Origin of the sequence: Alcanivorax sp., assembly GCF_019431375.1 — a bacterium.
GTDB lineage: Bacteria > Pseudomonadota > Gammaproteobacteria > Pseudomonadales > Alcanivoracaceae > Alcanivorax > Alcanivorax jadensis_A.
In genome coordinates this window covers 2805493-2861319 of record NZ_CP080267.1, presented here as the reverse complement: position 1 = coordinate 2861319, position 55827 = coordinate 2805493, and the positions used below count along the sequence as shown (strand labels likewise).

60 protein-coding genes (2 of these 60 cut by a window edge) are annotated in these 55827 nt (G+C 59.4%); 30 read left to right on the top strand and 30 right to left on the bottom strand.

What is annotated here, in order from left to right:
* The 17 genes from pilG to KZ772_RS13285 all read left to right on the top strand — a co-directional run.
* Positions 1-79, top strand: the end of a protein-coding gene (gene pilG / locus KZ772_RS13365; protein ID WP_007148837.1) for a twitching motility response regulator PilG. The gene continues 305 nt to the left of window position 1, outside the view; 79 of the gene's 384 nt are visible here — the last part of the coding sequence; the start codon falls outside the window, past its left edge; the stop codon is at positions 77-79.
* A gap of 32 nt (positions 80-111) precedes the next feature.
* Entirely contained in the window at positions 112-480 is a 369-nt protein-coding gene (gene pilH, locus KZ772_RS13360) for a twitching motility response regulator PilH (protein WP_062815157.1), read from the top strand.
* A gap of 15 nt (positions 481-495) precedes the next feature.
* Positions 496-1044 (top strand): chemotaxis protein CheW, encoded by a 549-nt coding sequence (locus tag KZ772_RS13355; RefSeq protein WP_290511741.1) that lies wholly within the window; start codon positions 496-498, stop codon positions 1042-1044.
* 59 nt (positions 1045-1103) lie between these two features.
* Positions 1104-3128, top strand: a complete 2025-nt coding sequence (locus KZ772_RS13350) for a methyl-accepting chemotaxis protein (RefSeq protein WP_290537026.1) — start codon at positions 1104-1106, stop codon at positions 3126-3128.
* Positions 3129-3159: 31 nt separating this feature from the next.
* Positions 3160-4038, top strand: coding sequence for a CheR family methyltransferase (locus KZ772_RS13345; protein ID WP_290537025.1), 879 nt, complete (start codon positions 3160-3162; stop codon positions 4036-4038).
* Positions 4039-4101: 63 nt separating this feature from the next.
* On the top strand, positions 4102-7245 hold the full coding sequence (locus tag KZ772_RS13340) for an Hpt domain-containing protein (protein ID WP_290537024.1): 3144 nt from the start codon (positions 4102-4104) through the stop codon (positions 7243-7245).
* Positions 7226-13414 carry an Hpt domain-containing protein gene (locus tag KZ772_RS13335; RefSeq protein ID WP_290537023.1) on the top strand — a complete coding sequence of 2063 codons (6189 nt, stop codon included), beginning with the start codon at positions 7226-7228 and terminating at the stop codon, positions 13412-13414. The genes KZ772_RS13340 and KZ772_RS13335 overlap by 20 nt, the downstream gene beginning before the upstream one ends.
* Positions 13411-14439, top strand: coding sequence for a chemotaxis protein CheB (locus KZ772_RS13330; RefSeq protein ID WP_290537022.1), 1029 nt, complete (start codon positions 13411-13413; stop codon positions 14437-14439). Before KZ772_RS13335 ends, KZ772_RS13330 begins: the two co-directional genes overlap by 4 nt.
* A gap of 45 nt (positions 14440-14484) precedes the next feature.
* Positions 14485-14814 (top strand): chemotaxis protein CheW, encoded by a 330-nt coding sequence (locus KZ772_RS13325; RefSeq protein WP_290537021.1) that lies wholly within the window; start codon positions 14485-14487, stop codon positions 14812-14814.
* Positions 14778-15362: a chemotaxis protein CheB gene (locus KZ772_RS13320; RefSeq protein WP_290537020.1), complete on the top strand. Its 585-nt coding sequence runs from the start codon at positions 14778-14780 to the stop codon at positions 15360-15362. Before KZ772_RS13325 ends, KZ772_RS13320 begins: the two co-directional genes overlap by 37 nt.
* Positions 15363-15407: 45 nt before the next feature.
* Positions 15408-15863, top strand: coding sequence for a chemotaxis protein CheW (locus tag KZ772_RS13315; protein WP_063509837.1), 456 nt, complete (start codon positions 15408-15410; stop codon positions 15861-15863).
* A complete protein-coding gene (locus KZ772_RS13310; protein WP_290537019.1) occupies positions 15860-16855 on the top strand; it encodes an MBL fold metallo-hydrolase in 996 nt (331 codons plus the stop codon). Before KZ772_RS13315 ends, KZ772_RS13310 begins: the two co-directional genes overlap by 4 nt.
* Positions 16852-17850 (top strand): lysophospholipid acyltransferase family protein, encoded by a 999-nt coding sequence (locus KZ772_RS13305; RefSeq protein WP_290537018.1) that lies wholly within the window; start codon positions 16852-16854, stop codon positions 17848-17850. The genes KZ772_RS13310 and KZ772_RS13305 overlap by 4 nt, the downstream gene beginning before the upstream one ends.
* Before the next feature lie 64 nt (positions 17851-17914).
* Positions 17915-18463, top strand: coding sequence for a cytochrome b (locus tag KZ772_RS13300; RefSeq protein ID WP_290537017.1), 549 nt, complete (start codon positions 17915-17917; stop codon positions 18461-18463).
* Between the two features lie 71 nt (positions 18464-18534).
* Entirely contained in the window at positions 18535-19023 is a 489-nt protein-coding gene (locus KZ772_RS13295; RefSeq protein ID WP_290537016.1) for a peptidylprolyl isomerase, read from the top strand.
* A 268-nt stretch (positions 19024-19291) separates the two neighbouring features.
* A complete protein-coding gene (locus KZ772_RS13290) occupies positions 19292-19762 on the top strand; it encodes an NfeD family protein (protein ID WP_290537015.1) in 471 nt (156 codons plus the stop codon).
* Between the two features lie 58 nt (positions 19763-19820).
* On the top strand, positions 19821-20816 hold the full coding sequence (locus KZ772_RS13285) for an SPFH domain-containing protein (RefSeq protein ID WP_290537014.1): 996 nt from the start codon (positions 19821-19823) through the stop codon (positions 20814-20816).
* Between the two features lie 107 nt (positions 20817-20923).
* Here KZ772_RS13285 and KZ772_RS18615 read toward each other — a convergent pair whose 3' ends face one another.
* Together KZ772_RS18615 and KZ772_RS13280 are read right to left on the bottom strand one after the other, a co-directional pair.
* Positions 20924-21283, bottom strand: a complete 360-nt coding sequence (locus tag KZ772_RS18615; protein WP_365870266.1) for a helicase HerA-like domain-containing protein — start codon at positions 21281-21283, stop codon at positions 20924-20926.
* Positions 21250-21642, bottom strand: coding sequence for a helicase HerA-like domain-containing protein (locus KZ772_RS13280; RefSeq protein ID WP_290539485.1), 393 nt, complete (start codon positions 21640-21642; stop codon positions 21250-21252). The genes KZ772_RS18615 and KZ772_RS13280 overlap by 34 nt, the downstream gene beginning before the upstream one ends.
* 288 nt (positions 21643-21930) lie before the next feature.
* Here KZ772_RS13280 and gloA point away from each other — a divergent pair, with 288 nt between their 5' ends.
* The 4 genes from gloA to KZ772_RS13260 all read left to right on the top strand — a co-directional run bounded on the left by gloA (position 21931) and on the right by KZ772_RS13260 (position 25012).
* Positions 21931-22479 carry a lactoylglutathione lyase gene (gene gloA / locus KZ772_RS13275; protein WP_290537013.1) on the top strand — a complete coding sequence of 183 codons (549 nt, stop codon included), beginning with the start codon at positions 21931-21933 and terminating at the stop codon, positions 22477-22479.
* Between the two features lie 224 nt (positions 22480-22703).
* Positions 22704-23093, top strand: coding sequence for a hypothetical protein (locus tag KZ772_RS13270; protein WP_290537012.1), 390 nt, complete (start codon positions 22704-22706; stop codon positions 23091-23093).
* A 68-nt stretch (positions 23094-23161) separates the two neighbouring features.
* Positions 23162-23821: a YoaK family protein gene (locus KZ772_RS13265; protein ID WP_290537011.1), complete on the top strand. Its 660-nt coding sequence runs from the start codon at positions 23162-23164 to the stop codon at positions 23819-23821.
* A 108-nt stretch (positions 23822-23929) separates the two neighbouring features.
* A complete protein-coding gene (locus KZ772_RS13260) occupies positions 23930-25012 on the top strand; it encodes a DUF3541 domain-containing protein (protein ID WP_290537010.1) in 1083 nt (360 codons plus the stop codon).
* On the opposite strand, the gene KZ772_RS13255 is transcribed toward KZ772_RS13260, so the two are convergent.
* On the bottom strand, positions 25006-25302 hold the full coding sequence (locus KZ772_RS13255; protein ID WP_290537008.1) for a hypothetical protein: 297 nt from the start codon (positions 25300-25302) through the stop codon (positions 25006-25008). The genes KZ772_RS13260 and KZ772_RS13255 overlap by 7 nt on opposite strands.
* Positions 25303-25387: 85 nt before the next feature.
* On the opposite strand from KZ772_RS13255, the gene KZ772_RS13250 reads away from it, so the two are divergent.
* Positions 25388-26164, top strand: coding sequence for a DUF3541 domain-containing protein (locus KZ772_RS13250; protein WP_290537009.1), 777 nt, complete (start codon positions 25388-25390; stop codon positions 26162-26164).
* On the opposite strand, the gene KZ772_RS13245 is transcribed toward KZ772_RS13250, so the two are convergent.
* From KZ772_RS13245 to KZ772_RS13220, 6 genes are read right to left on the bottom strand one after another with little or no spacing between them, the layout of a single operon-like run.
* Positions 26158-26454: a hypothetical protein gene (locus tag KZ772_RS13245; RefSeq protein ID WP_290537008.1), complete on the bottom strand. Its 297-nt coding sequence runs from the start codon at positions 26452-26454 to the stop codon at positions 26158-26160. The genes KZ772_RS13250 and KZ772_RS13245 overlap by 7 nt on opposite strands.
* Positions 26454-27836 carry a S8 family serine peptidase gene (locus tag KZ772_RS13240; RefSeq protein ID WP_290537007.1) on the bottom strand — a complete coding sequence of 461 codons (1383 nt, stop codon included), beginning with the start codon at positions 27834-27836 and terminating at the stop codon, positions 26454-26456. The genes KZ772_RS13245 and KZ772_RS13240 overlap by 1 nt, the downstream gene beginning before the upstream one ends.
* Positions 27833-28420, bottom strand: coding sequence for a zf-HC2 domain-containing protein (locus KZ772_RS13235; RefSeq protein ID WP_290537006.1), 588 nt, complete (start codon positions 28418-28420; stop codon positions 27833-27835). The genes KZ772_RS13240 and KZ772_RS13235 overlap by 4 nt, the downstream gene beginning before the upstream one ends.
* 28 nt (positions 28421-28448) lie before the next feature.
* Positions 28449-29051: a sigma-70 family RNA polymerase sigma factor gene (locus KZ772_RS13230; protein ID WP_290537005.1), complete on the bottom strand. Its 603-nt coding sequence runs from the start codon at positions 29049-29051 to the stop codon at positions 28449-28451.
* Positions 29048-30205 (bottom strand): hypothetical protein, encoded by a 1158-nt coding sequence (locus tag KZ772_RS13225; RefSeq protein ID WP_290537004.1) that lies wholly within the window; start codon positions 30203-30205, stop codon positions 29048-29050. The genes KZ772_RS13230 and KZ772_RS13225 overlap by 4 nt, the downstream gene beginning before the upstream one ends.
* Positions 30202-32163: a hypothetical protein gene (locus tag KZ772_RS13220; RefSeq protein ID WP_290537003.1), complete on the bottom strand. Its 1962-nt coding sequence runs from the start codon at positions 32161-32163 to the stop codon at positions 30202-30204. The genes KZ772_RS13225 and KZ772_RS13220 overlap by 4 nt, the downstream gene beginning before the upstream one ends.
* A gap of 200 nt (positions 32164-32363) precedes the next feature.
* On the opposite strand from KZ772_RS13220, the gene KZ772_RS13215 reads away from it, so the two are divergent.
* Both KZ772_RS13215 and KZ772_RS13210 read left to right on the top strand, forming a co-directional pair.
* Entirely contained in the window at positions 32364-32696 is a 333-nt protein-coding gene (locus KZ772_RS13215; RefSeq protein WP_290537002.1) for a hypothetical protein, read from the top strand.
* A gap of 294 nt (positions 32697-32990) precedes the next feature.
* On the top strand, positions 32991-35090 hold the full coding sequence (locus KZ772_RS13210) for a beta-propeller fold lactonase family protein (protein ID WP_290537001.1): 2100 nt from the start codon (positions 32991-32993) through the stop codon (positions 35088-35090).
* A gap of 39 nt (positions 35091-35129) precedes the next feature.
* On the opposite strand, the gene KZ772_RS13205 is transcribed toward KZ772_RS13210, so the two are convergent.
* The 8 genes from KZ772_RS13205 to KZ772_RS13170 all read right to left on the bottom strand — a co-directional run bounded on the left by KZ772_RS13205 (position 35130) and on the right by KZ772_RS13170 (position 39814).
* Entirely contained in the window at positions 35130-35720 is a 591-nt protein-coding gene (locus tag KZ772_RS13205) for a DJ-1/PfpI family protein (RefSeq protein WP_365870260.1), read from the bottom strand.
* Between the two features lie 15 nt (positions 35721-35735).
* Complete coding sequence (locus KZ772_RS13200; RefSeq protein ID WP_290537000.1) at positions 35736-36071, bottom strand: TfoX/Sxy family protein; 336 nt, start codon at positions 36069-36071, stop codon at positions 35736-35738.
* On the bottom strand, positions 36071-36496 hold the full coding sequence (locus KZ772_RS13195) for an MAPEG family protein (RefSeq protein ID WP_290536999.1): 426 nt from the start codon (positions 36494-36496) through the stop codon (positions 36071-36073). The genes KZ772_RS13200 and KZ772_RS13195 overlap by 1 nt, the downstream gene beginning before the upstream one ends.
* Positions 36497-36530: 34 nt before the next feature.
* Positions 36531-36770 (bottom strand): hypothetical protein, encoded by a 240-nt coding sequence (locus KZ772_RS13190; RefSeq protein ID WP_290536998.1) that lies wholly within the window; start codon positions 36768-36770, stop codon positions 36531-36533.
* Between the two features lie 48 nt (positions 36771-36818).
* Positions 36819-37061 (bottom strand): ribosomal protein L7/L12, encoded by a 243-nt coding sequence (locus KZ772_RS13185; protein WP_290536997.1) that lies wholly within the window; start codon positions 37059-37061, stop codon positions 36819-36821.
* A 48-nt stretch (positions 37062-37109) separates the two neighbouring features.
* Positions 37110-37772, bottom strand: coding sequence for a DUF1294 domain-containing protein (locus KZ772_RS13180; protein ID WP_290536996.1), 663 nt, complete (start codon positions 37770-37772; stop codon positions 37110-37112).
* Between the two features lie 11 nt (positions 37773-37783).
* Positions 37784-38953 carry an AAA family ATPase gene (locus tag KZ772_RS13175; RefSeq protein WP_290536995.1) on the bottom strand — a complete coding sequence of 390 codons (1170 nt, stop codon included), beginning with the start codon at positions 38951-38953 and terminating at the stop codon, positions 37784-37786.
* A gap of 135 nt (positions 38954-39088) precedes the next feature.
* Positions 39089-39814 carry a 16S rRNA (uracil(1498)-N(3))-methyltransferase gene (locus KZ772_RS13170; protein ID WP_290536994.1) on the bottom strand — a complete coding sequence of 242 codons (726 nt, stop codon included), beginning with the start codon at positions 39812-39814 and terminating at the stop codon, positions 39089-39091.
* A gap of 89 nt (positions 39815-39903) precedes the next feature.
* On the opposite strand from KZ772_RS13170, the gene KZ772_RS13165 reads away from it, so the two are divergent.
* The gene (locus tag KZ772_RS13165) at positions 39904-40893 is read left to right on the top strand and encodes an alpha/beta fold hydrolase (protein WP_290536993.1); all 990 of its coding nucleotides are present in this window, start codon (positions 39904-39906) and stop codon (positions 40891-40893) included.
* A 131-nt stretch (positions 40894-41024) separates the two neighbouring features.
* Here the strand turns inward: KZ772_RS13165 and KZ772_RS13160 are convergent, their stop codons facing one another.
* The 10 genes from KZ772_RS13160 to KZ772_RS13120 form a co-directional block, all read right to left on the bottom strand.
* Positions 41025-41381, bottom strand: a complete 357-nt coding sequence (locus KZ772_RS13160; protein ID WP_290536992.1) for a hypothetical protein — start codon at positions 41379-41381, stop codon at positions 41025-41027.
* Positions 41382-41463: 82 nt separating this feature from the next.
* Positions 41464-42084: a hypothetical protein gene (locus KZ772_RS13155; RefSeq protein WP_290536991.1), complete on the bottom strand. Its 621-nt coding sequence runs from the start codon at positions 42082-42084 to the stop codon at positions 41464-41466.
* Positions 42085-42164: 80 nt separating this feature from the next.
* Complete coding sequence (locus KZ772_RS13150; RefSeq protein ID WP_290536990.1) at positions 42165-42431, bottom strand: hypothetical protein; 267 nt, start codon at positions 42429-42431, stop codon at positions 42165-42167.
* A 36-nt stretch (positions 42432-42467) separates the two neighbouring features.
* Positions 42468-43025, bottom strand: coding sequence for a hypothetical protein (locus KZ772_RS13145; protein ID WP_290536989.1), 558 nt, complete (start codon positions 43023-43025; stop codon positions 42468-42470).
* 526 nt (positions 43026-43551) lie between these two features.
* Positions 43552-43968 carry a hypothetical protein gene (locus tag KZ772_RS13140; RefSeq protein ID WP_290536988.1) on the bottom strand — a complete coding sequence of 139 codons (417 nt, stop codon included), beginning with the start codon at positions 43966-43968 and terminating at the stop codon, positions 43552-43554.
* A gap of 63 nt (positions 43969-44031) precedes the next feature.
* Positions 44032-44328 carry a hypothetical protein gene (locus KZ772_RS13135; RefSeq protein WP_290536987.1) on the bottom strand — a complete coding sequence of 99 codons (297 nt, stop codon included), beginning with the start codon at positions 44326-44328 and terminating at the stop codon, positions 44032-44034.
* Positions 44329-44793: 465 nt separating this feature from the next.
* A complete protein-coding gene (locus tag KZ772_RS13130) occupies positions 44794-45273 on the bottom strand; it encodes a DUF695 domain-containing protein (protein WP_290536986.1) in 480 nt (159 codons plus the stop codon).
* A gap of 1092 nt (positions 45274-46365) precedes the next feature.
* A complete protein-coding gene (locus KZ772_RS18610) occupies positions 46366-46692 on the bottom strand; it encodes an immunity protein Tsi6 family protein (RefSeq protein WP_365870253.1) in 327 nt (108 codons plus the stop codon).
* Between the two features lie 109 nt (positions 46693-46801).
* Complete coding sequence (locus KZ772_RS13125) at positions 46802-47062, bottom strand: hypothetical protein (RefSeq protein WP_290536985.1); 261 nt, start codon at positions 47060-47062, stop codon at positions 46802-46804.
* Between the two features lie 523 nt (positions 47063-47585).
* Complete coding sequence (locus KZ772_RS13120; RefSeq protein ID WP_290536984.1) at positions 47586-48287, bottom strand: TetR/AcrR family transcriptional regulator; 702 nt, start codon at positions 48285-48287, stop codon at positions 47586-47588.
* 149 nt (positions 48288-48436) lie between these two features.
* Here KZ772_RS13120 and KZ772_RS13115 point away from each other — a divergent pair, with 149 nt between their 5' ends.
* From KZ772_RS13115 to KZ772_RS13100, 4 genes are all read left to right on the top strand, one after another.
* Complete coding sequence (locus tag KZ772_RS13115; protein ID WP_290539483.1) at positions 48437-49879, top strand: coniferyl aldehyde dehydrogenase; 1443 nt, start codon at positions 48437-48439, stop codon at positions 49877-49879.
* A 148-nt stretch (positions 49880-50027) separates the two neighbouring features.
* Complete coding sequence (locus KZ772_RS13110; RefSeq protein WP_290536983.1) at positions 50028-50561, top strand: twin-arginine translocation signal domain-containing protein; 534 nt, start codon at positions 50028-50030, stop codon at positions 50559-50561.
* Positions 50562-50609: 48 nt separating this feature from the next.
* A complete protein-coding gene (locus KZ772_RS13105; RefSeq protein WP_290536982.1) occupies positions 50610-52226 on the top strand; it encodes a GMC family oxidoreductase in 1617 nt (538 codons plus the stop codon).
* Between the two features lie 138 nt (positions 52227-52364).
* The gene (locus KZ772_RS13100; RefSeq protein WP_290536981.1) at positions 52365-53228 is read left to right on the top strand and encodes a PA4780 family RIO1-like protein kinase; all 864 of its coding nucleotides are present in this window, start codon (positions 52365-52367) and stop codon (positions 53226-53228) included.
* 158 nt (positions 53229-53386) lie between these two features.
* Here KZ772_RS13100 and KZ772_RS13095 read toward each other — a convergent pair whose 3' ends face one another.
* The 3 genes from KZ772_RS13095 to KZ772_RS13085 form a co-directional block, all read right to left on the bottom strand.
* Entirely contained in the window at positions 53387-53860 is a 474-nt protein-coding gene (locus tag KZ772_RS13095; RefSeq protein WP_290536980.1) for a hypothetical protein, read from the bottom strand.
* Positions 53861-53948: 88 nt separating this feature from the next.
* A complete protein-coding gene (locus tag KZ772_RS13090) occupies positions 53949-54527 on the bottom strand; it encodes a DUF4334 domain-containing protein (RefSeq protein ID WP_290536979.1) in 579 nt (192 codons plus the stop codon).
* Between the two features lie 345 nt (positions 54528-54872).
* The gene (locus KZ772_RS13085; RefSeq protein ID WP_290536978.1) at positions 54873-55256 is read right to left on the bottom strand and encodes a MerR family transcriptional regulator; all 384 of its coding nucleotides are present in this window, start codon (positions 55254-55256) and stop codon (positions 54873-54875) included.
* Positions 55257-55410: 154 nt separating this feature from the next.
* Here KZ772_RS13085 and KZ772_RS13080 point away from each other — a divergent pair, with 154 nt between their 5' ends.
* Positions 55411-55827: the 5' end (the start) of an SDR family oxidoreductase gene (locus KZ772_RS13080; RefSeq protein WP_290536977.1), read on the top strand. 648 nt of this gene lie beyond the right edge of the window; the window shows 417 of its 1065 coding nt (coding positions 1-417); it begins with the start codon at positions 55411-55413; the stop codon falls past the right edge of the window.

The window sequence follows — 55827 nt, the reverse complement described above, 5'->3', positions numbered from 1 at the left end:
GGGGTCCGACGAGTATCTGACCAAGCCGTTTTCCAAGGACGAGCTTCTCGGCGCGATTCGACAGCATATCAACGGTTAAGCGACAGCGTCGCTGAGCCTGAAGAGGATAAGATGGCACGTATTCTGATTGTGGATGACTCTCCTACCGAAACCTACAAGTTGCGGGAGATTCTGGAAAAGCACGGCCACGAGGTACTCGAGGCCGCCAACGGGGCCGATGGCGTGGCCATGGCCCGCTCCGAGCTGCCCGAACTGGTACTGATGGATGTGGTGATGCCGGGCCTTAATGGCTTCCAGGCCACCCGCCAACTCACCAAGGGCGCAGACACCGCGCACATTCCCATTGTTATCGTCACCACCAAGGATCAGGAAACCGATCGTGTCTGGGGCAAACGCCAGGGCGCCAAGGACTACCTGACCAAACCGGTGGACGAGGATGTGCTCCTGCAAACCGTCGATCGCATGCTGGCCGACGGCTGATATCCGGAGCCCCTGATGAGCGCAACTGCTTCCGCCGCCTATATCCAACTGGCCGACTATAACCGTCGCTGCCGCGAGCAGGCCAAAGACCTGCCCATGCAGCAGGATGCGGTCAGCTACTGGAGCGGCGTGGGCTTTGTGATGGATGGCAAGAAATACGTGGCACCGCTGGATGAGGTTTCCGAAATCCTGTCGGTGCCGGCCTACACCCGGATTCCCGGCGCTCGTAGCTGGATGAAGGGCGTGGCCAATGTCCGGGGCCGACTGATGACCGTGATGGATCTCAGCGGCTTTCTGGAAAAGAGTTCGCCGGTCCAGGAAAAGCGCCGACGGTTGCTTGTGCTGGACCAGGATGACTTGTACACCGGCATGACGGTGGACGAGGTACTGGGGATGCAACATTTTCCCATTGATGAATTTGTGGAATCACTGCCGGTCAGCGATGCCAGCGTCACACCGTTTGTGCGCGGCGCCTACCGGCGGGACGGGGAGTACTGGTCCGTGTTCAGCCTGACCCGGCTGGCAGAGGATCCGCGCTTTATGCAGGTCGCCCGCACCGGCTGAGCTGTATATAAGCATTTGGGGTACATAAGAAGAGCGAACGCCAGGCCAGGAGCCAGACTATGAAGTTCAATTCGGGAGCAATCTTTGACAAATTGCGGGGGGGCGCGGAAGGCAGCACGCTGAATATCGCGCTGTATATCGGCCTTGCCGTCTTTATCGTCCTGGCGGTGGTGAACTTTCTGCTCTCCGCAACAACGGCGAACAAGGCCCAGGAGAACATTACCCTGGCCTCGGATATGCGGGTTATTTCCCAGCAGATCGCCAAAAACGCCCTGGAAGCCGCCGCCGGCAACCCGGACGCCTTCGAGCTGTTGTCCAAATCCCAACAGAGCTTCCAGGCCGCCTGGGACGACGTCAAGGACGAGCCGGTTGGCAATGCGCAGGTGAAAGAGCGCCTGAGCAGCCTGTGGTCCGAAGTGAACAGCAACGCCGGCATTATCCTGCGCGGGGAAGATACGGTTCTGGATCTGCACGAAGTGGCAGACACCCTGGCCCAGACCATTCCTTCCCTGCAGGCAGAATATGAAGGCGTGGTGGACATTCTGGTAGCCACCGGCGCCGAGCCGGATCAGATCGCCTTTGCCCAGCGCCAGTCCCTGCTGGCCGAGCGAATCCTCAGCTCCATTTCCAAGGTACTGGAAGGTGGTGACGGCGCGGTAATCGCGGCGGATGCCTTCGGCCGTGATGCCAGCCTGTTCGGCCGGGTCATGAACGGCATGATCGAGGGCGACGAAGCCATGGGCATTGACCAGGTCAACGACCCGGATGCCCTGGATTACCTGGCCGAGATTGCCGACCTGTTCGACGAATTCGTTAACCAGTCCGTGGATGAAATCCTGGAAACCGCTCCCGAACTGTTCCAGGTACGTAACGCGGCCGACACCATCTTCCGTCGCTCCCAGGACCTGCTGCAGGAATCCAGCAACCTGAACAACCAGTTCGAAGGCACCACCAACACTTTCTTCCCGTCCGTGACCCTGGGTGGCGTGTCTGCTGCCATCGCGGTGCTGCTGTTCTTCCTGATCATGGCCCAGCGTAACCGTCAGGCGGCAACACTGAAGGACGAACTGGAAAGCGAGAACCAGCGTAACCAGGCGGCCATTCTGCGACTGCTCGACGAACTGGGTGACCTGGCGGACGGTGACCTGACCGTACAGGCGACGGTAACCGAGGACTTCACCGGTGCCATCGCGGACTCCATCAACTACTCCATTGACCAGCTGCGCAGCCTGGTACAAACCATCAACAACTCGGCGGTACAGGTAGCGTCGGCGGCACAGGAAACCCAGTCCACAGCGATGCACCTGGCCGAAGCCTCCGAGCACCAGGCCCAGGAAATTGCCGGCGCCTCCGCGGCGGTGAACGAAATGGCGGTGTCCATTGACCAGGTATCCGCCAACGCCGCCGAATCCGCCGCGGTAGCGGAACGGGCGGTAGCCATCGCCAACAAGGGCGCCGAAGTGGTACAGGCCACCATCCACGGCATGGACACCATTCGCGAACAGATCCAGGAAACCTCCAAACGGATCAAGCGTCTGGGTGAATCCTCCCAGGAGATTGGCGACATCGTATCCCTGATTAACGACATTGCCGACCAGACCAACATCCTCGCATTGAACGCCGCCATTCAGGCGTCCATGGCCGGTGAAGCCGGCCGGGGCTTCGCGGTGGTAGCGGATGAGGTACAGCGCCTGGCGGAACGTTCCGCCGCCGCAACCAAGCAGATTGAAACCCTGGTAAAAACCATTCAGACCGATACCAACGAAGCGGTAATCTCCATGGAAGCCACCACCGCCGAGGTGGTGAAAGGGGCCCGCCTGGCGCAGGACGCTGGTGTGGCACTGGAAGAAATTGAGAACGTATCGAAAACCCTGGCGGACCTGATCCAGAACATTTCCAACGCGGCGCGCCAGCAGGCAGCGTCAGCGGGTCACATCTCCAACACCATGAACGTGATCCAGGAAATTACCTCGCAGACCTCCGCCGGTACCACCGCCACCGCGCGGTCCATTGGTAACCTGGCCGAGATGGCGCAGGAGATGCGTAATTCCGTTGCCGGCTTCCGCCTGCCGGAGCACTCCTGATCCGGCTCGCGCCGGCTAAAGGAGTGATGCTATGGGTGCTGCCGTGACAGACCGCTGGTCCATCAAAAGCACGCCCGCCATGGATGCGGAGCAGTTCCAGCTATGGCAGGCGCTGCTGGAAGAACGCACCGGCATGACCCTGTCCAACGAGCGCAAGACCTTTCTCGAAACCAGCTTGAGCATTCGCATGCGCGAGCTGGGCATCGAGGACTATGACACCTATTACGAACACCTGATGGTCGGCTCCACCGAATCCCGGGCCATGGAATGGTCGGTGCTGGTGGACAGGCTCACCGTTCAGGAAACCAGTTTTTTCCGCCACCCTGGCTCCTATGCCCTGGTGGAGGAATTCGTGCAGCGCTTCAAGGCGGAACAACCTGACGGCGCCAGCCTGGATGTGTGGAGCGTGGGGTGCTCCACCGGCGAGGAGGCCTACTCCCTCGCCATGGTGATCAATGAGCAGCTGACCGGCAGTGACCGCAAACTGTTCTACGGCATCACCGCCACCGATATCAGCCTGCCGACCCTGGCCAAGGCCCGTAAAGGGGAATACCCGTTACGCCGGGTACTGCAGGTAGATCCGCAATTGCGGGAAAAATATTTCCAGCCCAGCGGCAATGAGCAAACCATGGCGGTGGCACCCGTGTTGCGCGAGCGCATCTGTTTTGCCCGGCTCAACGTGCTGGATCTGAGCACTGCGCCAATGAACGACATGGATCTGATTTTCTGCCAGAACATGCTGATCTACTTCCGCCGCTGGCGGAAACGCCAGATCGTCAACCGGCTGGCGGAACGGCTGGCACCCGGTGGCATTCTGGTACTCGGTCCCGGGGAAGTGACCGACTGGCAACATCCGGATCTGGAACGCATACATTTCGCCGATACGCTGGCCTTCCGGCGCTGTCGATAAGCGCTGTAGATAATAAAAAACCTGCCCGCAGTGATGGCAGGTTTGAGTATGACAGGAGACGTCATGAGTGACCGTCACGACTATCTGGCTCTGGACTGGGTTCGCGGGGAGATCCAGGAAACCCTGAACCAGGCGCAGCAGGCACTGGAAGCGTTCGTGGATACCCCGGACGACGCCACCCGCATGCGTTTTTGCCAGGCCCATCTGCATCAGGTGTACGGCACCCTGCAAATGGTGGAGTTCTACGGTGCTGCTCTGCTCGCCGAAGAAATGGAAAAGCTGGCCCAGGCGCTGCTGGAAGGCCGGGTTGGCAACGTGGCCGATGGCCAGGAAACCCTGATGCGGGCGATCCTGCAATTGCCGCCGTATCTGGACCGGGTAGCCAGCAACCGCCGCGACCTGCCAGTGGTGCTGCTGCCGTTGCTCAATGATCTGCGCGCCGCCCGTGGCGAACCCCTGCTGTCAGAAACCGCCCTGTTCAAACCGGACCTGACCGATGCCACTGGCCACGGCCAGATTCCTGAAGACCTGCTCCACGACCCGCGATTTATTCAGCTGGCCAAGAAAATTCGCCAGATGTTCCAGATTGCCCTGCTCGGCGTGCTGCGCAACGACAACATGGGGGAGAACCTGGGCTACATGGCCAAGGTCTTCACCAAACTGGAACAGATCACAGGCGATGCCCCCCGGGCTCCCCTGTGGAGCATCAGCAACGCTCTGGTGGAAGGACTCTCCGAAGACGCCATTGCCCTGGGCACCTCGGTAAAACTGATGCTCGGGCATGTTGACCGAAACCTGCGCGAACTGGTCAGCGACGGCGCCGCCAGCCTGAACCGGCCGGCCCCCACCGAACTGCTCAAGAATCTGCTCTACTACGTGGCCAAGGCCGAGGTGGACAGCCCGCGCATCCGCGACGTGAAAGCCCGTTTCCGGCTGGACGATGCCCTGCCTTCCGATGACCTGGTCAACGCAGAACGAGCGCGCATGACCGGCCCGGATGCTGAAGCCATGAATTCGGTGGTGCAGGCGCTTTCCGAAGAGATCACTACCGTCAAGGATGCCCTGGAAGCCTTCGTGCACAGTGGCGAGAACGACGCCAGCAAGTTGCAACCGCAGACCGTCACCCTGAAACAGGTGGCCGATACCGTGGCAGTACTTGGCCTTGGCCAACCCCGCACCCTGGTGGAAGAACAACTCCACGCGGTGGAAGACATTGTCGCTGGTAAACGTCCCGCCGAGCGCGAAACCCTGATGGACATCGCCGGCGCCTTGCTCTACGTGGAAGCCACCCTGGCCGGTATCAGCGGTGGTGATCGTCGTGGCAAGTCCTACGCCGGCGACCAGAACGACATGCCAAGCCACGTGGGCCAGGCCATGGATGCGGTACTGCGCGAATGCCGCGCCGGCCTGGAAGAGGCCAAGGACGGCATCGTCGAGTTCATCGCCTCGCAATGGAATCCCGAGCACCTGGCCCCGGTACCCGAACGGCTCAATGCCGTGCGCGGTGGCCTGGAAGTCATCCAGCTGAACAAACCCGCACTGATACTGCGCCAGTGCGTGCAGTTCATTCAGGAAAAGCTGCTTGATGCGGACCAGCCCAAACCGGACTGGCGCAGCATGGACACCCTGGCCGATGCCATCACCTCGGTGGAATACTATCTGGAACGTCTAAGCGACGACCCGGAAACCACTGACGATATCCTGCAACTGGCCCGCGCCAGCGTGGAAGCCCTGGGCTACCCACTGGACCAAGGCAACGACTTCGTCGATGACCAGGTCGAGGTGGAGCGCATTGAGCTGAATGCCGAGGCCCAGGCCGACAGTCACATGTCGGTCGAACCGGCTCCCGTCGATAACGAGCCCGCTGCCGACATCAGCCTCGACCATGACAACCAGCAGGACCAGGATCTCTCCCTGGAACAGGCCTTCGACGACAGCATCGACGAACCTCAGGACAGTGCAGACGACGAAGACGACCGCACTCTCGAAATTACCGGATTGGCGCCCACCGATCTGGAGACTGACGCCGCTCCGGAACAGCAGCCCGCTGCCGAGCCGCAAGCGATTGCCGAGGCTCCGAAAGCCGAAGACGATGATGATGATGATCTGATCGATGATGAAATCATCGAAATTTTCCAGGAAGAAATCGGCGAAGTACTGGACGCACTGGATCAATACTTCCCGCGCTGGGCCGCCAATACCAGCGATGAAGAGTCGCTGGTGGAATTCCGTCGCGCCTTCCACACCCTGAAAGGCTCCGGCCGCATGGTCGGTGCCACCACCGTGGGAGAGCTGGGCTGGTCCGTGGAGAACATGCTCAACCGGGTGATTGATCGCACTATTGAACCTACCGCAGTGCTGATCGCTCTGGTCCAGGAAGTTCGTAATCGCGTTCCGGCCCTTGTGGACGCCTTTACCCTGCGTCAGCCGGACCCGTTCGATGTACAACCACTGGCCGACGCCGCCGATACCCTGGCTGCCGGCGGCCAGATTGATCAGGTACCCGCTATCGGCAACAGCACCAGCGATAGCAACGGCGCCGATACAGAAAACGACGAGATCATCAACGTCGACGGTGACGAAACTCAGCTCGACGACACGCTGGAAATCAGCCTGCCCGTCGAAAGCGAATCGTTCATAGACACCAACGCGGACAGTGACGACAGCTTGTCTGCAGAAGACCTGGCTGCCTTCAATAATGCCGCTGAAGACGACGATACCCCGCTTGCCTGGGAAGGCGATGAGGATGACGGCACTCTCGAGTTGAGTCTGCCCGCAGATGAAGCACAGCAACCCGCCACGGAAACCATCGAGAGCGCCGATACTGGTATCGACAGCCTCGCTGATATTCCGGACATGAGCGACAGTGATGACACGTCGACAGATGCCGGTAGCGACGATGGCCCCGATCCTGTGTTGCTGGAAATCTTTGCCAGCGAAGCCCAGCGTAACCTGGCAATGATCGAAGAGTGGCTGGACACCGTGGACCCGGATCTCTCCGAGCATACTCTGGACGACAGCGTTCACCGTGCCCTGCACACCCTCAAGGGCAGTGCCCGCATGGCCGAAATCGAAGCCGTTGCCGAAGTGGCGGAACCGGCGGAAAAGCTGGTCCGTGATCTGATCAGCAGCAACCGCCGGATCAGCAGCCAGCAAGTCGAACTGCTGCGCCAGAGAACGAGCGCGCATGACCGGCCCGGATGCTGAAGCCATGAATTCGGTGGTGCAGGCGCTTTCCGAAGAGATCACTACCGTCAAGGATGCCCTGGAAGCCTTCGTGCACAGTGGCGAGAACGACGCCAGCAAGTTGCAACCGCAGACCGTCACCCTGAAACAGGTGGCCGATACCGTGGCAGTACTTGGCCTTGGCCAACCCCGCACCCTGGTGGAAGAACAACTCCACGCGGTGGAAGACATTGTCGCTGGTAAACGTCCCGCCGAGCGCGAAACCCTGATGGACATCGCCGGCGCCTTGCTCTACGTGGAAGCCACCCTGGCCGGTATCAGCGGTGGTGATCGTCGTGGCAAGTCCTACGCCGGCGACCAGAACGACATGCCAAGCCACGTGGGCCAGGCCATGGATGCGGTACTGCGCGAATGCCGCGCCGGCCTGGAAGAGGCCAAGGACGGCATCGTCGAGTTCATCGCCTCGCAATGGAATCCCGAGCACCTGGCCCCGGTACCCGAACGGCTCAATGCCGTGCGCGGTGGCCTGGAAGTCATCCAGCTGAACAAACCCGCACTGATACTGCGCCAGTGCGTGCAGTTCATTCAGGAAAAGCTGCTTGATGCGGACCAGCCCAAACCGGACTGGCGCAGCATGGACACCCTGGCCGATGCCATCACCTCGGTGGAATACTATCTGGAACGTCTAAGCGACGACCCGGAAACCACTGACGATATCCTGCAACTGGCCCGCGCCAGCGTGGAAGCCCTGGGCTACCCACTGGACCAAGGCAACGACTTCGTCGATGACCAGGTCGAGGTGGAGCGCATTGAGCTGAATGCCGAGGCCCAGGCCGACAGTCACATGTCGGTCGAACCGGCTCCCGTCGATAACGAGCCCGCTGCCGACATCAGCCTCGACCATGACAACCAGCAGGACCAGGATCTCTCCCTGGAACAGGCCTTCGACGACAGCATCGACGAACCTCAGGACAGTGCAGACGACGAAGACGACCGCACTCTCGAAATTACCGGATTGGCGCCCACCGATCTGGAGACTGACGCCGCTCCGGAACAGCAGCCCGCTGCCGAGCCGCAAGCGATTGCCGAGGCTCCGAAAGCCGAAGACGATGATGATGATGATCTGATCGATGATGAAATCATCGAAATTTTCCAGGAAGAAATCGGCGAAGTACTGGACGCACTGGATCAATACTTCCCGCGCTGGGCCGCCAATACCAGCGATGAAGAGTCGCTGGTGGAATTCCGTCGCGCCTTCCACACCCTGAAAGGCTCCGGCCGCATGGTCGGTGCCACCACCGTGGGAGAGCTGGGCTGGTCCGTGGAGAACATGCTCAACCGGGTGATTGATCGCACTATTGAACCTACCGCAGTGCTGATCGCTCTGGTCCAGGAAGTTCGTAATCGCGTTCCGGCCCTTGTGGACGCCTTTACCCTGCGTCAGCCGGACCCGTTCGATGTACAACCACTGGCCGACGCCGCCGATACCCTGGCTGCCGGCGGCCAGATTGATCAGGTACCCGCTATCGGCAACAGCACCAGCGATAGCAACGGCGCCGATACAGAAAACGACGAGATCATCAACGTCGACGGTGACGAAACTCAGCTCGACGACACGCTGGAAATCAGCCTGCCCGTCGAAAGCGAATCGTTCATAGACACCAACGCGGACAGTGACGACAGCTTGTCTGCAGAAGACCTGGCTGCCTTCAATAATGCCGCTGAAGACGACGATACCCCGCTTGCCTGGGAAGGCGATGAGGATGACGGCACTCTCGAGTTGAGTCTGCCCGCAGATGAAGCACAGCAACCCGCCACGGAAACCATCGAGAGCGCCGATACTGGTATCGACAGCCTCGCTGATATTCCGGACATGAGCGACAGTGATGACACGTCGACAGATGCCGGTAGCGACGATGGCCCCGATCCTGTGTTGCTGGAAATCTTTGCCAGCGAAGCCCAGCGTAACCTGGCAATGATCGAAGAGTGGCTGGACACCGTGGACCCGGATCTCTCCGAGCATACTCTGGACGACAGCGTTCACCGTGCCCTGCACACCCTCAAGGGCAGTGCCCGCATGGCCGAAATCGAAGCCGTTGCCGAAGTGGCGGAACCGGCGGAAAAGCTGGTCCGTGATCTGATCAGCAGCAACCGCCGGATCAGCAGCCAGCAAGTCGAACTGCTGCGCCAGGCCCATCAACTGGTGCGCGACAATCTGGAACAGCTCGACCAGTCCCACCTGCCCGGTGCCGACCACCTGATTTCGTCGTTGCAGCAGCAACGCGATAGCTTGGCCGAACAACGGGACTCCGGCCCGGACCCGCACATACTTTCCGTGTTCCTGTCGGAAGGCATGGACCTGATCGTGGACGCGGAACAACTGCTGGCCCAGTGGGCCCAGCACCCGGACCACACCGAACAGCTGGTGAAACTGCGCGACGAGCTGCAATTGCTCTCCAACAGCGCCACCACCGCCGGCTTGGGTGAAATTCACGCCCTGGCAGCCGCACTGGCAGCCTGCTATAGCGCGGTGGAATCCGGCAGCCTGGCCTGCAGTGAGCAGATGCTCTCGCTGGCCGGTGAAGGCCAGGATGCTCTGGTCAATATGATGGACTGCCTGGCCGCCGGCCAGACCGTGCGCCCGGAACTGGGCCTGGTGGATGCCCTCCACGAACTGGCAGAAAACAGCGGGCCGGACGACGATGGCCCGGGTCCCGGCAGCCGATCACCACAGTGGGACGACGCTTTTTCTGACAACCCTGCCGATGCCCCGGAGGCAGACAGCAACCCGGATACCGGCAGCTGGGCCAGCAGCAATGACTACCAGGCCCACATGGACCCGGAGCTGGTAAGCCTGTTCCTGGAAGAGGCCGAAGAGATTCTGGAATCCGCAAGCCACACCCTGGACCAGTGGGAACAGGGTGATGCCGGCAACGTGGACGGCCTGCAGCGGGATCTGCATACCCTCAAGGGCGGCGCCCGGATGGCAGCCGTTGCGCCAGTGGGCGATCTGGCTCACGAGCTGGAAAACCTCTACGAAGCCTACAATGCTGGCCAGCAACAGACGACCCCGGCCCTGTTTGCCCTGCTGCACCGTTGCCATGACCGTCTCGCTGACATGATCGACGCACTGCGCGGCGGCAGAGCCCCTGACAATGCCCCGGAACTGGTCAGCGCTATCCAGGCTTTCCTGCGTGGTGACACGCCGGCCAGTGAATCCCGGGCCGCCACTCCCGCCCTGGAGAGGCCCCCCGAGGACCACGACACCGCTGCCGACTTTGCCGACGACGCCAGCAGCCCCGCGCCCGTTGCGGTTGAGGACGCGCCCGCCACTCCGGCGCCCCCTCAACCGGAGCGTGACCCGGAACTGGTGGAAATCTTTCTGGAAGAAGCGGACGAGATTCTGGAATCCGCCGGCAACAGCCTGGAACAGTGGATCGGCGAGCAGGACAACCTGATCGAATTGCAATCCCTGCAGCGCGACCTGCACACCCTCAAGGGTGGCGCACGCATGGCGGAAGTCAGCGAGCTGGGCGACCTGGGCCACGAGCTGGAAACCCTTTACGAAGGCCTGGCACAAAGCCGCCTGGCCATCGAACCGACCCTGCTCGACCTGCTGCATCGCTGCCACGACCAACTGGCGGAAATGGTGGAGGCGCTCAAGGCTGGCCGGCCGCTGCCCCAGGGCGACGTGCTGATTCAGGCGATCCATGGCTATGTGGCTGACCCGGCCGGCTTCAGCCTGCCTGCGGTTACCAGCGCCACGCCTGCACCGGCCCCCACTGCAGCCCCGCAACCGGCGCCCACCGAACAGCCCGCCCCGGCGACCAGTGAGCAGCCAGACGAGGACTACAGTGACTGGGAATCAGACAGCGACCCGGAAATTCTGGAGATTTTCCTGGAAGAGTCCGATGAGCTGGCAGAGATCATCGACGCCTGCCTGACCTCCTGGAAAGATCATCCGGAAAGCAACGATTTCACCGATGATCTCAAACGCGCCCTGCATACCCTCAAGGGCGGCGCGCGACTGGCCGGGCTAAAACCGCTGGGCGATATCAGCCACGATTTCGAGACCTATCTGCTGCAACTGGAAAAGCGCCGCGAAGCGCCCACCCAGGAAGATTTTCAGCCCATGATCAACTGGTACGACCAGATTGTCCGGGGCATGGAATCGGTGGCCCGTAGCGCCCGCCGCCAGCCAGTCGCCGCCCCGCAAGAAAGCGGCACGGCCATGGCTCCGGCAGCCGAGAAGCCACAACCACAACAGCCGAAACAGGATGACCGCCGCCAGCGTCAGAGTCAGGCTCAGCCCCAGGAAATGGTGCGGGTGGGCGCCGACGTGCTGGAAGCGCTGGTAAACCTGGCCGGGGAAACGTCCATCAACCGCGGCCGGGTGGAGCAGGGGATTTCCGAGTTCACCTTCAACGTGGAGGAAATGGGCAACACGGTTCAGCGTCTCTATGAACAGCTGCGCCGGCTGGATTCGGAAACCGAAGCGCAGATCATGTCCAACTACCAGAAGGGCGTGGACCGGGGTGAAATCGACGAGGATTTCGACCCGCTGGAAATGGACCAGTACTCCGAGCTGCACCAGATCACCAAGCAGCTGTCGGAATCCGCCTCGGATTTGCTGGATCTGAAGAACACTCTGCTGGACCGCACCAAGGACACGGAAACCCTGCTGCTGCAGCAATCACGAATTAACACCGAGCTGCAGGAAAAACTGATGCGCACCCGCATGGTGCCCTTCAGCCGCCTGGTGCCACGCCTGCGTCGTATCGTCCGGCAGATTTCCGGCGAAGTGAACAAACGAGTGGATTTCGATGTGCTCAACCCGGAAGGGGAACTGGACCGCTCCCTGATGGAGCGGGTGGTGGCCCCGCTGGAGCACATGCTGCGTAACGCCGTTGACCACGGCATCGAAACCCTTGAGGGCCGGCAGAGTGCCGGCAAGGACGATACCGGACGCATCAACCTGGAACTGGGCCGTGAGGGTGGCGAGGTGGTGATCACCCTGTCCGACGACGGTAAGGGCATCGACACCGATGCGGTGCGCAAGAAAGCGGTGGAACGTGGCCTGATCGCCCCGGATGCGCAACTCTCCGAGCAGGAAATCCAGCAGTTCATTTTCCACGCCGGCTTCTCCACCGCCGCGGCGGTTACCCAGATTTCAGGCCGGGGCGTGGGCATGGACGTGGTGGCCAGCGAGATCAAGCAGATGGGCGGCTCGGTGACCATCGATTCCCACAAGGGGCAGGGCACCCGCTTTATTATCCGCCTGCCGTTCACCCTGGCCATGAACCGGGCACTGATGGTGAAAGCGGCGGAAGATACCTACGCCATCCCGCTTAACCAGATCGAAGGTATCGTGCGTATCAGCCCCTTCGAGCTGCAGCATTACTTCGAGGAAGACAACCCGGTCTACACCTATGTAGGCCAGGACTACGAACTCCAATATCTGGGCAACTTCGTCCACGGCACCCGCAGTCCGCACCTGGAAAACCACACCACCCCCATGCCGGTACTGCTGATCCGCAGTACCGAACACACTGTGGCCATCGTGGTGGACAACCTGGTGGGCTCCCGGGAAGTGGTTGTGAAATCGGTCGGCCCGCAGCTGGCCTCGGTGGCCGGCATCAGCGGTGCCACCATCCTCGGGGATGGCTCCGTGGTGATCATTCTCGATATCCACTCGCTGATTCGTGCCGCCCACGTGCAGGTGCCGGCCATGGGTGTCGCGGACATTCCAGTACTGCCCCAGGAACCGGTGCAGGAAGACGAAGAGACCGACACCAGGCGCGATACCCCGCTGGTTATGGTCACCGATGATTCCGTTACCGTGCGCAAGGTGACCACCCGTCTGCTGGAGCGTAATGGCTACGAAGTGGTCACCGCCAAGGACGGTATGGATGCCATCGCCAAACTGGAAGATATCCGTCCGGATGTGATGCTGCTGGATATCGAGATGCCGCGCATGGACGGCTTTGAAGTAGCCACCCATGTGCGCCACGACAGCCGCCTGCAGGACGTGCCAATCATCATGATTACCTCCCGCACCGGCGAAAAACACCGCGAACGGGCCTTCGACATCGGCGTGAACTGCTACATGGGCAAGCCGTTCCAGGAGAATGAACTGCTCTCCACCATTCGCGAACTGCTGGGCGAGCTACAGGAAACCGGTGGCGAATGACCGCCCCGGGCCGGGTCGGTGTGATTGCCGACAGCACATTGCAGGGTCACCTTTTATCCAGCGCGGTGAAGGGTCAAGGCTACCAGGTGGTGGTCAATACCGATCCGGAAGCGCTGGAACAACGTTGGCTGGCGGAAGGCGCCCTGGACCTGTGGGTGGTGGACCTGTCCAGCGAGGATCGCTGGCAGTCTTTCCTCGATAACCTGCTGGAAGACGCCGCCGCACCCATTCTGTTCTGCGACGGCCAGGCTCCGGCGCGCACCGATGCCCGCTACCCGAAATGGGAGCGGCGGCTGGTAACCAAGCTGGTGGATTTCATTGGCAAGCCAGCGGTGGAAGAACGGCTGGAAGTGATTCCCCAGCGACTGCCGCAGGTCAAAATCCCCACCCCTCGGGAATTTGAAACCATTCGCCCCGGCGATCACCCCAAACGGGTCTGGGTGCTGGGTGCAAGCCTGGGCGGACCCGCGGCGGTAAAACAGTTTCTCGACTGCCTGCCGGCCAATCTGCCGGTGGCCTTTGTACTGGCCCAGCACATCGACGGCAGTTTCCTCGACACCCTGTGTGGCGTACTGGGCCGGGACAACAACATTCATTGCAAAATAGGCGTGGACGGCAGTGCTCTGCGCCATGGAGAACTGGCCATTGCGCCGGTGGAGTACGCGGTGAAATTCCGCCACGATGGTCGCATCCAGTCCACCGGCCAGGCCTGGGAAGGCCCCTATGCCCCGTCCATTGATCAGGTGATACAGCATGTGGGCGAAGGCTACGGCAACGCCTGCGGCGCCATCCTGTTTTCCGGCATGGGCAATGACGGCGCCATCGCCGCCCCGCGCCTGGCCGCCAGCGGCTGCCCGGTGTGGGCACAGAGCGCCGACACCTGTGCGGTCAGCAGTCAGCCCGATTCCGTCCGCGAGACCGGCTGCGTCAGTTACAGTGGCTCCCCGGAGCAGCTTGCGCTGCAACTGGTGGATCGAGTAAGAAGAGAATTGAAGAACGCCAGCAGCCAGGCGCCGGACGCCTGAACCAGGCCCGTTGCACCGCGTCCGGCTTACACATTGAGGTTAATTATGAGCAGCTTGCCATCCGATATTTCCAGCCTGCTGATCCCCATGCAGGGACGACCCTGGCTGGTCCCCAACATCGTGGTTGCTGAAATCATCCCCCTGCGCCAGCCGGATCGTCCCGGCCATGGGCCGGAGTGGCTGCTGGGCTGGCTGAGCTGGCGGGACCAGAATATTCCGCTGCTATCCTTTGAAAAACTCAACGAGTCCGGGCAGATCACCATTGGCCAAGATGCCCGCATCGCGGTACTGAATACCGTGGCCGGCAAAAGCACCTTCTATGCGGTGATCGGGTCTGGGTGCTGGGTGCAAGCCTGGGCGGACCCGCGGCGGTAAAACAGTTTCTCGACTGCCTGCCGGCCAATCTGCCGGTGGCCTTTGTACTGGCCCAGCACATCGACGGCAGTTTCCTCGACACCCTGTGTGGCGTACTGGGCCGGGACAACAACATTCATTGCAAAATAGGCGTGGACGGCAGTGCTCTGCGCCATGGAGAACTGGCCATTGCGCCGGTGGAGTACGCGGTGAAATTCCGCCACGATGGTCGCATCCAGTCCACCGGCCAGGCCTGGGAAGGCCCCTATGCCCCGTCCATTGATCAGGTGATACAGCATGTGGGCGAAGGCTACGGCAACGCCTGCGGCGCCATCCTGTTTTCCGGCATGGGCAATGACGGCGCCATCGCCGCCCCGCGCCTGGCCGCCAGCGGCTGCCCGGTGTGGGCACAGAGCGCCGACACCTGTGCGGTCAGCAGTCAGCCCGATTCCGTCCGCGAGACCGGCTGCGTCAGTTACAGTGGCTCCCCGGAGCAGCTTGCGCTGCAACTGGTGGATCGAGTAAGAAGAGAATTGAAGAACGCCAGCAGCCAGGCGCCGGACGCCTGAACCAGGCCCGTTGCACCGCGTCCGGCTTACACATTGAGGTTAATTATGAGCAGCTTGCCATCCGATATTTCCAGCCTGCTGATCCCCATGCAGGGACGACCCTGGCTGGTCCCCAACATCGTGGTTGCTGAAATCATCCCCCTGCGCCAGCCGGATCGTCCCGGCCATGGGCCGGAGTGGCTGCTGGGCTGGCTGAGCTGGCGGGACCAGAATATTCCGCTGCTATCCTTTGAAAAACTCAACGAGTCCGGGCAGATCACCATTGGCCAAGATGCCCGCATCGCGGTACTGAATACCGTGGCCGGCAAAAGCACCTTCTATGCGGTGATTGTGCAAGGGATCCCGCGGATGATGAAAGTGGCCAAGGATGATCCGGTGGAAGAACCGGTGGACACCGGCCCCGCGGAAGCCATGTACATCCAGGTGGGTGGTGACCTGGCGGTGATTCCGGACCTGGATGCCATCGAAGGCGCCGTGGCAGGACTGCGGGACGGCGCATGATCGACCGGGAACGGCTGGCGGATCTGGCGGCAGAAGTGCCCCCTCGATCCGGGGTATACCGCAATCGCTTCCCCACCCCCCGCCATGGCCTGAGCGCCTTCCTGCGCTGGCAATGGAACACCCGGGGTCAGTTTCCCCGCCATCAGTCATTCCCCCTGCAGCAGCCGGATCGGCAGCTGCTGGCCAACCCGGGCCCACAACCCCAGCTGACCTGGATCGGTCATTCCACCTTCCTGTTCCAGCACCGGGGCTGGAACCTGATTACCGACCCGGTATTTTCCGAGCGCTGCTCACCGTTGTCCTTTGCCGGCCCGAAACGGGCGGTGCCGCCAGCACTGGCAGTTGACCAACTACCGGCCATCAATGCGGTGCTGGTGTCCCATAACCACTACGACCACCTGGATAGGGCATCGGTGAAACAGCTCCAGGCCCGCTTTGGCCGGGAGATTCTCTGGTTCGTGCCCAGCGGGGTCGCCGCCTGGCTACGCAAACTGGGCGTTGAGCGCATTATCGAACTGGGCTGGTGGCAGAGCGAATACCACGGCCAGGTGGAGGCCTTCTGTCTGCCCGCCCAGCACTTCAGCGGCCGCGGACCCGGCGACCACAACCGTTCCCTGTGGTGCAGCTGGCGACTGAACTTTCCGGACTTCAGCCTCTATTTCGCCGGAGATACCGGCTATGCCCCGCTATTCGGCGAAATTAGCGATATTTTCGGCCCCGTTGACTTGGCCCTGTTACCCATCGGTGCCTATGAACCCCGCTGGTTTATGTCACCAGTACACATAAACCCGGCTGAAGCGGTTACAATTCACCGGGAGATTCGCGCCCGCCAGTCGGTCGCCATGCACTGGGGCACCTTTGTGCTTACCGACGAGCCCATGGACGCACCGCCCCGGGCCCTGGCCAGGGCGCTGGAAGAACAACAGATCGATTCCAAGACATTTCGGGTCCCGCAGCATGGCGAGACCCTGACAATTGAATTGCCATCATGAGTAAACAATACCAGGGCCGCCGCCTTTGGCTGGTGGTCCGCCTGCTTGCCTGGTTACCGCTGCCATTGGTCACCGCCTTCGGGGCCTTTATTGCCACCCTGATTACCCTGATCCCGTTGCGCTATGCCAGTGCCTACCGGGTGGTGCTGATCAACCTGCTGGCCACCCACCCGGACATGAGCTTGGCCGAGGCCAAACGCATTGGCCGCCAGAGCATGGCAGAATTGGGCCGCACGCTCACCGAATTCAGCCATGTCTGGCACCGCCCGGTGGAAGAAACTCTGGCGCGCATCACCCATATCCACGGCGAACAGCCCTTTCTCGATGCCTGCGCCTGTGAACGACCGGTGCTGATGCTGTCCTTGCACCAAGGCAGCTGGGAAATCAGCAATCTGTATGTCGGCGACAAGGGTAACCGGGACAAGACTCTGATCATGTACCAGCCCCATCCCGCCACCCTGATGGATGCCATGGTCAAGGCTGCCCGGGAACGCACCGGTTCAGTGCTGATCCCTACCAACAGCCAGGGGGTGAAACAGGCCCTGGCTGCCATGAAAGCCGGCGGCACCCTCGGCATTCTCTCCGACCATAACCCGGGCAACCGCAGCAATCCCTGCGTGCCCTTCTTTGGCTACGAGGTACCCACCCCGGCACTGATCGACAAGCTGGTGCAGCGCTACCGGCCACACGTGTTCATTGTTTCCTGCATCCGTGGCCAGGGCGGGGTAAAAGACATCCATCTGCACTTCGAAGCGGCACCGGAAATCGAGCAGGCCAGCGACTGCACCGAAATCCTCACTGCCATGAACGCCGGCCTACAGCGCTGCATTGATCGCAATCTGGCCCAGTACCAATGGACTTACAAACGGTTCAAATGGGGCCCAAACGGCAGGCGGCGCTGGTACCGACAATCCCGGGACCTGCTGGCCCGGATCAAACGGGGCGAAGACCGTAAAGCCCTGGGACTGCACCCAAACACTGACCGGGATCAATGAATGCCCTTCAGCTCTGGTTAATCTTTATCCGGGATAATGCGGTTAATGAACAGGAGCGCGGATCATGGCACCAACACCGGCAAGCTGGCACGCATTACACAAAGGGCTTCACTGGCTGGTGGTTTTGTTGCTGGTGATGGTCTGGGGAGCCGTGGAGCTCCATGAGTTCTACGAGAAAAGTGACCCCATGCGCGAATGGTGGAAAATGCTGCATTTTTCGCTGGGGATCACCACGCTGGTTATCATCCTGATCCGGCTCTATGGCCGCGCCCTGTACCCTCGGCCGACCCCCATTGGCGCCGCCTGGCAGCATCAATTATCCCGTCTTGTTCACGGACTACTGTATGTGGTGCTTCTCGCCATGCCCCTGAGCGGCTTTGCCATGCGCCAGTTCGCCGGCAAAACCATTGAAATATTTGCCGTTTTTACCGTGCCCCAGCTAGCAACGGTCAATACTGACCTGGCCAAACAGATCGCCTTCATCCACAAGGAGGTGCTATGGACCGCGCTGCTGGCCCTGATATCCATCCATGTGGCAGGCGCCCTGTGGCACCATTTCATTGACCGGGACGCCACCCTGAAACGCATGCTCCCCGGCAAACACAACCACTGAGAGAATTGCCCGGCGGCGATGAAGGCGCCACAATTGCCCACCATCCCGATCGCCTGACAACCGGAGCATGCATGACCATCGAAAACGACAAGGTCGTTACCCTGCATTACAGCCTGTTCAACGCCGACGACGGCAGCGAAATCGAAAACTCCCGGGAAACCGGTGAGCCCATGGCGTACCTGCACGGCTACAACAACATTATCAAGGGCCTGGAAGCCGCCCTCACCGGCAAGGCTGTGGGCGACGAGGTGGATGTGACCGTGAGCCCGGAAGACGCCTACGGCGAATACGACAACACCCTGTTCCAGCGCATTTCCCGCAAATATCTGAAGCATGCCGGCAAGCTTACCCCGGGCAAGGTGGTCACGGTCTCTACCGACGAAGGCCCGCGCATGCTCACCGTTCTCAAGGTGGGACTGAAAACCGTGGACGTGGACGCCAACCACCCCCTGGCCGGCAAGTCCCTGCGTTTTGTGGTGGAAATCACCGATATTCGTGATGCCACCGAAGAAGAAAAAGCCCACAAGCATGCCCATGGCGTGGGCGGGCATCAGCACTGAGCCAGCTGCAAGCTACAACGCGGGGGAAGGCCTGATCGGCGTAAAGGCCTACTCCGCGCCCCAATCCTGTCACTTCTGTCTTTAACTAAATCCCCTTCGATTGGTTCGCGGCTGGCCACCTCTTCCTGCACAAGAGACTTTTACCGCGTTGCAGCTTGAAGCTTGTAGCTTGCAACTGCTCATTTTCAGCCTTTTCCTACCGACTAACCTTTCACCAACGTGCTATCTTAATTCATCAAAATAATGCACACGCTACAGGGGCACAGGAATGGATCTGCCGGAATACAGTTACTGGATTATCGCCGGGCTGGCCCTGGTCATTGCGGAATTTGCCGTGTCCGGGCTGGTGGTGATCTTCTTCGGGATCGCCGCTTTGCTGGTCGGCAGCCTCAAGTTTCTCGGACTGCTGGACGACACCGCCTGGGAACTGACCCTTTTCGCCCTTACCAGCCTGTTGTTGCTGGTATTTGTCCGTCGCGTGATCAACGACAAGCTGATGGGTACTGAGCGACCCCGCGGTGAGGGCGAGGCAGACAGCGCCGGCCTGGTCGGTGGCCGCGCCACCGTGGCAGACGCCTTCAGCAACGGCGTGGGCACCGTTTCCTACCGGGGCGCCCGCTGGCAGGCACAGTGCTCCCAGCCTCTGCATCCCGGCGACATGGTTCGTATCACCCAACACGACGGTCTGTGGCTCACCGTAGAACCCTGGACGCCAGGACCGCAGACACCGCCTGAATGATCCCTATCGACAATCCGTTTTCATCTCAACTCGCTAGCAATAACAAGGAACCTTATCCATGGCAGGTTTAATTATTTCCGCTCTCATCGCCCTCGGCGTTGTCATTCTGCTCTTCATGGTGATTCGCATCGTGCCGCAGCGACAGGTATATGTCGTGGAACGGCTGGGCAAGTACCAGACATCCCTGGAAGCGGGTCTCCACTTTCTGATGCCCTTTATCGACCGGGTGGCCTACAAGCACTCCCAGAAGGAAATCGTCCGTGACGTACCGCGCCAGAGCTGTATCACCAAGGACAACATCGAAGTCTCCATCGACGGCGTCATGTACCTGCAGGTGATCGATCCCAAGGCAGCCAGTTACGGCGTGGATGACTATGTGATGGCCGCCCAGCAACTGGCCCAGACCACCCTGCGTTCTGTTATCGGCAAGATTGATCTGGACAAGACCTTCGAGGAACGCGGCGAAATCAACATGGAAGTGGTCCGCGCCGTGGACGAAGCTGCCCAGCCCTGGGGCGTAAAGGTGCTACGCTACGAGGTGGCCGACATCAACCTGCCCGTGTCCATCAAGGACGCCATGGAGAAACAGGTTCGTGCCGAGCGGGAACGTCGCGCCGTGGTCGCCGAATCCGAAGGCGAACGTCAGGCCGCCATCAACCGTTCCGAGGGTGATCGCCAGGCCGCGATCAACCGTTCCGAAGGTGAGAAGCAGGAGATGATCAATATCTCCGAAGGTGAAAAGATGAAGCAGATCAACGAGGCGCGCGCCCGTCAGATCGAGCGATTGCCACCGCCACCGCCGAAGGTCTGCGCCAGCGCTGGCGCAGTGAAAGAAGATGGGGCGAAGAAGCGGTCAGCCTGCGCATCGCCGAGCAGTACGTCGCCAAGGAATCCACCACTCTGCTGCTGCCCCAGGCCTCAGCGACATCGACATCAGAAAGTCCTCAAGCCGTGGAAAAAACCCCGGCCTGATCCTTCAACCAACAAAAAGAGGCGCCATGGAGACGCGAAACGAGTTTCGAAATGCAAAACCGGCACCGTAGCTCGTAGCTAAAAATTACCGTTTTCCTTTCAGCAACTGCTTCAGGAACTGCACCAGAAACCGGCTGAGCTGAGTGGCCAGAAACAGGCGGTGAACGCCTCAGGCAGTCTGCCGCGGCATCAGGCTGGCCTGCTTCTCAGCTTCCGGCTTTTTCGCCTGTGCCTTTTGCTGCTCCTGTCGACGCGCCAGCAAACGCTCGATCGCCAGGCCGCCATGGTGACAACCGTTCCGAAGGTGAGAAGCAGGAGATACCAGATCAATAATCTCCGATCCAGCGCCGGATTGGGTCGAAAGGTCTGTGCTGCGGCTTTCACGGCTTTCTGGTCTTTGGGAGTGTAAGCCCGCAGGGCATGTTGAATGCGATTGCCCAGCTGACCCAGAACACTGTCGGGAATATCTGCCGGGGATTGAGTAACAAAATAAATGCCCACGCCCTTGGAGCGAATCAGACGAACCGTCCAGAGCAAAGCATGGGGCATTGCCACATCGCCAACAACGGCAGCGAAGGTCTGCGCCAGGTCGCTGGCGCAGTTGAAATCGAGCAGATGGCCATGGCGAAGTCAATATCCAGCCGGCTCCCCAAAGAACCTGCGCATCGCACAATGGCACCCAGACTCTGGGGCGACAAGCTGCCATATTGCGTCTGTAGTGCCTTGCGATGTTCCAGCATCCAGTTAAGCACCGCCTCCAGATCCTTCAGGTCCAGTAGCGGCAACCGTTCCTTGTCCGCGTAATCAAATGCCAGGTGCAACAGGCCACTCTGGGTATCATTCAGTTCCAGAAGATTGGCCAGCAGGGCCGGCCCCATATCCGCCACCGTAGTACGCACACCGAATATATCCCACAGGTGGCGCCGTGGCCGGCCTGCAGAAAGTCCTCAAGACCGTGGCAAACACCCCGGCCTGATCCTCACCTTTTACCCGCCGTGGCACCGGCAGCGGCGGTTGGCCATGCCCTGGCTTCTCGCCGCCGCGATCAACAATTTGTCCATCAATCCCTGTCCTGTCTGCTCGTGTCGCCATCCGCGCATTTTTGCGAATTTTACGCTCCTACTCCAAGTCTTGCATTCCTTTCCCGCCATCCCAATATCCTGAAGACCCAATGCCCCACAGATTCAGGAGCCCCCATGTCCCGTCATTTCGAACAGGCCGACGGCCTCTGTGAAACCCCGGACGACGCCACCCGCGATTTCCTGTTCAACCAGACCATGTTGCGCATCAAGAACCCCACCACCAGCCTGGATTTCTACACCCGGGTGCTGGGCATGCGTCTGGTGCGCAAGCTGGATTTTCCGGCAATGAAGTTCAGCCTCTACTTCCTCGCCTACCTGGGTGAAGACGAAGCGCGCCAGGTGCCGGAGGACGATGCCGAACGACTGACCTATACCTTTGGCCGTGAAGCCATGCTGGAGCTGACCCATAACTGGGGCAGCGAAGACGATGCGGACTTTGCCTACCACAATGGCAACGACCAGCCCCAGGGCTTCGGCCATATCGGCATCACCGTTCCCGATGTTTATGCTGCCGCCGAACGGTTCGAAAAACTGGGCGTGGATTTCATCAAGAAGCCGGATGACGGCAAGATGAAAGGCTTGGCCTTCATCAAGGACCCGGATGGCTACTGGATCGAAATTCTGCAGGCCGACATGATGGAAAAGCAACAAAAAGGCGATTGAAAGATGTCACTTTTCTGACAACAAAATTGTTTTTTTGCTTTCCCCTCTGACTGTCTCGTATTGTGTAAGACTTGTGATTTTTGTCCAAGGCCCGGCATCCTTGCCGGGTCCACCTCAGGGGATCATCCACAATGAGCCAGTCTTCTCTGCTTTCCAGCACACAGCGCACCTTCTGCCAGGCCCAGGCCGAACAACCGGCACCGAACGGTCCCCGTGCACGGGCATTGCTCGCCCTGGATCAGGGCAACACCCAGCAACAAGCCGCCGAACAAAGCGGACTCAGCCTCGGTCAAGTGCGCTACTGTCTGCGCCGCTTCCGGACCGTGGCTCTGGAAATGTTCGACACCGAAACTACGGCTTCAACCTCTTCTTCCCTGAGCGACAGCAACGTTGAAAAAGTACGCAACAAGAAAAAAAGCGGTAAAAAAACCAAGGCACTGAAAACCGTTAAGCCAAAAGACGAAAAGTCAGAGAAAAAGTCAGAAAAAAACAGCACCAAGTCCGCCAGCAAAAAGGGCAAGAAGAGCGACAAGAAGGACAACAAGAAAACATCCGGCAAAAAAGGCGACGGAAAGAAAGGCTCAAAAAGCAGCAAGAAGAAGAAAAAGAAGTAGCCGGAAAATCCCGACCGGCCGTCATGCTACACTGCCGCTATCACCACGGATAAGAATCGGGGTTTTCCTTGCTGACGCGCCTTCCTCCCTGGGTAGAAGTTGGAGCCTTCCTGCTCGCCTTTCTGGCGGGCAGTGTCAATGCGGTGGGGCTGCTGGGCTTCAGCCACCAGTCTGTCTCTCATCTGACCGGCACCTCGTCGCTACTAGGCCTGGCATTGGCGGATCTGGCCCTGAGCAATGCCCTGCACCTGCTGCTGACCCTGCTCAGCTTTCTGGCCGGTGCCGCCCTCAGTGGCATGCTGATCACCAGCACCGCCCTGAAGCTGGGCCGTCACTACGGGTTTTCCCTGCTGATCGAAGCCACGCTGCTGGTCATGGCCATGTTGTCCCTGCAACGGGGCAGTGATCTCGGTATCTACCTGGCGTCCATGGCCTGCGGCCTGCAGAACGCCATGGTCACCACCTACAGCGGCTCGATCATCCGCACCACCCACCTGTCCGGGATCTTCACCGACCTGGGGATCATGCTCGGCAACCGACTGCGCGGCATTCCCCTCAACGGCCGCCGGCTGCTGCTATTCGTATTACTGATTGGCGGTTTTGTCTGTGGCGGCGTGGTCGGCACCTTGCTGTTCCGCCTGCTGCATTTCACCGCACTGATGGCCCCGGCCACTTTGGCGGCATTGCTGGCAGTGGTGTACTGGCGTTATAGCAGGCAGCACCGGTAAACGTTAATCCCTGTAAAGCTTTGCACCATTGTTACCGCTGGCACAGACTGCTTCATTAGCAGGCCTACATTGAAAGGTCCTGAAACGAACGTTAACCGGCGGTGCGTTATGCGATGGGTTCAGTCTGTCTGGCTTGGTGTGCTTGCGGCTCTATTGGTCGCCTGCCAGCCAGCGCCGCCATCTCCATCCCCCACCTTCCCAACACCCTCTATCGGCGAGCAGATTCGGGATCGCTACGAGCGCGCGCTACCTGGACTGTCTCCCAACAAGCGACGCCATTACGCCACCCGCCTTTACCGGATCACTGGCGATCCCGACTACCTGCCGATCATTTATCAGGATCTGATTGGCAACGCCGATTTCCTGCAACAGGAGCTGAGCCAACTGCACAACCGGGACTACCGGCTGAGCCGGGCCAGACAGATAGCCCATGCCTACCGGGATGACACCGGCAAACACCAGCGTCGCAAGCAGTTACTGCTGGCCTACGACGAGATTCCCTTTGCCAAGAACCTGCTCTATTACCTGAACAAGGTGGATCAATTCGGTCTGGCCGGAAAGCCGCCCTTTACCCGTACAGAGCAGGGGCTGGATTACCTGCGCCAGGTGGATTTTGCCCGCTTCATACTCGACCCGGACGTTATCGCCGCCTACTCGCCACAGCTGGCCAATATGGTCTATTACCTGCACGACCTGGGTATTCGCGATCTGCGGGAACCCTTCCAGCAGGCCTTTCGCCAGGTGTTCCCGGACCAGCCGCCGCAACCCGGGCCTGCCCTTGATGCCCAAGTCTACGGCATGACCCATGTGATCATCGCCGCCAGCGGTTACTACCAGAAACCGATCCGCCGCGAGGATTTCGCCTGGATTTTTGACTACCTGGAGCGCCATCACCGGGATCTGATCGCCTACACCAAACCTGATATCTATACGGAAATGGCCCTGTGCTTTCTGCTGGCAGGAGAGGGCGACAGCCCGGTTATCGGCGCCGTCAGTGAGGCCCTGGAAAAGCGTTACGATCCACAGGCCGAGATGATCCCTTCACCCCACTGGGGCACGGATCTGAACAAGGGAGAACACCGCAATGTACTGGCGATCATGTTGTACCACTGGCCGTCGCGGTTACATCCGGGGCCGGACCTGAGCCACTACCCGGCCTACCGGCAGCGCTTTGCCGAACCCGCTCAATAACAGATCAGCATCACCGCCACAAAAGCGCCAAGCCCGGCAATCGCAACCCAGAACAACAGCATCAGCGTGACCAGTACCAGCGCCACCCGAGCGCGCGGCGAACGCCAGTGGCGCCAAGCGAACCCCGCCAGCGCCAACACCACCAGAACGGCCAACAACGTCGCCGCCAGCACCGGCGCACCCCACCACCAGTTGGCCGAACGCATCCCCATGGGGCAGGGTTGGGTGGCCCAGACCGGCACCACCCACAGGGCCAGCCATATTGCGATTCCTGCCTGTCGCCAGAACATCACAGGCAACCGCTCTCACGCAGCAGACCGGCACCGTACAGCGGATCCGGCCCCCGTTCGCCCAGATCCTCGGCCCCCGCCAACAGTGCCGCAGCCTGCTGCCGGGTCAGCGCCGCCGCCACAAAAACACCAGCGTCGCAAGCAGTTACTGCTGGCCTACGACGAGATTCCCTTTGCCAAGAACCTGCTCTATTACCTGAACAAGGTGGATCAATTCGGTCTGGCCGGAAAGCCGCCCTTTACCCGTACAGAGCAGGGGCTGGATTACCTGCGCCAGGTGGATTTTGCCCGCTTCATACTCGACCCGGACGTTATCGCCGCCTACTCGCCACAGCTGGCCAATATGGTCTATTACCTGCACGACCTGGGTATTCGCGATCTGCGGGAACCCTTCCAGCAGGCCTTTCGCCAGGTGTTCCCGGACCAGCCGCCGCAACCCGGGCCTGCCCTTGATGCCCAAGTCTACGGCATGACCCATGTGATCATCGCCGCCAGCGGTTACTACCAGAAACCGATCCGCCGCGAGGATTTCGCCTGGATTTTTGACTACCTGGAGCGCCATCACCGGGATCTGATCGCCTACACCAAACCTGATATCTATACGGAAATGGCCCTGTGCTTTCTGCTGGCAGGAGAGGGCGACAGCCCGGTTATCGGCGCCGTCAGTGAGGCCCTGGAAAAGCGTTACGATCCACAGGCCGAGATGATCCCTTCACCCCACTGGGGCACGGATCTGAACAAGGGAGAACACCGCAATGTACTGGCGATCATGTTGTACCACTGGCCGTCGCGGTTACATCCGGGGCCGGACCTGAGCCACTACCCGGCCTACCGGCAGCGCTTTGCCGAACCCGCTCAATAACAGATCAGCATCACCGCCACAAAAGCGCCAAGCCCGGCAATCGCAACCCAGAACAACAGCATCAGCGTGACCAGCACCAGCGCCACCCGAGCGCGCGGCGAACGCCAGTGGCGCCAAGCGAACCCCGCCAGCGCCAACACCACCAGAACGGCCAACAACGTCGCCGCCAGCACCGGCGCACCCCACCACCAGTTGGCCGAACGCATCCCCATGGGGCAGGGTTGGGTGGCCCAGACCGGCACCACCCACAGGGCCAGCCATATTGCGATTCCTGCCTGTCGCCAGAACATCACAGGCAACCGCTCTCACGCAGCAGACCGGCACCGTACAGCGGATCCGGCCCCCGTTCGCCCAGATCCTCGGCCCCCGCCAACAGTGCCCGCAGCCTCTCACGCAGCAGACCGGCACCGTACAGCGGATCCGGCCCCCGTTCGCCCAGATCCTCGGCCCCCGCCAACAGTGCCGCAGCCTGCTGCCGGGTCAGCGCCGCCGCCACAAAGGGCACCGCAAAGGAGGTGCCGGTGACATAGCCCTGACCGCCGCCGGCCCGGGCGGCCCACAAATCCACGCCGGGGGCCGCCAGGGCCACGGCGTCACCGCGATTGGCTCGCCGGTATAGTCGCTTGCCGGCATCCACCGCCGTCACCGCCAGCACCTCCGGCTGGGCTGCCGGCCACAGCGGCGCAGCGCGTCGCCCGTCATTGCCCACGGCGGCGGCCAGCCGCACGCCTCGCTGGTGGAGTTGGCGCAGCACGATCTCCAACAGCTGATTACGGGGGCCGCCCAAGCTCATGGCAATCACCGGTACCTGCTCTCCGGCCAGCCAGTCCAATGCCTGCAACAGCAGGGCCGTGTCCGTTTCCGTCTCATCGCCACGGCCACGAAACACCGCCGCCGCATAGAGCCGGGCCGCCGGTAGTAGCCCGACGATGCCGTCATCACCATTGCCCAGTAGCAGGGCAGCGATGGCCGTGCCGTGGTCCATGGAGGGAGTGGACACACCGCTGGGCAGGAAGCTGCGCTGCACCAGATCCGCGCCGACCAGCGCCGGGTGATCCGCTGCCACGGCGGTATCCAGTATTCCCAGGGTCGCCCCTTCACCACAGCCAGGGTGGCTGTGCCAGCCGGTCAGTGCCTGACCGTAGCTCACCCCACCGGACAACGCTTTGTAGCGATGATTCTGGTCCACCATCACGCCTGGCAGCGCCGCTCGCAGGGCCGCCAAGTCGCTGTCCAGTTGGCGTCCATCGGCAACCGAAAACACCGACAGGACCCACCCCAGGTGAGAGAGGTTCTGACGCTGGCGCAGACGCCACTGGCGCGGGGCGGCCCAACTGGCCACCTGTTGGGCGATGGCCATGTCCGGGGTGGCCACTACCAGTTCCACCGCTGCCTCGCGAGACAGGGGAGGCGGGGGCTGTAACGCAGGAGGCTGTGCCGCCGGTGGCCGAATCACCGGGCGTGTCGGCGGGGCCGGAGGCGCACTTTGCCGCTGTGGTGCGGCAGCCGGATCCGTTCCCCGGGCCGGGGCGGTCCCCGGTATGGAGGTCGAGGTTGAAGGGGCTGTCGTTGAGCCCGGCTCGCCGGTGGGCGCGGTGGCAGTACGGGCCAGTCCCCACTGACTGGTCAGCAATCCCGCCAGCAACAGCGCCACAACCCGCCGGGAGTTCATGGCGTCAGCTCCGCCAGCGCCTGGATAACAATGCCATCCGCCGCTTTCAGGGTCGCCAGCGCAGCCTTATGGTCAGCCTCTTCGGGCAGGGCGATCCGGTACAGGCCCAGAGCGCCGGGGCCATCCACGATGCGGCCCTCGATCTGCTCCAGCAGTGCCTGTATCTCGGCCAGGGACGCTGCCGGCGCAAAGCGCACCTGCAGCACCGGGCCAACCACCTGGCCACTTTCACTCAGGGGCTGGTAGCCAGCGTCCGGTTGCCATTGCACGGCAATGACCCCGAACTGTACCAGCATCACCAGCACCGCCGCCGCCATGGCACCGCGCCACCAGGACCGGGCCGACGTTGCAGCGCGGGCTGGTCGTTGCTCCGCTTTCACTTCGCGCATCAGCCGGGCCAGGCCCAGCTCATCCACCGCCGGCAGGGGCTCGGCCTGCATGCCGGCGCGCAGGGTAGTGAGCCAGTCCAGCTCTTCCCGGCAGCGGCCGCAGGCCGCCAGATGGGCGTCCAGCGCGGGTTGCTCCGCCGGGTCCAGGGTGTGGTTGGCATAGGCCACCAGGGCATCATCCGGATGTGTGTTCATGGTTGTGTCTCTCCTGTCGCCCATGGTTTCAGGTAGGTCGAGGACCGCAGCGATCCGGTTCATCCAGACGACACAACCCTTTCATCAGCGCGGACAGACAGCGCTTGAGCTGGGCGCGGGCGTGGAAAATACGGGTCTTGACGGTGCCCAGCGGGCAATCGACCACCTGGGCGATATCCGGGTAGGCCATGTCATCGAAGAAGGCCAGCTGGATGGCATCGCGCTGGTCCGGCGGCAACTGCTGCAGGCAGTGGCGCAGGTAGGCGGCTTCCTGGGCGCCCTGGATGGCGGTGGTGGTGTCCCCGTCGTCATGGTCATCCGGTTCCGGCAGGGTTTCCCGGGTTTCCTCCCGACCCCACTTGCGCAGGTAATCCACCAGCTTGTTGTGGGCCATGGACATGGCCCAGGTCAGTGGCTTGGATCGACCTTCGAAACGGCCGGCCTGGCGCCACACATCCAGCATCACTTCGTGCACCACATCCTGGGCGGCGGCAGCATCACCACCCAGCCGGGACTGTACGTAATATTGCAGACGCGGCTGCCAGCGTCGGTACAGTGTCTGCAGGGCTCGCTGATCCCCCTGAGCCACAGCCTGCAATAACGCCCGCTCTTCTGCTACGGAATCGGTCATGGGCGTTGTACCTCCCGCCATTCACTCACGCCAACCATCTGGCCATCGCCATCCAGGGCTTCCACCTGCCAAAGATAGGTACCCGGTGCCGACAGTTTTTCCCACACCAGCGGCCCGGGCTGGGCGCGGGTTTGCCCTGCGGACAACCACTGGGCGGTCACTGGCCCGTCGCCGCGCGGTTGTAACGGTTCAGCCACCCCGCCATCAAGACGGGGCAGGCGCGCCCCCACGGTGGCGTAAAATCGCAACCGATAACTGGTGGCCGCCGCAACCGGCTGCCACTGGAAGGGGGTATCGCTGTGCATCACCGCTCCGCGGGCCGGGGCCAGCAGGGGAATCGTAACCAGGCCCGCGGGGCCTGCCTCACTGCTGATCACCTGATACTGCAGCACTGGCAAGGTAGTTTCTGCGCTGGCACTGTGCGGCCGGAAGCGCAGCAGATACAGCCCCGGTATATCGCTGGGTAACGTCGGGGCTTTTATCGTGGCGTTTCCTCCGGCGGGAAGTAGTTGCTGCACCTGGCGCAACGGTCGGAACAGCGGCACCCCGGCGGTGCCCGGTGGCGAAGCCAGTTCCCACTGGCCGCGCAACAGTCCGCTGCCGGTATAGTAGAAGATGGCTCTAGCCGATATGGCTTCCCCCTGTTCGATCACCCGCTGGGCGCCACCGCGAGCCAGCTCCAGCTGGATGGCAGTCAGTGAAAAACCCGCGGCGGCGGGGGAGCGCAGCGCCAGGGTCGCCGCCGCGCTGCTGCCGGAAAGCCCATCTGTGAAGGTACGCACCAGCACCAATCTGTCACTGCCTAACTGCAGGGCCTGCTCACTGACGGTGGACGGAATGCTGAGAGTGTCCGAAAAGGAAAAGGTACGCGTGCCAAAGGTGGGGTCACAGACAATGGAACGGGACAACCGTCGTGGCTGGGTGCGCAGCAACGGCCCGTTGATCTGTCCGGCACGAATTTCCACGGACGCGGAAGTGACGGTACCCAGACAGTTGGTTTCATCCCTCACCGCCTGCCAGTTCAGCGACACCAGCGCCTGCCGTCCCAGTGCAATGCCCTGGCTAGCCGGGTTCACCGAGGCACTGAGCACATCCGAGCGCGCCATGCCGCAAGCCATGCCCAACAACATCATCAAGGTCACTATCGATTTCATGGCCGCACTCCTGTCCGGGCCCAACTGGCGGTGACGCCGGCGAAGACCTGCCACTGATTCTCGCGGTCCAGCGCATCCAGCACCGGTTGGCGGAAGTACTGACCGCCCAGATTCAGGCTGACACCGGGGACCCAGCCGCGGGGCTGTCGCCACTGCCAGTTCACACTGCCTTGCACGTCATCCAGACGCTGGCTGTCTTCACCGTCCTGTTCCAGCCGGCCCCAGGTATAGGTCAGGCTGGACCACACCCGGCGGCTCCACTGCATACCCAGTGTCATTCCCGCCTGGCTCAGGGTTGAGTCGTCGTCTGGCAGCAAACGGTTCATCGTGTCTGCCCGCTGACCATAGGGCTCCAGGGTGAGCCGTTGCCCCACCGGTAAACGCACACTTAGTTGCGACAGTTTGGTTTCCAGATCGGAGAGAACCGTCTGCTCACTGCGGTCACGGCCACGACTGTGGGCCAGATCCCAGGACCAGCGCGGGTACTGGACAGCCAGCGACGCCGTCATCTGGCGGTTGCGGTAGAGATCCCCTTCATTGAGCAGGGCCGCTGCACGGCTGACGTCTTGATCGGTATCCTGCCAGTTCAGATTGAACGCCGGTTGCCCCAGCCAACCGCCGCCGTTGAGCAGCGGGGCATAGCCCAAACTATAGCTTTGTTGTTCCAGCTCCGTCACCGGCAATAAGGGGTTGTCGTCCACATTGTCATCCTGGGTCCCCAGATAGGCCTGCAGGGACAGCCCGGCCCAGAACAGGGAGCCATAGCCACCCAGCACACTGCGGTCCGCCAGCATCTGGGGATTGGTGGGACTGTAGAAAGCCGTACCCACTTCCCGGCGTTCGATGCCAGTGCTCATGGCTACCGGCTGCCCCATCAGCTTCCAGTTCCTCAGTGGATACCAGGTGAGGCGGGTGTCCCAGGCCTCGTCCCGTTGTTCTTCAAGAGCGGGGCCCGGAGACAGGCTGTCCGCATCACTTTCCCGGCTGGACCAGGCGTATTCCCCCTGCCAGTGCACTCGCTCATCAAACAGCCAGCTTTCCAGCGCCACACTGCTGGCCTCTCCGGACCGGGTTTCCGGATCGGACAACACCCCGCTGCCGAATTCCCCATTGCCACTGGGGCCTTCGCCCTGCAGCCAACTGACGGTGACACTGAGCGTTTCCGGCGAATCTGCGATCGGACGGTGGGTGAGGCTGGCGCCATCACTGCGCCGCTCCGACTCACGGGTCCACAGGGCGCTGCCGCCACCGGGGGGCGGGGTACGCAATGACCACAGGGTAACGTCGACAGGGTCGGTACTCAGACCGGCGGACAAGCCGCGGCGCAGCACCGGCTGCATCAATAACGTGGAGCTCAGGGGAATCTGGTCACCGGCGGTCCATTGCCACGGGCCGTGCTGGCCCTGCACATGTACATAGCCCAGCGACAAGCCATCACGGCCACTGCCTTCCAGCGGATCACGGCTGGTGCCCAGGGCTTCCACCACCGCGCTGCTGCGCCACTGGCCATCCGCCGCCGTGGCGCCCACCCGCAAACCTCCATCGATAACAGTGGCATCCGGCAAGGGCTCGGGCAGGTTGTCCTCGTCCAGGCGCTCATTCACTGTCACATCCAGACGGGCACTGAGTCCCGCTTCGCGAAAGCGCTCGGAATGGCGCACGGTGAAGGTCCACAGCCCGTGTTCGCGCATCTCTCCTGCCGCCGTCATTTCCACCAACCGCAACTGATGATTGCCTGTGGGCAGGGCAGAGGGGGGAGTGAAATGCAATCTGCCGGGCTCTGCTGTGTCCAGCAGGGCAGAGATATCGGTATCGTCCAGCGCCAACAACCACTGCGAATCCGCGACGGCGGATTCCGGCAGCAACACCGTGATTTCACTATAGGCAGTAATGGGGGAGGTTATCCGCAACTCTGCCTGGGCCAACACGCCACCGCTTGCCAGCAGCCATGCCGCCATCAGCCACACTCTGTGACAATGTCGCTTTTTCCCTTTACGTTGTCGTGTTCGTTCCATCCCTATTTCCAGCACATCCATGCTTCAGCATCTGCCAGGCGAGAAGACATTCTCCCCGACCGATAACCACCCCAAAAAATTTTGAACCACCTGCAACGGACTAGCGACTCCCTGATGAATCACATCAATCAAGGAGATTTATCATGACACCGATCAAACAATGCTTCCGAATCGCCACAATGACTATCGCCATGGTTGCTGGCCAACAGGCCATGGCTGCCGGTTACCTGAAGATTGGCGACATCCCGGGGGAAAGCCTGCGCGTCGCGCCTGCCACCCAACCCATGGCGCAGGGCACCACTGGCGGTGCCGGCGGTGCTGGCAAGGTCCATTACGACACCTTCACCACAGCAGGAGGCGGCCTGGATCGTGACATCATCCGCCGCTCCTCAGACCCCCGCCAACCCGTCACCACTCGCCTGCCCGCCGGTGGTGCAACACAGTTGCACGGTGTCGAGCCGGACGAGATTGATTAAGACATGTCCGCAGCGACATGGCCTTCTGCCCGGCAGGAGGCCATGTCATTCATTCTGAATTGGTTTCAGAAAAAGCCCCTGGCTGTTTCGCCGTTTAACCTAGCACAACCCGCCCTCACCTGGATGGCATTGCTATGCAAAACATGATGCATGGCACAGTGCCATCAGCCACTCCCCTCTAAACTTTTAGCACTCGTAACGCCCGATAAAGGCCAACAAAAAATGGCTATTTTTTTGAACCGCTATGGATCTCACCGCGACCCAGGGAAAAACATGTATTGAGAGGGAAAACTCATGACACGCTTTCTGCACCACCTTACCCCCGCCCTGGTACTGGCCAGCTCCGCATTTCTTGCCGCCTGTGGCGGTGGTGGCGGCGGCAGTCCCGGTGGCAATACCGGCGCGCCGTCCCCCGGCACTCCCAGTGTAGAGCGCTACGCGCTTGCCACCGCCTACAACGGCGGCACCTTGTCCAGTTTTGCCGTGGATACCCAATCCGGTCGTATGCAGCTGGTGGACAAGGTGTCCATCAATGCCAGTACCGCAACGGCCCTGCGTCCCGGGCATGATGAAGTACTGGCGATTGCCAATGGTGGTGGGGTCTACCATTACGGCCTGGAAACCACGGGGCGGTTTGACTATATCTACAGTGATGTCCTGCCAGGAAATGCCTTGAATGACATCGTTGTGCATCCCTCCGGGGATTATGCCTACGTGGCCGACGGTGCCGACGGCATCTACCAGCTGTATTTCGACGAGTACGGCCAGATTGCTTCCATGGAGCCCCAGGATCTGGTGACCTCCGACAATGTGGATGCCGCTTTTACCGATCTGGCACTGAGCCGGAATGGTGCGCACCTGTATGCCACGGACAGCGAGAATGGCGTCTCTCACTTCAGCATCGGCAACGATGGCACCCTGACATTTGAAGACACGGTGCTCTTTGATAACGCCTGGAAGCTGATTGCGCATCCTGACAAGGACTTTCTGTACGCCATACAACGAACCAATGGGGCGGTGTACCAGTATCAAATTCTTGAAGACGGCACCCTGGATTTTCAGAGCAACTCCCCCCTCCTTGGCGGCCAGCTGGAGGGCATCACCCTCGATAACAGCGGTCACTACCTTTATATTTCTGACCTGACCAATGATGTTATCTGGCAGCTCGGCATTGCCGACAACGGCATCGCTTCCTTGCTGGATAACACGTCCATCGACGTACCCACCGACAAGCCCCGCACACTGAAAGCCAGCCCGGTCAGCAATCGCATTTACCTGTCTGACCAAAGTAGTTCAGCCATGCTGCCCTTTGTGGTCGGTGAAAATGGGGAACTGGCCACACCAACGACCCGCCCTATCCCGATGGATAACTACCCCTCGGATCTGGTGTTTACCACTGGCAAGGCACTGACCACCCACAATACCGCTGCCTATGTAATCAACAGTAGCGATGACAACATCAGCCAGTTTCTGATGGACGACGAGGGCACCCTGACCCCTCTGGGCCTGAGTGACCCCCTGTCCGGTGATGATCCTTCCGCCATCACAGCTCACCCCACCGGGAAATATGTCTATATCGCCAACAAGGCTGACGACACGATTTCCCAGTTCCGTCGTGTCCGATCCACCTTTGTTGAGCAGGAATTGGACGAGCTGGAAAGCATTCCCAACACCAGTGACGTTGCCACCGGTACCGATCCTGTTGCCCTGGCGGTTCACCCCTCTGGCAATTATCTTTATGTGGTAAACCGGTCCAGCAACAGCATCAGCCTTTACCACGTCGCCGTTAACGGTTCTCTGAGCGAAGATCAGGGCCCGTTTCAGGTCGGCTTCACCGCCCCTGTCGATATTGTCGTTGATCCTGCGGGCCGGTTTCTGTGGGTCGTCACGGATAACAATCCGGCCCGCGTTGTGCCCTTCGAAATCAACCCGTTGAATGGCTACCTGACCAAACTGGATGCGTTCATCAAACCCACCGGCGCCAACGGTAAATCCATTGCCATCACGCCTGACGGCAACGCCCTGTACACCTCTTTCAATCTGGGCATGGAAAAGTTTCTTGTGAATGACGATGGTTCCCTTGAGTCCAATGCGGCGGAAGATGTCCAGGGCGTCACCGAACTGCTTGTTTCACCTCAAGGCATACTCTATACCGCCAATGAGGTGAACCAATCGGTTGGCTGGTTTGCTGAAGAGGCCGGAACCATCGCTGCAGATTCCATTCCCGATGGCATGGCGACTTCAACAACTGGCCAGCATCTGCTGCTGACACTGAGAGGCAACGGAATGATGACGCGCTTTGCCATTCAGGGAGACGGCTCCCTTGTGGCTGAGGAATCCGTGGCGGTGGGCAGCATGCCCGTTGATGTGGTGATTGTGGGTTACACCGAATAACCCGCTACGGTTTGAAAAAAGGGCGCCAATGGCGCCCTTTTAGTTTGCCGGGTCATCCTGCATCCAGGCGTAATCCATCTGCCGTGCCGTTTTCTCTGCCAGCTCACGGCTGTGCAGCCGCTCCACCAGATGCAGACTCATGTCGATCCCGGCGGAAATGCCGGCGGAGGTAATACGGTTTCCGTCTTCCACCCAACGAACCGTTTCCTGTACCCGCAGGGCAGGGAAGCGCTCGCGCAGATCGGCAATGTCTTCCCAGTGTGTGGTGGCCTGTTGGTCGGTCAGCAACCCGGCTTCCGCCAGGAGAAAGGCCCCGGTACAGACGGACGTGACCCATTGCGCCGTGCCCGCCGCCTGGCGCAATGCCGAGAGCAAAGCGGGATTGCACATCGCAGCGGTATGCACACCACCACTGACCAGCAACACGTCCAGCGGTGGCATCTCGGCAAAGGTGAAATGACTGCGTACCGGAAACCCGCCCCGGGCACGCACGTCCGCATGCTCACTAATCAACGCTACGTCCCAGGGCGGGGTCTCCGCCAGACGGGCGGCGGTGGCGAATACTTCGTAAGGGCCGGCAAAATCCAGCACTTCGGCATCATCGTAGATCACAATCCCGATTTGCAGCATGGTAATTCCTGACGATTACTTGGGGGGAAGGGTACGTACAAAGGCAAAACAATGCGTCAACCAGCGTTGCAGTGCGGCATCATCGGCCACTGTATCGGCGTCGATCATCAGCATGCCCTTCATGGGCCGACCGGTGAAATCCATCTCATTGGCTCCGGGCTCGCCTAGCAGGGTCGCATAAGCATCCGGTCCCACCCGGGCCATCAAGCGGTCACCGAGAATGCCGCAGCACATGTTGCCGGCGATCATGAAACAGAGCCCACCGAACATACGCTTTTCATCGGGCAGGGCGCCACTGACAGCCAGCAGCCCTTCACGCACCCGCTGGGCCAGCTCCGCATCAAACGCCATCAGAATACCGCCCGCAACGCGTTGACGGTAAGGCCGATCAATACCAATGAGGATAGCGCAAACAGCACAAAGCGCAGCTCGATCTTGTTGATCAGCGCCTGCAGCAACGAATGCACTACACGGATACCCACATAAGCCCAGGCCAGCGTCAGATTGATGCCATCACCCTGACCGAGCAGTGCCAGTGACAAAGCCACCGCATAGAACGCCGTGGGCTGTTCCATCAGGTGGTTATAGTTATCCGCCTTCCAGCGCACACTGGCGGGCAGGGTGCTCATCTGTTCGCCACGGGGCGCCTGCGGATCCGGCTTCATGTTGGCGGCTTTCATGGCCGGCAGCCGGGTCACATACATCCACAACCACATGACCATGGACCAGGCCACCAGCACCACTACCGGGGCAAGAATCGGGCTTGTCACCTGCATGTTTTTTCCTCGTGATCAGTGTGCCCCGAAGGGTTCAAAACAGTTTCTGCAAAGCAGCGATAAGCATGCCTGTGAGAAAAGCAGCCATCAGCAGTAACGCTATTTTCCCGTTATTCAGCGGATTGTCAGCTACCCGCAAGCCCCTGTCGTCGCAGGCTGACACCCAGGCCGTCGCGGCTGCACGAGTCATTTTATGCTGCCGGCACAACTGGCTGACCGCCGCCTTTTCCCCTCGTGCTTTCAGCACGCTTTCCACATCTTCCGGTAGTCTCATGTTTTCTTCCCTGTTTTATTATTTATTGTTCTTCCACAGAAAAACTCACTACCCCGTCGCAACAATGGCAACGGCCACACCGACAATCAGCAGCGCCAACATGATCCGCCCCCAGGGTATGTTGCTGGCTACCAGGGGCGGATTGACCGGCGGCTGATACTGGGAGAGATGGGACTCCACCCATTGCTTGGCCTCTTTCAGGGACAAACCCTGACTTTCCCGAAGCTGCTTGATGGCGGCAATCTTTCCCTGGTCAAGCAAGACCTGTTCCACGTCTTCCGGTAACCGCATCTCTTTCTCCTTCCCTGGTGATGGTTGCATATTTATAAGGCTATTTTCTCAAACCGGCCCGCTGATCCAGCCCCATTCCTTGAGGGTGATCAACCAGCCCAGCGCCTGCACATCCAGCCAGTCACGCAAGGGCGCGGCTTGAGGACTGAACAGAAAGACACCTACCGCCACAAGATTTACCACGACCTCCAGCCAGAAAACAGTGCGAAAAGGCTGCTTGCGGGTTTTGTGACGAAACAGCGAACGCGCCAGCAGGGCACCGGGCCAACCACCGGCGAGGGACAAAAGATGCAGGGTATTTTCTGGCACCCGCTGGCGTTCGTTCAGCGCTGCTCGCTTATCCAGACCGAACATCAGGAACGTCAGGCCGGCGATTAACAGCAGGAAAATAATCAGGAAACACCAGAACGCATTCTGCGAGAAAAACCACCACAGCCCGCCATAGAACGCTCCCACCATCAGCAGCGGGAAAAGGAACTCCGGCAACAACAGATGAGCGGGTCGCCAGCACCGTTCCACCTCTACGGCACGCACCCCTTTGGCGGCATCCGGCTCTACCCGAAACAGCACTTTTTCCCCGGCTTTAGGGCGCGAACGAATATTGCCAAAGGCACTGACATGAACAAAAATGTCCCGGCCTTTCTTGTCGGTGATAAAGCCGAAACCACGCTCATCATCCCAACGTTGCAGTACACCCGATTGTTTTTTCATATTTCCCTGCGTCAGTGATGTTCCGACCAATGCCAGTTAGGCGTACTCAACAGCCCCTGGCCGATGATCTGTGTTTCCCCCAGCTCCTTGGTGAGCTCCACCCCATGACAATCCGGATGTTCGTTTAACGCCGCCACCAGCCGGCTGGCATGGCTGACCACCCATAACTGGCTATGCTGACTGGCCTGCTCGATGAGGCGCGCCAGTGCCGGCAACAGATCCGGATGCAGGCTGTTTTCCGGTTCGTTAAGCACCATCAGTGAAGGCGGCCGTGGGGTGAGCAGGGCAGCGACCAGTAACAGGTAACGCAGGGTGCCATCGGAAAGCTCTGCCGCGGATAACGGTCGCAACAGTCCGTACTGATGAAACTCCAGCTTCAGCCGACCATCCGGCAACGGCTCGATATTCAGCCTGGCACCGGGGAAGGCATCTTCAATGGCAGCGTCCAGGGCCTGGCTGTCGCCTACCTCGCGGATGGTTTGCAGGGCCGCCGCCAGATCGCGGCCATCGTGATGTAGCACCGGGGTGCGGGTGCCGATCTGTACCTGGCGGGCCGGGGCATCCCGGTCGGTGCGGAAGTGGTCGTAGAAACGCCAGCCACGAATCCGCTCGCGCAATGCCAGCACCTCCGGCGCCGTGCGGGCATCGGCCACCTGACTGAACAGACTATCGAAGCTATTGAGGTTATCGGCCAGGGATAGCCAGCTATTGTCGACGCGGGCTTTCACCAAGGGGCCACGCCGATCCACCAGCGCGGCGCCAGGTCGGTAGGCCCCGCCGGCCCAGATAATTTCCCGCTTGATCTCCGGGTCCAGGTTGAAGGCGGTGGTGCTGTCCGGCCGGGGCAGGCCCAGCTCGATCAGGTAACCGAAATCCTCATCGGCAAAGCCCAGCTTCAAACGCCGACTATGCTGACGCGGCCCACCCTCCACCGGCACCAACCCCTTGCGCATGGCGGTGCTGAGCGTCTCCGGCCCGGCCCAGAAGGTGGACTCCAGCCCACCCTCACTGGCCAGCGCCGCGATCACATCATCCTGGGCAGTGGCCGCCAGCAGCCGCAGCGCCCGGTACAGATTGGACTTGCCACTACCGTTGGCACCGGTAATCACATTCAACGGCCCGAGCGGCAACACCAGCTCCAGGGCGGAGCGGTAATTACTGATGGCCAGGGTTGTCAGCATGAACGTTTCCTTGTTGTTATCAGCTTCTAGCGACTAGCCTCGAGCGACTAGCAGGATGCAGCCACCGATTGGGCGCGGGCACCTAGCGAAGCGTTGCGAGAAACCAGGCCGCGCCTGGTCGCTAGCAGCTCGAAGCTAGTCGCTGCTTTGCCACGCCCATAACGCCGCCAGCAGCGCCACCGGCGCCGTTTCCGCACGCAGCACCCGGTTGCCCAGGGCGAAGGGGATGAAGTCCTTGTCCGCTGCCGCCTGCAATTCCTCCTCGGAGAACCCACCTTCTGGCCCGGTGAGTAGGGCCAGCTCGCCCACGCCATCCAGGGCCGCCGGTGAGAACGGCTTTTCCCCCGGGTGGGCAATCAGGCGCAGGGCGGGCAGATCGCCGCCAAGCCACGCTGGCAACGGCACGACCCCGTCAATCACGGGCGGGCGATTGAGTCCGCACTGTTCACAGGCACTGATGGCAATTTGTTGCCACTGACCCAGCTTCTTTTCCTGCCGGTCGCCCTTGAGCCGCACCTCACAGCGTTCCGTATCCAGCACCACAATTCGGGCCGCGCCCAGCTCGGTGGCCTTCTGGATGGCATAATCCATCCGGTCACCCTTGATCATGGGCAGGGCCACCGTGACCGCCAGCGGCGCGGTGCGATCCTCATCCACAAAGTGCTGCGGCTCCACCGTCACGGCCTTCTTGCCCACCGCCACAATGCGCGCGGACCACTCACCGCCGCGCCCATTGAATACCACCAGTTCCTCTCCCTCCGCCATGCGCAGCACCTTGCCAATATGATGACTGGCATTGGCACCCAGCTCGGTGGCAAGGCCGGATTGAAATTCCTGATCGTCGTAAAAGCGGCGGGCCATGGGGTCTCCGTCATCAATGGGTGCCAGTGGGAAAAGCAAAAGGCTACCATAGCGCCGGTCGACGCGACTGCTATTGAGTGAGAGATTCCATGGGCGAAATCGTTGCCTCCCCGTTCCAGCCTCCCCTGTGGCTGCGCAACCCCCACTTACAAACCCTGTGGGGGCCACTGGGCCGCGCCTTGCCCGAGGTGGAGCGGCACAGCGAATGGCTGCCGCTGGCGGCGGATGGCGACCGGCTGCTGCTGGACTGGGCCGGGCCGCAACGCCACCCCGGGCAGCTCACCGTCATCCTGCTCCATGGTCTGTCCGGCTGCAGCGACTCCCACTATATGCGTGGCATTCAGAAGGCACTGGCCGATGCGGGAGTGCGCTCGGTGGCCATCAACAGTCGCGGCGCCAAGCAGCCCAATGACACCGCCCTGTGCTACCACGCCGGGGAAACCGACGATGTGGATGCGGTGATCGAGCATGTGTTTGCCCAGGACCCCACCGGCAACCGCATCGCCATCGGCGTGTCGCTGGGTGGCAGCCGGCTGCTGAACTGGCTGGCTCATCGGGACAACGGCAAGCTGACAGCGGTGGCCTCCGTCTGTGCCCCCCTGCGGCTGGACCTGTGCGCCAACCGCCTGGATCGGGGCCTTTCAAAGCTGTACCGCCAGCATCTGCTGAAAGTGTTGCTCGGCCAGCTCGACGACAAGAAGCGCCACCTGGACAAGGTAAACCCGCCGGAGGCCAAGCGCCTGCACCGGCTGAACATGAGCGGCATCCGCTCCTTCTGGCGTTACGACGACCAGATCATCGCCCCTCTGTACGGCTTTCGCGGGGCCTACCATTACTACGCGCAATGCTCAGCCGGCCCCAAGCTGCTGCAGATCCGCACCCCCACGCTGATGCTGCAGAACCGGGACGACCCCTTCATGACCCCGGAGACGCTACCGCGCCAGGAAGAACTGGGCCCGGCGGTGACCCTGGAGGTGAGCGAGTACGGCGGCCACGTGGGCTTTATTAACCACGGCCCCCAGCGCTACTGGCTGGAGCAGCGGTTGATGGCGTTTGTGCAGGGGTTCGGGTTTCGTTGAGAGGGATGTGGACTCACTCCACAGCCAGAGTCGCTGCTGTTGGAGCCCATGCTTGCATGGCGAACCGAGCCACAGCGAGGCAATGATGGTTTTTGGGAGAAAGAGAGTGGTCTTTGCACGATCTGCGCGGTTCAGAGGACATAGAATTCCTGTTCTCCCACGAGAATAGTGAAGTCTTCATAGGGCCCCTCTTGAGTAACAAAAACCAGGGTTGCCCCGCAGGAAAACGATAAGCTGAACTGGAAATCACTTCTTCTCTGCCAGCCAACCACTTTGCTTCCGATCAACGCATCTAGCCCACATGTGGTTAGCCACGAACCAGAGAAAATCTTCTTGGAGTCCCCTCTCTTCTCCAGCAAAACCTGCCCCCCGCCTTGGATAGATACTTTATCGAAGTGCAGCTGAATTTGATGCTGGTCGATGCGAATCTGAGATAAACCCTCTCCAACAAGCGCGCTCAAATCAAAATCTTCAGGTATTCGATTCATTTAGCACCAACGCCGAAGGTAACGGGCCGCTTTGGAGCAGAGCCGAAGGCGGCGCGGAAAAGCGGTCCCGTTGACCGCCTGGTTATGCGTGTATAGCACGAAGCTCATCAACCACACCTTTAAATTCTTTACCCACCAAACCTAGATTTTGGTGAAACCTAAAGCCTGATTGCTTTATTTGGGCAGCCTCAAGCGCGCTCGTCGCATGACTAGAGGCGAGTTCTTCTTCGCCTGAATGGGCAGCTATGATCGCTTTCGCCGCATGCCAACGAAAGTAATCTATTGGGAACATTAACCGATCTTGGTGAGCATCGAGAATCTCGTTGGCGGACTGATACAAGTTGCTCAGCTTATTTTCGACGATGGTTAGCGGATAAAGGATATATGCATCTGTTTTTAGCTTTGGAAATTCAGCTTCTCTTTCCAATGCTTTACCGTATGACTGGACCGCCTTTTGAACCTCACCTTTGGCTAGAAATGCTGATGCCATATCACAGTAGGCTTGAGCATGATCAAAATCATCATCGAGCGAGAAATATTGCTCTAGAAGCATCAAGGCCGCATCAGGGTTATTGCGGGCGATTGTAGAAGCTTGGATGCGTAAATATTGTTCCTTCCTGCGCGCACGCTTGAGCTTGGCGAAGAACTGAGCCTCAACCTCTTTGCTCCACTCTTTGTTTCTGTACCAATCCTCGTTACTCACGCGATCCATCCTTTACGCATAACGCCCGCCTCAGCCGCCGAAGTTCGGCCTGAAGGCCCTTGTTAAATAGAACTTACAACTTACTTAACGCGGTTAAAAATAATTCTTGCAGCCAGAAACAACGCATCTACAGACTTGAAAACCACTATAACGGTTAATGGCGCCTCTAAAATGCACAATGAGAAAAGCATAACCACTCTATGCGCCGGTTGATCCCTAACCACAGTATCAGCCTCAAAACCCAACAGCGTTGCAGTTACAGATATGAGCAATGCATAGCCTACACCCATCAAAATCGCTTTTATGAAATTAACGAGAACAGATAAATAACCGTAGCCTTCGTTCAAAAAATACTGCCTATATCAATTTCATTTAACGCTGAACTAAGCCGCGCGAGCTTGCGAGCGTCGGCTTGAGTGACTGGTTATACGCCTCCAGCACCGACGAATCCGCCACCACAACTCCCCCATTTTTACCCGGTCCCACTCTTCTTTCAGAATATCTTGGAACGCTTTCGTTAGCTCATCACGTCTGCGCTCATACTCGTTAAGCTTCAAATCCTTCCGTGCTGTATCAGTGAGATAAGACTCAAGGGATTTGGCCTCTTCCAGGAGATCCAAGTGCTCTTGCTCTCCTGGGTTGGTATATAGCCGAAGATAATTGCGTGCCTTACGGACCGGCCGAGTATCCTCTAAAACTGTTGAGCGTGCGCCAAAGGAATGGCCGGACTCTGAGTTTGCAGAGGCTAAGTCAGATAACTTTTCGAGCTCATTCATGTATTCCGAAAATGCTTTCCGAATATCTTGAATCCACTTCTGTCGATATCCCGAAACAGTAGATGCGCGGCTAATTTTCTGTTGCAACCATCCGGAGAAAAGAACGATTAGTGCCGCAATAACGGACCCTGCAAAAATCCAAGCGGAATCAGGCAACCCCTCCATCAAACCTCCTATGCCCACGAACTCCGGGCGTATAACGCTTTACTCAGCCGACGCATCTGCGGTCGGCTGCAGTTTCTTGTTATATGCAGCACATGGATATGCTGCTCGAATGTAGCGGCCCAGCTGCATAGTTGCTTCCTCGGAAGTAACCCTCTGACCCGCGTAAACTTTATTGAGGGCAACTATGAGCTCTTGGCTCCCGACGTATGTATCTGCATTCAAACAGCCCACTGACTTAAGGAACTCCGTGGTACTGTATGACCAGCCTGAAATCCAAAGCATCGTCTGTATTTTCTCGCTACCTTCGAAATCAAACTCAATCAACTCCGGCCCCCAACTTTCAGCTTCCGCAGATAGTGGCACTAGCAAGCCTATCAATATTCCTATGAGGCAATTTTTCATGACATATAACGCTTTGCTTACCGGCCCAACTACGCGCCGCAAGCTTGTGGTAAAGTTTGCGCAGCAAACCACAGGCTTGCGGCGCGTGGTTGGGTCCGAGTACAGCAACTTGTTACAAGTTGGATCATGCGAAGAACTCAATTACTGGCTTGTCTTCAGCGACTATGTGATCGGTGATGTGATATACGTCTTTGACCCAAGGATGCTGAAGTGCTTCATCTCGGTCCAATATCTTGCCAAGAAATGTAACATGACTCCAAGGTGATTCGTCTTTATCTGTTACCGTTACCGCCCAGTTCTGACTGTTGTCCCAGATCTTCACTGAAAAGGCCGTTCGCATTTCAGGTTCGCTCCCTTCGCCCCACTCACCCAAACCGACAAGGACGTACGCAACCTTATCGTCATGCCCATCGGTAAATACGACATAATAAACTGCGAAGGCGTCGCCGTTTTGGTACACGAAACGAGTTAACCGCGTTGACGTGTTGCCACAGCACTCGCATGTTTCCAATTTTGGCTCTTCGAATTCGATTTCGATCATCTCTCAACACTTAAGACTTGTAACGCCTGCCTCAGCCGCCGAAGGTCGGCCTGGAGGCTCTTGTTAATTTCCGAATGCACTCATTAAACCAAAATATATAAGCGCCACGAAAAGCCTGCTAACTATCACTAATAGAACCAAGTTAGGGAAAGCAGCTAAGCTGAATTGATAGAGGATATAGAAGAGAGCGACTATAGAAAGCAGCCAACCTACATATGGGATAAGCGCCAGAATCGCGGCGGCACCAGCAGCTATAACCGTTTCTTTGAAATTCAGATCAACCCTGACGACTTTAGCAGCCCAGTAGAGCACAGCTCCGCCAACCAGAACATCGACTATAAACCCAAACAATATGTACACAGACTTCCCTTAAATTAGAAATTAACGCTGCGATCAGCGGCGCGTATTTTGCGTCCGCTGCCTTGCCTGGTTAGGTTGGCGACACGCCAATGCCAACTACTGGCACGATGTGAGCCTGCGAACCCAACCTGAATTTATGGCACCTGCAAGAACGCAGACTTTGCAGCTACCGCCAACCTGGAATGTGGCAACCCACAACGAACGGGAAAGCCCTGCCACAACCACTTTACTCAACAATGGCACCAGGAACGAAGCTGCCGGATATGTAAGCCGGCACGGAACCTGATGCTGGACTGCCTGTTACTGGCAGTGAATTTCAAAACGCTCCGCCCTCAATAAACAGGAAAAAGCAGAGCAACCTAACGCCGTGGTCACGGGATCGATGTAGTGGAACAAACATGTGGTAAAGTGAGCGTAGCGAACCACATGTTTGTGGAGCGTAATTGGTTCCCGTGCACCACATTGTTAGCCACGACCCGCTCTGACAAGCAGTTCATTCAAGTCTTTCCAGGCCTTATCTTCGTAGAAATTTATACCAATTGGGTAAGGTTTATGCCCAGATAGTGATTCATTAAATTTCTCCATGAACTCCTCACGATCCGCAATGTAGAAAACGAATTCCTTGAGATTATTACCAGTAGCAGTATACACATCTAGGTAAATAATCTTTCTTCCTTCAATTGCTTCTAATCCGTTTTCTAGCTCTATCATTCGATCATTAACCAGGCTCGGTGGAAGCCCGTTTGTTTCAGAACCATCATATTTCCAGGATACAACAGCTAACCAAGGTAATTTCTTTCTCTGGGCCTCATCAGGAAGCTCATGAATAAACTTATAGATAACTGGTTTCCCATCAACATGTGTTTCAGCTACTACCCAATTTTCACCGGCATATGACATGAACGAAAACCCTAAAAGTAGGAACACAAATGTAAATTTCTTCATCACACTTTCTATCTGGCTAACGCTGCCAGCAGCGGCCGAGTGAAACGAGGTCCAGCCCCGCAGGGGCGATGCTGCCTGGCCTTGTTATAAGATTTTGGGACAGCATTAATGACCGCCTGTATGTTTATTACTGCTCTTGCTTGTTACCCAAAGATATACGAGCAAACCAAGGCTTACCAACAAGCACACCGAAGAAATTTTAAACATGAGCTGTATGCCCGTATTGGGGCAGCCCCACATACAGGTAGACATTAGCCCGACTACCGAAATAGCAAGAGCAAATATGTTCGCCACAACTGCTAAAAAATATCTCATGGGTAAACGAGCTTATAACGCCTTGCTCACAGGAAAATTGCGAGCTTGCGAGTAAATTTTCCTGTGCAGCTACTTGTTATGAGCACTTGAGCGGCCAAATTGAAAAACACCAAATGCAACAACGAACAACCCAAGCTGACTAAGGTGCGCAGAAGTGCGATACCAAATTGGTAGGCACTCATAGTATGACTTTCCTGTGGCCCAACAAGACCCCGTACTTTCAGGAAGATTTGGTGCTACATGCCCGTACTGAAAGATAAGCAAGAAACCAAGTAGCAGAAACACCCCCGCCATTGTTCTACCACGCACCATAACCCACACAGCGCTCGCAAGAATCGCTGCCTGGCCTGAATACATTAGAAAAGGCTCAATTTTTTCCACTCACCACCCCATGAGCTCATAACGCTGCGAGCAGCGGCGCGTATTTTGCGTCCGCTGCCTTGCCTGGTTAGGTTGGCGACACGCCAATGCCAACTACTGGCACGATGTGAGCCTGCGAACCCAACCTGAATTTATGGCACCTGCAAGAACGCAGACTTTGCAGCTACCGCCAACCTGGAATGTGGCAACCCATAACGAACGGGGAAGCCCTGCCACAACCACTTTACTCAAAAATGGCACCAGGAACGAAGCTGCCGGATATGTAAGCCGGCACGGAACCTGATGCTGGACTGCCCATTACTGGCAGTGAATTTCAAAACGCTCTGGCCTTAATAAACAGGAAAAAGCAGAGCAACCTAACGCCGCCAACACGCGCATGTCGCGTGCTTGGCCTTGTTATGAGCTGTAGCCCAAAATTTTAAGATCAATTTTCAGACCCTCCCTAGTCTTGACAGCCACATAGAAAGCCTTATTGAGAGCATCTATTAGCCTTTCCTCTCTTGGGTCAATTTCCCGAGCGGCATAATGCCCAAAAGTAAGATCGAATAGCCGCCTCCTCTCGCTAGTGCGGCCTTCGAAATAGTCTATAAGCCATTTCAACTGGGCTTCTATCGACTCTCGTAGCTGCGGGACGATTGCGCTACTGCTATCCGAAAGAGTCGCTAGAGCCTCCTTACACACCGCCGCTTTTATATCCTCATTACTCACGGGCTTGGACCTCATAACGCCCGGCTCACCGGGTGAATTTTTGATGGCGGCTTCTGTGCTGAATTTTGCACAAAAGATGACAGCGGAAATTTATCCGGTGCAGCCGCTTGTTATGTAACCAGACCTAGAATGCGACTTTAAAGCCTGCACTAAATGACCAACTACCATCAGCGCCTACTGTGCGACCCCAGCCACCATTAGACCCGGAACAATCCGAGATAACCCCTTCACTCTCCAGTTCTTCCAAGCATGCGATGAGGGCTTTCACTTCAACTTCGCCCTGAGGAATTTTTATGCCCGCATTCTCCAGAACAACACCGACCGTCATTTCATCAAGGTCTTGCTTCTTTAGGGCTTCCACAGCCGTTCTTATTTCTTCCTTCACTTGTCGCTCCTTATACATAACAGTGTATTCAATTGCAGATGCAATATATCACTTTGCAATATATCCCCGGCTCCATTCTTTCCTGAACCCACTCGAAACGCCAAGGCGAACAAGGCGTTATCTTCGATCCAGGAATTATTATCATCCGACTTTTCTTGCACTTGCGTGTTGAACAGGAAATTTTGTTCGGACTTTTCTTGCAACACCAAATCAGAAAATTCACTTTATCTCAGCAACTTACAAAAATATGTAAGCCATATCCTACATATTCAACTTGCGCGCGGGTGAAAAACGGCGGGATGGCGAGCAAAACAAACATGGGGAGGGAACTTCCGCAAACTGACAACCAGACATTCAGCGGTCATCAACGCCCGCGTTTGAAAGGGATTGGAGGGATGGGTTCTTAGCAGAGAGAAGCTCTGCGCGTTCACCACATAGCACACGGAGAAGAGAGGGTATTCCTCAGTGTTCTCTGTGCCCTCTGTGGTAAACCCTTTTTTGAAGTAATAGCGGGGAAGGGCAGCTATTCGCTGCCGGTTCTGTCCAGCCCAGGCACATGGCCGAGCAGCAGGGTAGAGGTATCATCCGCGGCCCGGTAGCGGGCCTTCATTTCTTCCAGGTGCTCGCGGGTCTCGCCGCGCAGGAAGGGTTCTTCCAGGCAGATGATCTGGTAGATGCCGTGGCGCATGAGGGATTCGTCCAGGGCTTCATCCGCCGCCGCGTCCGGGCGCAGGCCATGGACCAGCGCCGCCCAGGAGGACATCAGCACCCAGGTGTTCACCATCAACCCCTGCAACTGTTCGTCGTCCAGTTTCAGGATGCCGCTGCTGCGCAGCTCGCCGTAAATCACCCGTCCCCGTTCCAGCACGATTTCCACAAAGGCCTGATAGCGGGCGGCCAGCTCCGCGTCGGCGTGCAGGAAGTGGGTCAGATCACGATGAAAGAATCGGTACTGCCACATGGAGGCCAGCAAGCCCTCGAAATAGTGGGTCTTGATGGTCCAGGTCAGCGGCCCCTGGGGGGCTTCCAGCAGGGTCAGCAGGTGCTGGCTGTAGCGCTCGAACAGCGCCGCCACGATCGTGCCCTTGTTACGGAAGTGGTAGTAGAGATTCCCCGGGCTGATGCCCAGCGCCTCGGCGATGTGATTGGTGGTCACATTGCGCTCCCCTTCGCGGTTGAAGAGGGTGAGGCTGGTGTTGAGGATCCGTTCCTTGGTGCTGGTCATTGTAGGCCAAATGTTGTGATTTCATTACTGCAGGTTGACTCCTAGAGTAATTACTCTAAAAATCAGACTCAAGGTTAATTTTTGATCGCCAGCCAGGGCTGGCGGTCTAGCCATCATACATAATGAAAAGCCTCGGGAGGCAAGTGACCATGGTCGCCGAAGTGAAAGATCTCCACAGCAACAATGCCGACGTCGAACGCATGCAGCAGATTTTCGCTGCCCAGAAAGCCGCTTACCGCCAGCACCCTTACCCCAGCGCGGAACAACGCATCGAACTGATCAGCCGTATCAAGCCCCTGCTGCTGGACAATCTGGATGCCTGGGTCGAGGCCCTCAACAACGATTTCACCACCCGCGCCGCCGACGAAACCAAGCTGGCCGAGATGTTGATCACCCTGGAAGGGCTCAAGTACACCACCAAGAAGCTGCGCAAGTGGATGAAGCCACAGAAGCGTAGCGTCAGCGCACTGAGCTGGCCGGGCAAGACCTGGGTGGAATATCAGCCGGTGGGTGTGGTGGGCATCATGGTGCCCTGGAATTACCCGATCCAGCTGGCCGTGGTACCACTGATTACCGCTCTGGCTGCCGGCAACCGGGTGATGATCAAAATGAGTGAAGCCACGCCGCGCACCGGTGCGCTGCTGGAAAAACTGATTGCCGACACCTTTCCGGAAGAACAGGTGGCCGTGATCAATGGCGAAGTGGACGTGGCCCAGGCGTTTTCCAGCCTGCCGTTTGACCACCTGCTGTTCACCGGCTCCACCACCGTAGGCCGCCACATCATGCGCGCCGCCGCTGCCAACCTGACTCCGGTCACCCTGGAGCTGGGCGGCAAGAGCCCCTGCATCATCGGCCAGGACTTCCCCATGAAGGACGCCGCCGAGCGTATCGCCTTCGGCAAATGCCTGAACTCCGGCCAGACCTGCGTGGCCCCGGACTACATCCTCTGCCCGGAAAACCGGGTGCAGGAATTCGTGGACGCCTGGAAAGCCCAGGTGGCCCAGTCCTACCCCACCATGGTCAACAACCCGGATTTCACCGCCATCGTCAACCCGCGCCAGCTTAGCCGTTTGCAGGGCTATCTGAAGGATGCCCGCGAGAAGGGCGCCGAGGTGGTCGAGATCAACCCGGCCAACGAAGACTTCACCGGCAGCCAGAAAATCCCCCATACCCTGGTGCTGAACGTGACTGACGACATGCAGATTGCCCAGGATGAAATCTTCGGCCCGCTGATGATCGTGGTGCCCTACAAGACCCTGGACGATGCCATCGAGTACGTGAATGAGCGTCCCCGTCCGCTGGCCCTGTACTACTTCGACTGGAACCAGAGCAACTGCGACCGGGTGCTGAAGAACACCCACTCCGGCGGCGTCTGCCTGAACGACACCATTTCCCATGTGGGTGTGGACGACATTCCGTTCGGCGGCATCGGCGATTCCGGCATGGGTGCCTACCACGGCCCGGAAGGTTTCCTGACCTTCTCCCAGGCCAAGGGCATCTACAAGAAGGGCAAGTTCAACGCCACCAAGCTCATCCTGCCGCCCTATGGCCGCGGCATGCACAAGATGATCGACAAGTACTTTTTGAAATAAGGGTATCTGCGGACTTTTGCCGTCACCTTTCTGTAGGAGCGTCGCTCGCGGCGCGATCCCATACGTTGGGTTATCGCGCCGCCTACTCGCAGAGCACAGAGAGCGCCGCTCCTACGGATAACCACCAACAAAAAAAGAAGAGTGCGCTATGGATCAGGGACTCAATCGCCGCAGCTTTCTCAAGCTGGGCGCCGCCGGGAGTGCCTTGCTGGCCACCGGCTCCAGCCTCACCCTGCTCACCGGCTGTTCCAGCAATGACGGCCCGGCGGCAGGGTATCGCCATTTTCGCCAGCAGGACGTGGACCTGCTTACCCCCCTGGTCGGCGCCGTGCTGGGCAAGGCGCTTACCGATGTGGGGGCCAGCGCCGAAGACGGCATGAAAGCCTACGACGACCTGCTGGAAGGGGCCATGCCCGGCACCCGTGCCACCCTCTTTCAAATTCTCGACCTGATGCAACTGGGCGCTGCCCGCTGGTTTATCACCGGCACCTGGGCCAGCTTTGCCGAGCAGAGCGAGGACGAGCTGCAACAGACCCTGGCCCACTGGTCATCCAGTGATCGCGGCCTGTCGCGCATGGCCTTCAAGGGGCTCACCCAACCCATGTTCATGGCCTGGTATGTGAAACCCGACGCCGCACGCAGCACCGGCTACCCGGGACCACCGCAGAAAATTGTCGCCTGATCGACCTTTCTTTGCCTCTGCAACAGCCAAGAATAAAAGGACAACGCCATGCAGGATCTGTCTTCCCTGCCCATCAAGGGCATCAACGACCCGTGGAAAACCGGCATCAAGAATGGCTGGGATGTGATCGACGGGCGCACCGTTTCTGCTGACCGCACCCTGGAAGCGGATGTGGTGATCATTGGCACCGGTGCCGGCGGTGGTGTCAGCGCGGAAATTCTCACCCAGCGCGGGCTCAAGGTGATTCTTATCGAAGCCGGCAAGCTGATGAGCTCCGACGACTTCACCCTGAACGAAGGCCAGGCCTACCGGGACCTGTATCAGGAGGGCGCCATGCGCGCCACCAAGGATGCCGGCATGACCATCCTGCAGGGCCGCACGGTAGGCGGCACCACCGTGGTCAACTGGACCAGCTCCTTCCGTACGCCCAGCGAGACCCTGCAGTACTGGCAGGACACCTTCGGCGTGGACAACCTGCTGCGCAAGGATCTGGACCCCTGGTTCCAGAAGATGGAAGAACGGCTCAAGATCAGCCAATGGATCATGCCCCCCAACGCCAATAACGACGTGCTGAAAAAAGGCTGTGACGCTTTGGGCTGGGAATGGGCGGTGATCCCGCGCAACGTGGAAGGCTGCTGGAACATCGGTTACTGCGGTATGGGCTGCCCCACCAACGCCAAGCAATCCATGCTGGTGACCACCCTGCCTGCCGCCATGAATAATGGCGCCACCCTGATCCACAGCGCCCAGGCCCACCGCCTGCTTATCGACGGCGATACCGTCACCGGGGTGGAAGTGCGTCCGCTCAACAACGACAAGGTGCCCACCGGCGCCACGGTCACCGTCAAGGCGAAAACCGTGATTGCGTCCGGCGGCGGCATCCAGACCCCGGCCCTGCTGTTGCGTTCCGAGGCACCGGACCCCCAGGGCAGGGTGGGCAAGCGCACCTTCCTGCACCCCACCACCTTCACCTTCGGCATTTACGACCAGGAAGTGGCGCCGTATTACGGCGCGCCGCAATCCCTGTATTCCGACGAGTTCGTGTTCAAGCATGGCGTGGACGGCCCGGCGGGCTACAAGCTGGAAATGATGCCCATGCACCCGGGCCTGACCGGTGCCCTGATGGGCGGTTACGGTGGCGACGCCCGCAATGAAATCGAGCAGCTGCCGAACCTGGCATCCTCCATCGCCTTGTTGCGAGATGGTTTCCACGCCGACAACCCCGGTGGCAATGTGGAATTGCGAGACAATGGCGAGCCGGTCATCGACTATCCCGTTGACGATTATCTGCTGGAAGGCGCCAAGCGCTCCCACCTGACCATGGCGGAAATGCACTTCGCCGCCGGCGCCAGAAAAATCCGTCCCAGCCACGCCCATGCCGGCTATTACAACAGCTGGAAAGAGGCCAGGGACGGCATCAACACGCTGGCCTATGACCCTGTCATCACCGGTCTGGGCAGCGCCCATGTGATGGGGGGCTGTGCCATGGGTCAGGATGAGTCCCGGTGTGTGGTGAACAGCGATGGCAGCTACAAGTATCTGAACGGCCTGTACGTCATCGACGGATCCGTATTCCCCACCAGCCTGGGGGTCAACCCGCAGCTCACCATCTACGGCATGAGCGCCCGCAACGCCACCGCCCTGGCGGACAAGCTGCAAGCCTGACCCGCCCGAAACCTCCCTGCTCCGTTGGCACCCAACGGGGCAGGGTTGCTCCCTTCACCATCGTAGCCGCCCCCCATTTCACCCCGAAAACCTCAGGTAGCAGGGGAAGCCGGACGCCAAATAGGGTATAAGTGCGGCATGAAAACCCCGCAACGATTACAACCCCTGGTAGATGACGGTCTCATCGACGAGGTCATCAGCCGTCTTATGAGTGGCAAGGAAGCGGATATCTTCGTGGTCCGCTGTGGCGACGAGATACGCTGCGCGAAAGTCTACAAGGAAGCCGCCAAACGGAACTTCAAGAAAGCCGCCCAGTACCGGGAAGGCCGCAAGGTGCGTAACAGCCGCCGCAGCCGGGCCATGGAGAAAGGCTCCAAGTTCGGCCGGGAACAGCAGGAAAAGATCTGGCAGAGCGCCGAAGTGGATGCCCTGCGCCGACTGGCAGAAGCCGGCGTGCGCGTGCCCAAGCCCTACGACATGCTCGAAGGGGTGCTGCTGATGGAGCTGGTCACCGACGATGAAGGCGATGTGGCCCCGCGCCTCAGCGAGGTGGTGATGTCCGCCGAGCAGGCAGAAGAAGATCATGCCCTGATGATGCAATACGTGGTGCGCATGCTGTGCGCCGGCATCATCCACGGCGACCTGTCGGAATTCAACGTGCTGGTGGACGACTACGGCCCGGTGATCATCGACCTGCCCCAGGCCGTGGATGCCGCCGCCAATAACAGCGCCGAGGCCATGCTCTACCGGGACGTGGACAACATGACCCGCTATTACGGCCAGTACGCCCCGTCACTGCGCGGCAGCCGTTACGGCCAGGAAATCTGGGCTCTGTATGAAAGCGGCGAACTGACCCCGGACAGCGAGCTTACCGGGCATGTGGAAGACGACGGGCACATCGCCGATGTGGAAGACGTGCTGGCAGAAATCAAGGCAGCGTTCGAGGAAGAACAGGAACGCCGTGAGCGGCTCAGCGGCGACGCCGAGGACAGTGGTTATTGAGCCCATCACATAGGGTGCACTGAGTCTAAGGCGAACTACATCCTGCGGAAAACCTGAATTGCCGGTATCCCCACCTATCCGTAGGAGCGTCGCTGGCGGCGCGATAGCCAACGCATGGAATCGCGCCGCCAGCGACGCTCCTACGGGAGAATGTATCGCTAGGCGACAGGTACGCCGAGGCACCGGCTAACGTCCGGCGACAGCTCGCCAATCATGGCATCCGCCCAGAAAAACCCCTGCACCGACACCCCACACAAAAACACGACCAGCAGAAAAAAGATCAGCGGTTTGATACGCGCCCGATGGCCGTACACATAGCGGGTAGGGCGAAACACTTTTTCGCCGGGCAAGGGCAACTGCCCCAGCCGCAATATCTGAAAACTGTGCCGGCCTTCGATGGCCAGCACCAGCAGCGCCAATCCCAGCGGCAAGCCGATAAACAGGCCATAGAGCACCAGCTCCAGGCCATTGAACGCCCCGTAGCGGTGGCAGTGGGCGGTTTCCAGATAGCGTTCAAACCAGGGGAAAAAGAAAAATTCCGTCAGCAGGAAAAGCGGCACAGCCCAGGCGGCATGAAACAATAGCAGGCGGATACGCTCAGCCTTGCTGTATTGCGGTGCCCACTCGGCCATACGCCTTCCCCCGAATCGATCTTCCCAGTGGGAGGCACCGCTCCCACAGACGTTCCTTATTATTCAGGGGGTATTCTGGCAGAAAGACTCAGCGGTCGTCGCGACGCAGCACAAAGAAAAACGGCTGCTTCATGCGTTTCAGGTCCATGATGCCGAGCACGGTGTTGTCATCCACCTTGCGGAACACATCATTGATGGGCAGGTTGTCGTAGGACATGGTGGCCGAGGTTTTTCCCCGATAGGTAACCATGCGCAGGCGGGCAGCTGACTGCCGACCCGACAGCAGTGGCAGCATCCACTGGAACACCTTTCCGACGCGCTCTGACTTCAGGAACGGCAATCGGTCGAGCAACCCCAGCCCCGGCATCACCAGCAACGGCTTTACCGTTGTGAGCTTGCCGGACGCCTTGCGAAAGACCAGCGGGTGGACGTGTTCCGCACTGTCAAAACGCTTGCCATGCCAGTGGCAACGTTCCAGCACGCCATCCAGCGGATGACCGGTTTCGAAGCCTTCGCCTTTCCAGGCACCGATCATGAAATCCGTCTCAATCGGCTCCAGCGCATCATAAATGGCCAGCGCATCGTCAGGGGATACCCGACCAGCCTGCTGAGCTGCCGCAAAACTGATTTCTTTAACGCCGTTCTGGCTTGCTTGTGACGCGCCCATGATTGACTCCCTGAAGCCGCACGAAGAAGGGATCCCTACGCTAAGCAGAGCTCGGCAAAATCTCCAGCGCTTGTGCTCTATTGTCAGGCAAGGGTGTTCACCAAAAACACCATTCATTGACCAAAACGGTCTTTTGAAAAAAACGGAACGCAGAAAGAGAAAAATCACCCGACATTGTTTACTTCACACCCAGCAGCATCGACATCGTCAGCCTGCTTATCCTGGTTCATCACAGACTAGAGGGAGAGTGGTACAGGGTCTGAGGTCGGACGTCAGAGGTCTGAATTCCCGTAACCGCACATGAACCTTTTTCCTCCGTGAACCCTGCACCCTCTGTGCTAACAATCACCCCTTGCAGCGTCCTTCTTCGCGCAATGCCGCCGCGCTGTCTTCCAGCCGCTGCTGCTCCCGGCCCAGCAAGGCGCTGACCTGTTTCAGCTCGCGAATCTTGTCGTCCACCGCTGCCTTCTTTTCCGCCATCAGCACGGCACCCTGTTCGCAATCGATGCTGTCGCTGCGCAAGGCATCGAGCACCTCACGAATCTCGCGCAGGGAAAAGCCCAGCACCTTGAGCTGGCGCACCATGGCCACCCGCTCCACCGCCTTTTCCGGGTAGTCCCGGTAATTGTTGCCGCGCCGCTCCACTTCCTGCAGCAGGCCAGCCTTTTCGTAGTAGCGCAGGGTGTGGCGGTTTACCCCGGTACGCTGTTCCAGTTCGGCAATCTGCATGGCCGCCTCTTGAGGAGCCTCTGAATAACTCCTTGCGTACTCAGCGTAGACTGAAGCGTGCAAGGAGTTATTCAGAGGCTCCTTAATTCGCTGTTGACCTTAGAGCATACTCTACCCTTTAGGGTGGTGGCATACCTCATCACGGAGACCTGCCATGACCCTGCTCATCACCGGCGCCAGCGGCTTTATCGGCCGCCATGTCTGCGCCCAGTTAAGCCATCACCATGACATCCTGGCGGTATTGCGCCAGCCGGACAGCCAGCTCCCCGCCTTGCGCCAGCAGGTGAATGCCCTGGGCGGGCAGGGCGAGCGCCTGCAGGCGGTGCCGGGCGATCTGGATCTGCCCGGCCTGGGCCTGCCGGCGGATCTGCCCGCGCCCCGGGCCATCATTCACCTGGGTGCCCGCTTTGCCTGGCAGCTTGATCGGGACAGTGCCCACCGCACCAATGTGGCCGGCAGCCTGGCGGTGGCCGAGCTGGCCCGACGCCATGGCAGCCGGCTGGTGTTTATCAGTGGCTTTATGCTGGAAAACCGGGAGCATCTGCAGCGGCTGGGGATCACCGGCGACGAT

What these genes read in the sequence shown, in the direction of transcription:
- pilH (WP_062815157.1), top strand. Translation starts at nt 112, where the DNA reads ATGGCACGTATTCTGATTGTGGATGACTCTCCTACCGAAACCTACAAG.
- KZ772_RS13355 (WP_290511741.1), top strand. Translation starts at nt 496, where the DNA reads ATGAGCGCAACTGCTTCCGCCGCCTATATCCAACTGGCCGACTATAAC.
- KZ772_RS13350 (WP_290537026.1), top strand. Translation starts at nt 1,104, where the DNA reads ATGAAGTTCAATTCGGGAGCAATCTTTGACAAATTGCGGGGGGGCGCG.
- KZ772_RS13345 (WP_290537025.1), top strand. Translation starts at nt 3,160, where the DNA reads ATGGGTGCTGCCGTGACAGACCGCTGGTCCATCAAAAGCACGCCCGCC.
- KZ772_RS13340 (WP_290537024.1), top strand. Translation starts at nt 4,102, where the DNA reads ATGAGTGACCGTCACGACTATCTGGCTCTGGACTGGGTTCGCGGGGAG.
- KZ772_RS13335 (WP_290537023.1), top strand. Translation starts at nt 7,226, where the DNA reads ATGACCGGCCCGGATGCTGAAGCCATGAATTCGGTGGTGCAGGCGCTT.
- KZ772_RS13330 (WP_290537022.1), top strand. Translation starts at nt 13,411, where the DNA reads ATGACCGCCCCGGGCCGGGTCGGTGTGATTGCCGACAGCACATTGCAG.
- KZ772_RS13325 (WP_290537021.1), top strand. Translation starts at nt 14,485, where the DNA reads ATGAGCAGCTTGCCATCCGATATTTCCAGCCTGCTGATCCCCATGCAG.
- KZ772_RS13315 (WP_063509837.1), top strand. Translation starts at nt 15,408, where the DNA reads ATGAGCAGCTTGCCATCCGATATTTCCAGCCTGCTGATCCCCATGCAG.
- KZ772_RS13310 (WP_290537019.1), top strand. Translation starts at nt 15,860, where the DNA reads ATGATCGACCGGGAACGGCTGGCGGATCTGGCGGCAGAAGTGCCCCCT.
- KZ772_RS13305 (WP_290537018.1), top strand. Translation starts at nt 16,852, where the DNA reads ATGAGTAAACAATACCAGGGCCGCCGCCTTTGGCTGGTGGTCCGCCTG.
- KZ772_RS13300 (WP_290537017.1), top strand. Translation starts at nt 17,915, where the DNA reads ATGGCACCAACACCGGCAAGCTGGCACGCATTACACAAAGGGCTTCAC.
- KZ772_RS13295 (WP_290537016.1), top strand. Translation starts at nt 18,535, where the DNA reads ATGACCATCGAAAACGACAAGGTCGTTACCCTGCATTACAGCCTGTTC.
- KZ772_RS13290 (WP_290537015.1), top strand. Translation starts at nt 19,292, where the DNA reads ATGGATCTGCCGGAATACAGTTACTGGATTATCGCCGGGCTGGCCCTG.
- KZ772_RS13285 (WP_290537014.1), top strand. Translation starts at nt 19,821, where the DNA reads ATGGCAGGTTTAATTATTTCCGCTCTCATCGCCCTCGGCGTTGTCATT.
- KZ772_RS18615 (WP_365870266.1), bottom strand. Translation starts at nt 21,283, where the DNA reads ATGCCCCATGCTTTGCTCTGGACGGTTCGTCTGATTCGCTCCAAGGGC.
- gloA (WP_290537013.1), top strand. Translation starts at nt 21,931, where the DNA reads ATGTCCCGTCATTTCGAACAGGCCGACGGCCTCTGTGAAACCCCGGAC.
- KZ772_RS13260 (WP_290537010.1), top strand. Translation starts at nt 23,930, where the DNA reads ATGCGATGGGTTCAGTCTGTCTGGCTTGGTGTGCTTGCGGCTCTATTG.
- KZ772_RS13255 (WP_290537008.1), bottom strand. Translation starts at nt 25,302, where the DNA reads ATGTTCTGGCGACAGGCAGGAATCGCAATATGGCTGGCCCTGTGGGTG.
- KZ772_RS13245 (WP_290537008.1), bottom strand. Translation starts at nt 26,454, where the DNA reads ATGTTCTGGCGACAGGCAGGAATCGCAATATGGCTGGCCCTGTGGGTG.
- KZ772_RS13240 (WP_290537007.1), bottom strand. Translation starts at nt 27,836, where the DNA reads ATGAACTCCCGGCGGGTTGTGGCGCTGTTGCTGGCGGGATTGCTGACC.
- KZ772_RS13235 (WP_290537006.1), bottom strand. Translation starts at nt 28,420, where the DNA reads ATGAACACACATCCGGATGATGCCCTGGTGGCCTATGCCAACCACACC.
- KZ772_RS13230 (WP_290537005.1), bottom strand. Translation starts at nt 29,051, where the DNA reads ATGACCGATTCCGTAGCAGAAGAGCGGGCGTTATTGCAGGCTGTGGCT.
- KZ772_RS13225 (WP_290537004.1), bottom strand. Translation starts at nt 30,205, where the DNA reads ATGAAATCGATAGTGACCTTGATGATGTTGTTGGGCATGGCTTGCGGC.
- KZ772_RS13220 (WP_290537003.1), bottom strand. Translation starts at nt 32,163, where the DNA reads ATGGCGGCATGGCTGCTGGCAAGCGGTGGCGTGTTGGCCCAGGCAGAG.
- KZ772_RS13215 (WP_290537002.1), top strand. Translation starts at nt 32,364, where the DNA reads ATGACACCGATCAAACAATGCTTCCGAATCGCCACAATGACTATCGCC.
- KZ772_RS13210 (WP_290537001.1), top strand. Translation starts at nt 32,991, where the DNA reads ATGACACGCTTTCTGCACCACCTTACCCCCGCCCTGGTACTGGCCAGC.
- KZ772_RS13205 (WP_365870260.1), bottom strand. Translation starts at nt 35,720, where the DNA reads ATGCTGCAAATCGGGATTGTGATCTACGATGATGCCGAAGTGCTGGAT.
- KZ772_RS13200 (WP_290537000.1), bottom strand. Translation starts at nt 36,071, where the DNA reads ATGGCGTTTGATGCGGAGCTGGCCCAGCGGGTGCGTGAAGGGCTGCTG.
- KZ772_RS13195 (WP_290536999.1), bottom strand. Translation starts at nt 36,496, where the DNA reads ATGCAGGTGACAAGCCCGATTCTTGCCCCGGTAGTGGTGCTGGTGGCC.
- KZ772_RS13190 (WP_290536998.1), bottom strand. Translation starts at nt 36,770, where the DNA reads ATGAGACTACCGGAAGATGTGGAAAGCGTGCTGAAAGCACGAGGGGAA.
- KZ772_RS13185 (WP_290536997.1), bottom strand. Translation starts at nt 37,061, where the DNA reads ATGCGGTTACCGGAAGACGTGGAACAGGTCTTGCTTGACCAGGGAAAG.
- KZ772_RS13180 (WP_290536996.1), bottom strand. Translation starts at nt 37,772, where the DNA reads ATGAAAAAACAATCGGGTGTACTGCAACGTTGGGATGATGAGCGTGGT.
- KZ772_RS13175 (WP_290536995.1), bottom strand. Translation starts at nt 38,953, where the DNA reads ATGCTGACAACCCTGGCCATCAGTAATTACCGCTCCGCCCTGGAGCTG.
- KZ772_RS13170 (WP_290536994.1), bottom strand. Translation starts at nt 39,814, where the DNA reads ATGGCCCGCCGCTTTTACGACGATCAGGAATTTCAATCCGGCCTTGCC.
- KZ772_RS13165 (WP_290536993.1), top strand. Translation starts at nt 39,904, where the DNA reads ATGGGCGAAATCGTTGCCTCCCCGTTCCAGCCTCCCCTGTGGCTGCGC.
- KZ772_RS13160 (WP_290536992.1), bottom strand. Translation starts at nt 41,381, where the DNA reads ATGAATCGAATACCTGAAGATTTTGATTTGAGCGCGCTTGTTGGAGAG.
- KZ772_RS13145 (WP_290536989.1), bottom strand. Translation starts at nt 43,025, where the DNA reads ATGGAGGGGTTGCCTGATTCCGCTTGGATTTTTGCAGGGTCCGTTATT.
- KZ772_RS13140 (WP_290536988.1), bottom strand. Translation starts at nt 43,968, where the DNA reads ATGATCGAAATCGAATTCGAAGAGCCAAAATTGGAAACATGCGAGTGC.
- KZ772_RS13130 (WP_290536986.1), bottom strand. Translation starts at nt 45,273, where the DNA reads ATGAAGAAATTTACATTTGTGTTCCTACTTTTAGGGTTTTCGTTCATG.
- KZ772_RS18610 (WP_365870253.1), bottom strand. Translation starts at nt 46,692, where the DNA reads ATGAGGTCCAAGCCCGTGAGTAATGAGGATATAAAAGCGGCGGTGTGT.
- KZ772_RS13120 (WP_290536984.1), bottom strand. Translation starts at nt 48,287, where the DNA reads ATGACCAGCACCAAGGAACGGATCCTCAACACCAGCCTCACCCTCTTC.
- KZ772_RS13115 (WP_290539483.1), top strand. Translation starts at nt 48,437, where the DNA reads ATGGTCGCCGAAGTGAAAGATCTCCACAGCAACAATGCCGACGTCGAA.
- KZ772_RS13110 (WP_290536983.1), top strand. Translation starts at nt 50,028, where the DNA reads ATGGATCAGGGACTCAATCGCCGCAGCTTTCTCAAGCTGGGCGCCGCC.
- KZ772_RS13105 (WP_290536982.1), top strand. Translation starts at nt 50,610, where the DNA reads ATGCAGGATCTGTCTTCCCTGCCCATCAAGGGCATCAACGACCCGTGG.
- KZ772_RS13100 (WP_290536981.1), top strand. Translation starts at nt 52,365, where the DNA reads ATGAAAACCCCGCAACGATTACAACCCCTGGTAGATGACGGTCTCATC.
- KZ772_RS13095 (WP_290536980.1), bottom strand. Translation starts at nt 53,860, where the DNA reads ATGGCCGAGTGGGCACCGCAATACAGCAAGGCTGAGCGTATCCGCCTG.
- KZ772_RS13090 (WP_290536979.1), bottom strand. Translation starts at nt 54,527, where the DNA reads ATGGGCGCGTCACAAGCAAGCCAGAACGGCGTTAAAGAAATCAGTTTT.
- KZ772_RS13085 (WP_290536978.1), bottom strand. Translation starts at nt 55,256, where the DNA reads ATGCAGATTGCCGAACTGGAACAGCGTACCGGGGTAAACCGCCACACC.